The 54,492-nt window shown below is 69.2% G+C and carries 56 protein-coding genes (1 of these 56 running past the window's edge); 32 read left to right on the top strand and 24 right to left on the bottom strand.

From position 1 onward, the window contains the following. Nucleotides 1-117 precede the first annotated feature (117 nt). The 3 genes from H0X95_RS16855 to H0X95_RS16845 all read left to right on the top strand — a co-directional run bounded on the left by H0X95_RS16855 (nucleotide 118) and on the right by H0X95_RS16845 (nucleotide 4,835). Entirely contained in the window at nucleotides 118-1,506 is a 1,389-nt protein-coding gene (locus H0X95_RS16855; RefSeq protein WP_059722937.1) for an HlyD family secretion protein, read from the top strand. Between the two features lie 85 nt (nucleotides 1,507-1,591). Continuing rightward, the gene (locus H0X95_RS16850) at nucleotides 1,592-3,184 is read left to right on the top strand and encodes a DHA2 family efflux MFS transporter permease subunit (RefSeq protein ID WP_059722939.1); all 1,593 of its coding nucleotides are present in this window, start codon (nucleotides 1,592-1,594) and stop codon (nucleotides 3,182-3,184) included. A 58-nt stretch (nucleotides 3,185-3,242) separates the two neighbouring features. Further along, the gene (locus H0X95_RS16845; protein WP_059723099.1) at nucleotides 3,243-4,835 is read left to right on the top strand and encodes an efflux transporter outer membrane subunit; all 1,593 of its coding nucleotides are present in this window, start codon (nucleotides 3,243-3,245) and stop codon (nucleotides 4,833-4,835) included. Between the two features lie 67 nt (nucleotides 4,836-4,902). On the opposite strand, the gene H0X95_RS16840 is transcribed toward H0X95_RS16845, so the two are convergent. Further along, nucleotides 4,903-5,613 (bottom strand): response regulator, encoded by a 711-nt coding sequence (locus tag H0X95_RS16840; protein ID WP_059722941.1) that lies wholly within the window; start codon nucleotides 5,611-5,613, stop codon nucleotides 4,903-4,905. Nucleotides 5,614-6,201: 588 nt separating this feature from the next. Between H0X95_RS16840 and H0X95_RS16835 the strand changes: the two genes are divergently transcribed. Further along, nucleotides 6,202-6,534, top strand: a complete 333-nt coding sequence (locus H0X95_RS16835; RefSeq protein ID WP_006498255.1) for a hypothetical protein — start codon at nucleotides 6,202-6,204, stop codon at nucleotides 6,532-6,534. Nucleotides 6,535-6,557: 23 nt separating this feature from the next. After that, nucleotides 6,558-6,779, top strand: a complete 222-nt coding sequence (locus H0X95_RS16830; RefSeq protein ID WP_006490674.1) for a hypothetical protein — start codon at nucleotides 6,558-6,560, stop codon at nucleotides 6,777-6,779. A 22-nt stretch (nucleotides 6,780-6,801) separates the two neighbouring features. On the opposite strand, the gene H0X95_RS16825 is transcribed toward H0X95_RS16830, so the two are convergent. From H0X95_RS16825 to H0X95_RS16800, 6 genes are read right to left on the bottom strand one after another with little or no spacing between them, the layout of a single operon-like run. Then, nucleotides 6,802-7,341, bottom strand: coding sequence for a GNAT family N-acetyltransferase (locus tag H0X95_RS16825; RefSeq protein ID WP_059722943.1), 540 nt, complete (start codon nucleotides 7,339-7,341; stop codon nucleotides 6,802-6,804). Between the two features lie 32 nt (nucleotides 7,342-7,373). Beyond that, entirely contained in the window at nucleotides 7,374-8,186 is an 813-nt protein-coding gene (locus H0X95_RS16820) for a DeoR/GlpR family DNA-binding transcription regulator (RefSeq protein ID WP_012493748.1), read from the bottom strand. A gap of 34 nt (nucleotides 8,187-8,220) precedes the next feature. Beyond that, nucleotides 8,221-9,195, bottom strand: coding sequence for an N-acetylglucosamine kinase (locus H0X95_RS16815; protein ID WP_059722945.1), 975 nt, complete (start codon nucleotides 9,193-9,195; stop codon nucleotides 8,221-8,223). Further along, nucleotides 9,192-10,373: an SIS domain-containing protein gene (locus H0X95_RS16810; RefSeq protein WP_006483265.1), complete on the bottom strand. Its 1,182-nt coding sequence runs from the start codon at nucleotides 10,371-10,373 to the stop codon at nucleotides 9,192-9,194. Before H0X95_RS16810 ends, H0X95_RS16815 begins: the two co-directional genes overlap by 4 nt. Before the next feature lie 22 nt (nucleotides 10,374-10,395). After that, nucleotides 10,396-11,691: a D-tagatose-bisphosphate aldolase, class II, non-catalytic subunit gene (locus H0X95_RS16805; protein ID WP_059722947.1), complete on the bottom strand. Its 1,296-nt coding sequence runs from the start codon at nucleotides 11,689-11,691 to the stop codon at nucleotides 10,396-10,398. After that, nucleotides 11,688-12,590 (bottom strand): DMT family transporter, encoded by a 903-nt coding sequence (locus H0X95_RS16800; protein ID WP_006498251.1) that lies wholly within the window; start codon nucleotides 12,588-12,590, stop codon nucleotides 11,688-11,690. Before H0X95_RS16800 ends, H0X95_RS16805 begins: the two co-directional genes overlap by 4 nt. Before the next feature lie 363 nt (nucleotides 12,591-12,953). On the opposite strand from H0X95_RS16800, the gene H0X95_RS16795 reads away from it, so the two are divergent. The 3 genes from H0X95_RS16795 to H0X95_RS16785 all read left to right on the top strand — a co-directional run bounded on the left by H0X95_RS16795 (nucleotide 12,954) and on the right by H0X95_RS16785 (nucleotide 17,399). After that, nucleotides 12,954-15,089 (top strand): glycoside hydrolase family 36 protein, encoded by a 2,136-nt coding sequence (locus H0X95_RS16795; RefSeq protein ID WP_059722948.1) that lies wholly within the window; start codon nucleotides 12,954-12,956, stop codon nucleotides 15,087-15,089. Between the two features lie 125 nt (nucleotides 15,090-15,214). Continuing rightward, the gene (locus H0X95_RS16790) at nucleotides 15,215-16,096 is read left to right on the top strand and encodes an endo alpha-1,4 polygalactosaminidase (RefSeq protein ID WP_059722950.1); all 882 of its coding nucleotides are present in this window, start codon (nucleotides 15,215-15,217) and stop codon (nucleotides 16,094-16,096) included. Between the two features lie 175 nt (nucleotides 16,097-16,271). Beyond that, nucleotides 16,272-17,399 carry a porin gene (locus H0X95_RS16785; protein WP_196446119.1) on the top strand — a complete coding sequence of 376 codons (1,128 nt, stop codon included), beginning with the start codon at nucleotides 16,272-16,274 and terminating at the stop codon, nucleotides 17,397-17,399. 19 nt (nucleotides 17,400-17,418) lie between these two features. On the opposite strand, the gene H0X95_RS16780 is transcribed toward H0X95_RS16785, so the two are convergent. Together H0X95_RS16780 and H0X95_RS35975 are read right to left on the bottom strand one after the other, a co-directional pair. Next, nucleotides 17,419-17,640 (bottom strand): hypothetical protein, encoded by a 222-nt coding sequence (locus H0X95_RS16780; RefSeq protein ID WP_006489160.1) that lies wholly within the window; start codon nucleotides 17,638-17,640, stop codon nucleotides 17,419-17,421. 65 nt (nucleotides 17,641-17,705) lie between these two features. Then, nucleotides 17,706-17,969, bottom strand: coding sequence for an HPr family phosphocarrier protein (locus H0X95_RS35975; RefSeq protein ID WP_227739741.1), 264 nt, complete (start codon nucleotides 17,967-17,969; stop codon nucleotides 17,706-17,708). Between the two features lie 351 nt (nucleotides 17,970-18,320). Here H0X95_RS35975 and H0X95_RS16770 point away from each other — a divergent pair, with 351 nt between their 5' ends. Both H0X95_RS16770 and H0X95_RS16765 read left to right on the top strand, forming a co-directional pair. Continuing rightward, nucleotides 18,321-18,674 carry a zinc ribbon domain-containing protein YjdM gene (locus H0X95_RS16770; protein WP_372585097.1) on the top strand — a complete coding sequence of 118 codons (354 nt, stop codon included), beginning with the start codon at nucleotides 18,321-18,323 and terminating at the stop codon, nucleotides 18,672-18,674. Nucleotides 18,675-18,741: 67 nt separating this feature from the next. Further along, nucleotides 18,742-19,578: a hypothetical protein gene (locus H0X95_RS16765; protein ID WP_059722954.1), complete on the top strand. Its 837-nt coding sequence runs from the start codon at nucleotides 18,742-18,744 to the stop codon at nucleotides 19,576-19,578. 60 nt (nucleotides 19,579-19,638) lie between these two features. Here H0X95_RS16765 and H0X95_RS16760 read toward each other — a convergent pair whose 3' ends face one another. Together H0X95_RS16760 and H0X95_RS16755 are read right to left on the bottom strand one after the other, a co-directional pair. Further along, the gene (locus H0X95_RS16760) at nucleotides 19,639-19,824 is read right to left on the bottom strand and encodes a ribbon-helix-helix protein, CopG family (protein WP_006489181.1); all 186 of its coding nucleotides are present in this window, start codon (nucleotides 19,822-19,824) and stop codon (nucleotides 19,639-19,641) included. Between the two features lie 89 nt (nucleotides 19,825-19,913). Next, complete coding sequence (locus H0X95_RS16755; RefSeq protein ID WP_059722956.1) at nucleotides 19,914-20,672, bottom strand: YoaK family protein; 759 nt, start codon at nucleotides 20,670-20,672, stop codon at nucleotides 19,914-19,916. A 242-nt stretch (nucleotides 20,673-20,914) separates the two neighbouring features. On the opposite strand from H0X95_RS16755, the gene H0X95_RS16750 reads away from it, so the two are divergent. Together H0X95_RS16750 and H0X95_RS16745 are read left to right on the top strand one after the other, a co-directional pair. Further along, nucleotides 20,915-21,265: a hypothetical protein gene (locus H0X95_RS16750; RefSeq protein WP_006489163.1), complete on the top strand. Its 351-nt coding sequence runs from the start codon at nucleotides 20,915-20,917 to the stop codon at nucleotides 21,263-21,265. Then, complete coding sequence (locus tag H0X95_RS16745; RefSeq protein ID WP_006489184.1) at nucleotides 21,262-21,474, top strand: twin transmembrane helix small protein; 213 nt, start codon at nucleotides 21,262-21,264, stop codon at nucleotides 21,472-21,474. The genes H0X95_RS16750 and H0X95_RS16745 overlap by 4 nt, the downstream gene beginning before the upstream one ends. Nucleotides 21,475-21,585: 111 nt before the next feature. Here the strand turns inward: H0X95_RS16745 and H0X95_RS16740 are convergent, their stop codons facing one another. The 6 genes from H0X95_RS16740 to H0X95_RS16715 all read right to left on the bottom strand — a co-directional run bounded on the left by H0X95_RS16740 (nucleotide 21,586) and on the right by H0X95_RS16715 (nucleotide 28,646). Then, nucleotides 21,586-23,265 carry a dipeptide ABC transporter ATP-binding protein gene (locus H0X95_RS16740; RefSeq protein WP_059722958.1) on the bottom strand — a complete coding sequence of 560 codons (1,680 nt, stop codon included), beginning with the start codon at nucleotides 23,263-23,265 and terminating at the stop codon, nucleotides 21,586-21,588. After that, nucleotides 23,262-24,131, bottom strand: coding sequence for an ABC transporter permease (locus H0X95_RS16735; RefSeq protein ID WP_077175850.1), 870 nt, complete (start codon nucleotides 24,129-24,131; stop codon nucleotides 23,262-23,264). The genes H0X95_RS16740 and H0X95_RS16735 overlap by 4 nt, the downstream gene beginning before the upstream one ends. Before the next feature lie 13 nt (nucleotides 24,132-24,144). Beyond that, nucleotides 24,145-25,155, bottom strand: coding sequence for an ABC transporter permease (locus H0X95_RS16730; RefSeq protein ID WP_006498243.1), 1,011 nt, complete (start codon nucleotides 25,153-25,155; stop codon nucleotides 24,145-24,147). A gap of 61 nt (nucleotides 25,156-25,216) precedes the next feature. Further along, a complete protein-coding gene (locus H0X95_RS16725) occupies nucleotides 25,217-26,857 on the bottom strand; it encodes an ABC transporter substrate-binding protein (protein ID WP_059722960.1) in 1,641 nt (546 codons plus the stop codon). Between the two features lie 77 nt (nucleotides 26,858-26,934). Then, nucleotides 26,935-27,510, bottom strand: a complete 576-nt coding sequence (locus tag H0X95_RS16720; RefSeq protein WP_058903638.1) for a GNAT family N-acetyltransferase — start codon at nucleotides 27,508-27,510, stop codon at nucleotides 26,935-26,937. After that, the gene (locus H0X95_RS16715; RefSeq protein WP_063889502.1) at nucleotides 27,507-28,646 is read right to left on the bottom strand and encodes an MsnO8 family LLM class oxidoreductase; all 1,140 of its coding nucleotides are present in this window, start codon (nucleotides 28,644-28,646) and stop codon (nucleotides 27,507-27,509) included. Before H0X95_RS16715 ends, H0X95_RS16720 begins: the two co-directional genes overlap by 4 nt. 334 nt (nucleotides 28,647-28,980) lie before the next feature. On the opposite strand from H0X95_RS16715, the gene H0X95_RS16710 reads away from it, so the two are divergent. From H0X95_RS16710 to H0X95_RS16670, 9 genes are all read left to right on the top strand, one after another. Further along, on the top strand, nucleotides 28,981-30,288 hold the full coding sequence (locus H0X95_RS16710; protein WP_058903637.1) for an NtaA/DmoA family FMN-dependent monooxygenase: 1,308 nt from the start codon (nucleotides 28,981-28,983) through the stop codon (nucleotides 30,286-30,288). A gap of 177 nt (nucleotides 30,289-30,465) precedes the next feature. Next, nucleotides 30,466-31,269, top strand: a complete 804-nt coding sequence (locus H0X95_RS16705) for a transporter substrate-binding domain-containing protein (RefSeq protein WP_059723104.1) — start codon at nucleotides 30,466-30,468, stop codon at nucleotides 31,267-31,269. A 4-nt stretch (nucleotides 31,270-31,273) separates the two neighbouring features. After that, the gene (locus H0X95_RS16700; RefSeq protein ID WP_059722962.1) at nucleotides 31,274-32,008 is read left to right on the top strand and encodes an ABC transporter permease; all 735 of its coding nucleotides are present in this window, start codon (nucleotides 31,274-31,276) and stop codon (nucleotides 32,006-32,008) included. Next, nucleotides 32,005-32,772, top strand: coding sequence for an ABC transporter permease (locus tag H0X95_RS16695; RefSeq protein ID WP_059722963.1), 768 nt, complete (start codon nucleotides 32,005-32,007; stop codon nucleotides 32,770-32,772). Before H0X95_RS16700 ends, H0X95_RS16695 begins: the two co-directional genes overlap by 4 nt. A gap of 26 nt (nucleotides 32,773-32,798) precedes the next feature. Beyond that, a complete protein-coding gene (locus H0X95_RS16690; protein WP_059722965.1) occupies nucleotides 32,799-34,181 on the top strand; it encodes an LLM class flavin-dependent oxidoreductase in 1,383 nt (460 codons plus the stop codon). A gap of 102 nt (nucleotides 34,182-34,283) precedes the next feature. Further along, on the top strand, nucleotides 34,284-35,846 hold the full coding sequence (locus H0X95_RS16685; protein ID WP_080403581.1) for a sugar ABC transporter ATP-binding protein: 1,563 nt from the start codon (nucleotides 34,284-34,286) through the stop codon (nucleotides 35,844-35,846). Continuing rightward, nucleotides 35,843-36,904, top strand: a complete 1,062-nt coding sequence (locus H0X95_RS16680) for an ABC transporter permease (RefSeq protein ID WP_059722966.1) — start codon at nucleotides 35,843-35,845, stop codon at nucleotides 36,902-36,904. Before H0X95_RS16685 ends, H0X95_RS16680 begins: the two co-directional genes overlap by 4 nt. A 167-nt stretch (nucleotides 36,905-37,071) precedes the next feature. Then, nucleotides 37,072-38,142, top strand: a complete 1,071-nt coding sequence (locus tag H0X95_RS16675; protein ID WP_059722968.1) for a substrate-binding domain-containing protein — start codon at nucleotides 37,072-37,074, stop codon at nucleotides 38,140-38,142. A gap of 60 nt (nucleotides 38,143-38,202) precedes the next feature. Next, entirely contained in the window at nucleotides 38,203-38,748 is a 546-nt protein-coding gene (locus tag H0X95_RS16670) for an OsmC family protein (RefSeq protein ID WP_006498228.1), read from the top strand. Nucleotides 38,749-38,875: 127 nt separating this feature from the next. Here H0X95_RS16670 and H0X95_RS16665 read toward each other — a convergent pair whose 3' ends face one another. After that, entirely contained in the window at nucleotides 38,876-39,796 is a 921-nt protein-coding gene (locus tag H0X95_RS16665) for an AraC family transcriptional regulator (protein WP_059722970.1), read from the bottom strand. A 139-nt stretch (nucleotides 39,797-39,935) separates the two neighbouring features. On the opposite strand from H0X95_RS16665, the gene H0X95_RS16660 reads away from it, so the two are divergent. Next, nucleotides 39,936-40,901: an SDR family NAD(P)-dependent oxidoreductase gene (locus H0X95_RS16660; RefSeq protein ID WP_059723109.1), complete on the top strand. Its 966-nt coding sequence runs from the start codon at nucleotides 39,936-39,938 to the stop codon at nucleotides 40,899-40,901. 69 nt (nucleotides 40,902-40,970) lie between these two features. Here the strand turns inward: H0X95_RS16660 and H0X95_RS16655 are convergent, their stop codons facing one another. Both H0X95_RS16655 and H0X95_RS16650 read right to left on the bottom strand, forming a co-directional pair. Then, nucleotides 40,971-42,275 (bottom strand): HipA domain-containing protein, encoded by a 1,305-nt coding sequence (locus H0X95_RS16655; RefSeq protein WP_059722972.1) that lies wholly within the window; start codon nucleotides 42,273-42,275, stop codon nucleotides 40,971-40,973. Further along, entirely contained in the window at nucleotides 42,265-42,549 is a 285-nt protein-coding gene (locus tag H0X95_RS16650; protein ID WP_058903630.1) for a helix-turn-helix domain-containing protein, read from the bottom strand. Before H0X95_RS16650 ends, H0X95_RS16655 begins: the two co-directional genes overlap by 11 nt. 493 nt (nucleotides 42,550-43,042) lie before the next feature. Here H0X95_RS16650 and H0X95_RS16645 point away from each other — a divergent pair, with 493 nt between their 5' ends. From H0X95_RS16645 to H0X95_RS16635, 3 genes are all read left to right on the top strand, one after another. Then, a complete protein-coding gene (locus tag H0X95_RS16645; protein ID WP_059722975.1) occupies nucleotides 43,043-43,753 on the top strand; it encodes an MgtC/SapB family protein in 711 nt (236 codons plus the stop codon). A gap of 72 nt (nucleotides 43,754-43,825) precedes the next feature. After that, nucleotides 43,826-44,251, top strand: coding sequence for a CBS domain-containing protein (locus tag H0X95_RS16640; RefSeq protein ID WP_006489155.1), 426 nt, complete (start codon nucleotides 43,826-43,828; stop codon nucleotides 44,249-44,251). Between the two features lie 26 nt (nucleotides 44,252-44,277). Next, on the top strand, nucleotides 44,278-44,547 hold the full coding sequence (locus H0X95_RS16635; RefSeq protein ID WP_080403583.1) for a DUF2934 domain-containing protein: 270 nt from the start codon (nucleotides 44,278-44,280) through the stop codon (nucleotides 44,545-44,547). A gap of 61 nt (nucleotides 44,548-44,608) precedes the next feature. Here the strand turns inward: H0X95_RS16635 and H0X95_RS36180 are convergent, their stop codons facing one another. Beyond that, complete coding sequence (locus H0X95_RS36180; RefSeq protein WP_256858284.1) at nucleotides 44,609-44,743, bottom strand: hypothetical protein; 135 nt, start codon at nucleotides 44,741-44,743, stop codon at nucleotides 44,609-44,611. A gap of 286 nt (nucleotides 44,744-45,029) precedes the next feature. On the opposite strand from H0X95_RS36180, the gene H0X95_RS16630 reads away from it, so the two are divergent. From H0X95_RS16630 to H0X95_RS16600, 7 genes are all read left to right on the top strand, one after another. Beyond that, on the top strand, nucleotides 45,030-45,314 hold the full coding sequence (locus tag H0X95_RS16630) for a hypothetical protein (RefSeq protein ID WP_012493736.1): 285 nt from the start codon (nucleotides 45,030-45,032) through the stop codon (nucleotides 45,312-45,314). A gap of 63 nt (nucleotides 45,315-45,377) precedes the next feature. Then, on the top strand, nucleotides 45,378-46,382 hold the full coding sequence (locus H0X95_RS16625; RefSeq protein ID WP_059722977.1) for an SDR family oxidoreductase: 1,005 nt from the start codon (nucleotides 45,378-45,380) through the stop codon (nucleotides 46,380-46,382). 218 nt (nucleotides 46,383-46,600) lie between these two features. Further along, nucleotides 46,601-47,527 (top strand): TauD/TfdA dioxygenase family protein, encoded by a 927-nt coding sequence (locus H0X95_RS16620; protein ID WP_059722979.1) that lies wholly within the window; start codon nucleotides 46,601-46,603, stop codon nucleotides 47,525-47,527. 49 nt (nucleotides 47,528-47,576) lie between these two features. Next, nucleotides 47,577-48,608 carry an ABC transporter substrate-binding protein gene (locus H0X95_RS16615; protein WP_006487511.1) on the top strand — a complete coding sequence of 344 codons (1,032 nt, stop codon included), beginning with the start codon at nucleotides 47,577-47,579 and terminating at the stop codon, nucleotides 48,606-48,608. Nucleotides 48,609-48,675: 67 nt separating this feature from the next. Then, nucleotides 48,676-49,665, top strand: coding sequence for an ABC transporter ATP-binding protein (locus H0X95_RS16610; RefSeq protein ID WP_006498212.1), 990 nt, complete (start codon nucleotides 48,676-48,678; stop codon nucleotides 49,663-49,665). Then, the gene (locus H0X95_RS16605) at nucleotides 49,662-50,549 is read left to right on the top strand and encodes an ABC transporter permease (protein WP_006487501.1); all 888 of its coding nucleotides are present in this window, start codon (nucleotides 49,662-49,664) and stop codon (nucleotides 50,547-50,549) included. The genes H0X95_RS16610 and H0X95_RS16605 overlap by 4 nt, the downstream gene beginning before the upstream one ends. A gap of 162 nt (nucleotides 50,550-50,711) precedes the next feature. After that, nucleotides 50,712-51,929, top strand: a complete 1,218-nt coding sequence (locus tag H0X95_RS16600; protein ID WP_006498211.1) for an acyl-CoA dehydrogenase family protein — start codon at nucleotides 50,712-50,714, stop codon at nucleotides 51,927-51,929. Nucleotides 51,930-51,983: 54 nt separating this feature from the next. On the opposite strand, the gene H0X95_RS16595 is transcribed toward H0X95_RS16600, so the two are convergent. From H0X95_RS16595 to soxC, 3 genes are all read right to left on the bottom strand, one after another. Then, nucleotides 51,984-53,171, bottom strand: a complete 1,188-nt coding sequence (locus H0X95_RS16595) for an LLM class flavin-dependent oxidoreductase (RefSeq protein WP_006493986.1) — start codon at nucleotides 53,169-53,171, stop codon at nucleotides 51,984-51,986. A gap of 76 nt (nucleotides 53,172-53,247) precedes the next feature. Further along, nucleotides 53,248-53,772 carry a c-type cytochrome gene (locus H0X95_RS16590; protein ID WP_059722980.1) on the bottom strand — a complete coding sequence of 175 codons (525 nt, stop codon included), beginning with the start codon at nucleotides 53,770-53,772 and terminating at the stop codon, nucleotides 53,248-53,250. After that, on the bottom strand, nucleotides 53,765-54,492 hold the 3' portion of the coding sequence (soxC, locus tag H0X95_RS16585; RefSeq protein ID WP_059722982.1) for a sulfite dehydrogenase. It continues 529 nt past the right edge of the window; 728 of the gene's 1,257 nt are visible here — the last part of the coding sequence; its start codon lies off the right edge, out of view — the gene reads right to left on this strand; the stop codon is at nucleotides 53,765-53,767. The genes H0X95_RS16590 and soxC overlap by 8 nt, the downstream gene beginning before the upstream one ends.

The following is a 54,492-nucleotide window of genomic DNA, read 5'->3' as shown; positions in this document are numbered from 1 at the left end:
CGTGCCGGTCGGCTGGAACCAAGCCGAACCACCTTGCCGGGCCCGCTGTTTGCTTGATCGCGCGCTTGAGGTCCGTGCGGGCAATGACGCCCGCGGCCGCCGCCCGGAGTCCCGTTCATGCCCGATGCGATCCTGTGCCCGTTGTCCGTTCGTGAGCGATTTGGCGTCGCGGTCCGGCGCGCGCTGACGCCCGGACCGCGCGGCACCGGCGCGCCTGACGCGTTCGTGTCGGCGGCGGCCGGTGCCGCCCTGTCGACGCCGCTGCACGTGCGCTGGCCGACCGTGGTCGCGCGCGCAGGCGATGGGCCGTCCGGTGGCGGCAGCGGCGCGGGCCCCGCGCCGGGCCGCAACGACGGCGAGCACCCGACCGACGCGCCGGGCGGCGGCGGTGGCGACGACCATCCGCACGACGATCGCGGCGGTCGCACCGGCGGAGACGGAGACGGCAACGACGGCGAAGGCGAACGCAAGCGACCCGGCAAGAAAACGCTGATCATCCTCGGCGCGGTGCTGATCGTGCTGCTCGTCGGCGGCCTCGTCTGGTGGCTCGCGACGCGCAACCAGGAAAGCACCGACGATGCGTACACCGACGGCAACGCGATCGCGGTCGCGCCGCACGTGTCCGGCTACGTGACGCGGCTGGCGGTCGACGACAACACCTTCGTGCGGCGCGGCGACGTGCTCGTCGAGATCGATCCGCGCGACTACCGCGCGCAGGTCGACGCGGCGCAGGCGCAGCTCGGCCTCGCCCAGGCCCAGCTGGATGCGGCGCGCGTGCAGCTCGACATCGCACGCGTGCAGTATCCGGCCCAGTACCGGCAAGCGCGCGCGCAGATCGAATCGGCGGAAGCCGCGTACCGGCAGGCGCTCGCCGCGCAGGCGCGGCAACGCGCGGTCGATGCGCGCGCAACCTCGCAGCAGGCGATCGATGCGGCCGACGCGCAGCGCGCGACCGCCGACGCGAACGTCGCGATGGCCCAGGCGCAGGCGCGCACCGCGAGCCTCGTGCCGCAGCAGATCCGGCAGGCCGAGACGGCCGTCGAGGAGCGCCGCCAGCAGGTGTTGCAGGCGCGCGCGCAGCTCGAGACGGCCAACCTGAACCTGTCGTACTGCGAAATGCGTGCGCCGTCCGACGGCTGGGTCACGCGGCGCAACGTGCAACTGGGCTCGTTCCTGCAACCGGGCACGTCGATCTTCTCGATCGTCACGCCGCGCGTGTGGATCACCGCGAATTTCAAGGAGTCGCAGCTCGAACGGATGCGCATCGGCGACCGCGTCGACGTGTCGGTCGACGCGTATCCCGATCTCGACCTGCACGGCCACGTCGACAGCATCCAGCTCGGCAGCGGCTCGCGCTTCTCCGCGTTCCCCACCGAGAACGCGACCGGCAACTTCGTGAAGATCGTGCAGCGCGTGCCGGTGAAGATCGTGCTCGACGGCCCGCTGCCGACCCGTCCGCCGCTCGGTCTCGGCCTGTCGGCCGTGCCGACCGTTCACCTGAAATGACCGGCCGCCGCGCCGCGGCCGGTGTCGACCGGAGCGATCCGATGCCCGATACCCGCACGTCATTCCCGTTTCGCGAGGCCCGCCGATGAACCGGCCGCCCGAGCGCAACGGCGCGTCCGGCGGCACATGGCGACCCGCCGCGAACCCGTGGCTCATCGCGATCGTCGTCACGCTCGCCGCGTTCATGGAAGTACTCGACACCACGATCGTCAACGTCGCGCTGCCGCACATCGCCGGCACGATGTCGGCGAGCTACGACGAGGCGACCTGGACACTCACGTCGTACCTCGTCGCGAACGGCATCGTGCTGCCGATTTCGGGCTTCCTCGGGCGCCTGCTCGGCCGCAAGCGCTACTTCCTGCTGTGTATCGCCGCGTTCACCGTGTGCTCGTTCCTGTGCGGCGTCGCGACCAACCTTGGCGAACTGATCGTGTTCCGCGTGCTGCAGGGGCTGTTCGGCGGCGGGCTGCAGCCGAACCAGCAGTCGATCATCCTCGATACGTTTCCGCCGGAGCAGCGCAACCGCGCGTTCTCGATCTCGGCGATCGCGATCGTCGTCGCGCCGGTGCTCGGGCCGACGCTCGGCGGCTGGATCACCGACCATTTCTCGTGGCGCTGGGTGTTCCTGCTCAACGTGCCGATCGGCGCGCTGACCGTGCTCGCGGTGATGCAGCTCGTCGAGGATCCGCCGTGGCGGCGCGACGCCGAACGCGGAATCTCCATCGACTACATCGGCATCGGGCTGATCGCGATCGGGCTCGGCTGCCTGCAGGTGATGCTCGATCGCGGCGAGGACGAGGACTGGTTCGGTTCGAACTTCATCCGCATCTTCGCGGTGCTGTCCGCGCTCGGGCTGATCGGCGCGACGCTGTGGCTGCTGCGCACGAAGAAGCCGGTGGTCGACCTGTCGTGCCTGCGCGACCGCAATTTCGCGCTCGGCTGCGTGACGATCGCGACGTTCGCGGCCGTGCTGTACGGCAGCGCGGTGATCGTGCCGCAGCTCGCGCAGCAGCATCTCGGCTACACGGCGACGCTCGCGGGGCTCGTGCTGTCGCCCGGCGCGCTGCTGATCACGCTCGAGATTCCGCTCGTGAGCCGGCTGATGCCGCACGTGCAGACGCGCTATCTCGTCGGGTTCGGCTTCGTGCTGCTGTGCGGCGCGCTGATCTATTCGCGCACGCTGGTGCCGAACATCGATTACACGCACCTCATGATGATTCGCTGCGCGCAGTCGCTCGCGATCGGCTTCATGTTCGTGCCGATTACGACGCTCGCGTACCTGACCGTGCCGCAGCGGCTCAACGACGACGCGTCCGCGCTGTTCACGATGTTCCGCAACGTCGCGGGCTCGATCGGCATCTCGGTGTCGACCGCGCTGATCCGCGAACGCACGCAGGCGCGCATGGCGCATCTGTCCACGCACATGTCGACGCTGTCGCAGAACTTCCAGGATGCGCTGCAGGAGAATGCGCGCGCGATCGGCGGGCTGACGGGCGCGCCGCCGTCGGCCGCATTGCAGACGGCCGGCGGGCGGCTGTACGAGACCTTCATCGCGCAAGCGACGATCCTTGCGTATATCGACGTGTTCGCGATCCTCGCGGTGTTCTGCGCGTTCAGCATTCCGCTGACGTTCCTGTTCTCGCCGGCGAAGGCCGCGCGCGCCGCGGGAGGGCATTGAGATGAACGCACGTCGGGACAACCGCAATCGCCGCGTGATTCGCAGCCTCGTGCGCCGCATGGTGACGATCTTCACCGGATGCGCGGTGGTCGCAAGCTGCACCGTCGGGCCCGACTACCAGCCGCCGCACGCGGACGTGCCGGACACCTGGCATGCGATGCGGGCGGACGGACAGGCGGCGTCTCCCGCGTCGGACGCGGCCGCACGGTCGTCGCCGACGGTCGACGCCGATCCCGATCCGCGCTGGTGGCGCGCGTTCGGCGATCCGCTGCTCGACCGGCTCGTCGAGCGCGCGGCGCACGACAACCTCGACGTGCAGGCGGCCGTGCTGCGCATCGCTCAGGCACGCGCGCAGGTTCGCGCGGCCGCCGCGCAAGGTTTGCCGGACGTGCGGGCGACCGCCAGCTATCAGCGCGAACAGCTCGGCCTGAAAGGCATCGTCGAGGAACAGGGCATCGACCAGCGCGTCGATCGTCTCGGCGCGCCGGGCTCGCCGCTCGACCGGTTCGGGCCGGGCACCGGCGCGCGCGTGCAGCAGGGCGCGCGTAGCGCGATCGATGCGCTCGAGGCGCCGGTCAACCTGTGGCAGGCCGGCTTCGACGCGTCGTGGGAGCTGGACCTGTTCGGGCGCGTGCGCCGCTCGGTCGAAGCGGCCGGCGCGCAGACGAGCGCGGCGATCGCGAGCCGCGACGACGCGCTGCTGTCGCTCGAGGCGGAGGTCGCGCAGACCTATCTGCAACTGCGCGGCGCGCAAGCCCAGCGCGCGCTGGCCGACGACCTGCAACGCGCGCAGCGCGAACTGCTCGACCTGACGCGCGAGCAGGCCGCGCACGGTCTCGCGAGCGATCTCGACGTGCGCAGCGCCGACGCGCGGCTCGCACAGATCCGCGCGCAACTGCCGCAGTTCGACCAGCAGATCGTGCTGCTGCGCAACGGTCTCGCGTATCTGGTCGGCGGCGCGCCGGGCGCGCTCGACGACTGGCTCGACGCGCCGCGCGCGTTGCCGGACGTGCCGCCGACCGTGCCCGTCGGCCTGCCGTCGACGCTCGCGCGCCGGCGCCCCGACATCCGCCGCGCGGAAGCCGAACTGCATGCGGCCACCGCCGACGTCGGCGTCGCGGTCGCGCAGTTCTATCCGGACATCTCGTTGACCGGGCAAGTCGGGTTGCGTGCGTCGCACGTGCGCGAGCTCGCGCACTGGTCGCACCTGTTCTATTCGTTCGGGCCGGCCATCTCGCTGCCGATCTTCTCCGGCGGGCAGCTCGTGTCGAACCTGAGGCTGTCGCAGGCGCGCCAGGCCGAGGCGGCGCTCGCCTACCGGCAGGCGGTGCTCGTCGCGCTGCGCGACGTCGACAATGCACTGGCCGTGTACCGCACCGACCAGGCGCGCGCGGCCGCGCTCGACGATGCGGTGAAGGCCGAACAGGGCGCGCTGGACCTCGCGCGCGATCGCTACCGGAAAGGCTTGTCGCCGTTCCTCGACGTGCTGGACGCCGAGCGGCAATGGTCGGAGGGGCGGCAGCAGGCGCAGCAGGGCGCGTTGCAGACGACGACCGATCTCGTCGCGCTGTACAAGGCGCTCGGCGGCGGATGGCAGGCGGAGCCGGGCACGCGTGCGAATCCGGATGCCGGTACGGCCCGCGCGCAATAGCCGCGAACGCACGCCGGACATCGCGGGCCCCGCTCGCGCCACGCCGCTCGCCGGCCCGCACGCGGCGTCAATCCCACGCGTGCTTGCTGAACTGATAGCCCTTGGAGCGGATCGTCTTGATCCGTTTCGGTTCGGCCGCATCGTCGCGCAGCTTGCGGCGCAGCTTCGAGATGCGACCGTCGATCGACCGGTCGAGGCCGTCGAACGCGATGCCGCGCAGCAGCAGCGTCAGGTCTTCGCGGCTGACCACCTCGCCCGCGCGGCACACGAGCGCCCACAGCAGGTCGAATTCGGTCGACGTCAGGCGCGGCGTGCTGCCGTCGGGAAGATGCACGCGGCGATCGGCCCGGTCGATCGAGAATTTGCCGAACACGTATCGCTGCGGCGAATCCGGCGCGGGCTCGCCCGCCGGCACGCGCGTGCGCCGCAACTGCGCCTTGATCCGCGCGAGCAGCAGCCGCGGCTCGACCGGCTTGCGGAGAAAGTCGTCCGCGCCGAGTTCCAGGCCGAGCAATTCGTCGAACGGTTCGTCGCGGCCGGTCACCATGATCACGATGCCGTCGTACTGCATGCGCGCCTCGCGGCAGATCTCGAAGCCGTCCTTGCCCGGCAGGTTGACGTCGAGCAGCACGAGGTCGGGGCGGTTCGCGACGATCGCCGGCACTGCGCCGGCGCCGTCGAACAGCGTGTCCACCTGGTAATGATGCTGGCGCAGATAGTCGGCGATCAGCGCGGACAGCGGGACGTCGTCTTCGACGAGCAGGATTCGGATGGGCATCGCTAAACGAAGGGGGCAAAACGGGAAGGTGGCGAGCGGTCAGGCCCAGTCCGAACGCGTCGTAGCCGAAGCGACGTGGATGATACTGCGCAACATTCCGGTGGAATGTGGCGAAATCTGAATCGTTCGGTGAGCTTAGCTATGGGCCAATCGCCGCCGCCGGGCGGCAGGTACGGGAAGCGCGAGGCGGGGTCGCGCGCGGGGCAGAAACGGTTCGGGGCGAGGGCCGGCGCGGCGCTCGCGACGTTGCGCGGCCGCGCATCCTTCAGACGAAAACGTTTGCGCCAGGCCGCGGTCGCGAACCGCGCTCGCACCGGTCAAACCCAGGCCAGGCAAGGTTAGTCGACATATCATTACAAAATATTACCGACATGGGCGGGTGCCGCTCCCTACAATCTGCGCAGCCGACTCGCGCGCATCGCGCACTGCGATGGCATCGTTTCCCGATCGTATCGACTGCCGGTTTCGACGACACGTCGAGCCATGTCGCTCGCGTGCGGAACCGGATGCGCGCGGGTCGGCGCGACGCCGCGCCGGCGCCTGACGGGCGGGCAAGCGGATGGTACGAACGATTGACGGGGAAATGAAATGACGCCGTTGCAAGTCGTCCAGCGTCTCGAGGCACTCACGCAGGCGATCGAAGCCGCGGTCGCGCGCGCCGACTGGAACGAAGCCGTCCGCGCGGCCGAGATGCGGTCGGCGTTCGTGCTTGCGCTTGCACCCGATCAACCGGCCGAGGTCGTGTCGGCGTTGATGCGCATGCAGGAAATCGATGTCCGGATTTCCACCATCGCGCGCGACACGCTGGAGGCGCTCATCGCGGAGGGCTGGACGGCGTTGCACGCGACCCGGTTGGCCACCCACGCGCTGAGGGTGCGGCAGCGATCGCTCGACGCCGGCGCCGCGGCCACGCGACATTGAAATTCGTTTCTGCAGGTGACGGGATGAGATTCAGAAAACGCACCAGTCACGTCGATGCGACACGGTGGTTCGCCGACGGCGACCATGAACGGGTAGAGCGCCGTGACGGGAAGTGGGCGGTCGCGACGCCGGAAGGCTGGCGGCCGGTGCAGCCGGGCGACTGGATCGTGCGCGATGAAGGCGGCAACTGCTGGCCGATGGAAGACGGCCTCTTCGTGCGTTGCTACGAACCGGCAGCCGACTGACGCGGCCGCCGGCTCGCCGCGCTTATCGGCTCTTGCGCGAAAACATCAACGAATCGGCGTCGTTGAACCGGATAAGCCGCGGCTCGCCGTAACCGGCTTTCTCCGCGACCCGGATCGATGCGACATTGGTCGGCGCGATCAGGCACACGCTGCGCTCGAACCGCTGCTGCGCGTCGAGCCATGCGAGCGCGGCCGCGAGCGCCTCGGTCGCATAGCCGCGGCCCTGCGCCCACGTCGCCAGCGCCCAGCCGGCTTCCGGCACGCCGCGGATCGGCGGTTCGATGTTCCGGTGGAAATCCGCGAAGCCGAGATCGCCGACATAGCGGCCCGACGCCTTTTCGCGAATCGCCCAGTAGCCATAGCCGAGCAGCGGCCACAGCCCGCGATACGCGAGCATGCGCATCCACGAGTCGCGCGGCGCGGACGGCTCGCCGTTGAAGATGTGCGCGACGACGCCGGGTTCCGCCCACATGGCGGCGAGTGCGTCGAAGTCGCCGAGCGGATGGCCTTCGAGCACCAGGCGCGGCGTGTCGAGAACGGGCGGGGACGAGACGGGTGGCATCGGGTGTCCGGAAAGAGGGGATAGTCGGGCGGCTAGACCGTCAGCACGTCGATGCCGCGCTGGCGCAGGTCGTCGACCACGGCTGCGTCGGCGCCCGTATCGGTGATCAGCATGTCGAGCTGCTCGACGCTCGCGATCACCGAGAGATTGCGCTTCATCAGCTTCGACGAATCGGCGACCGCGATCACCTGGCGCGAGATCTTCAGCATCTGCGCGTTCAGTTGCGCTTCGAGCAGGTGCGGCGTCATCAGGCCGATCTCGGGATCGAGGCTGTCGACGCCGAGGAACAGCCGGTCCGCGTACAGCCCCTGCAGCGCGACGACGGCCTGCGGCCCCGACAGCGAATACGAGTTCGGCCGAAGCTGCCCGCCCGGCATGATCAGGTTGATGTGCGGCGCGGCCGCGAGCAGCACGGCCACGTTCAGCGCATTGGTGATCACGTTCAGCGATTGCAGCTTCATCGCGAGGATCTGCTTCGCGATTTCCTCGGTCGTGCTGCCGGAGTCGAGCAGGATCGTTTCGCCGTCGCCGATCAGTGCGGCGGCGGCCGCCGCGATCCGCACCTTCTCCGCGTGACGGAGCTTCTGCTTGACCGCGATCGGCACCTCGTCGCTTTCGCGCAGCACCAGCGCGCCGCCGTGGGTGCGCAGCACCGCGCCGGCCGCCGCGAGCGCGTTCAGGTCGCTGCGCACCGTGACGAGCGAGATGCCGAACCGCTCGGCCAGTTCCTCGACGGTGACCTTCTCCCGCTCGCGCACCAGCTCGCAGATCAGGCGGCGACGTTCTTCGACAAGCAGCGGCGCGTGATCGACGGCAGGCGACGGAGGCACTCGGTGAGCGGGCATGTCCATTTCGGCAAGACAGGGAGCCGAAATGATATCAAAACCCCTGGCCGGGCTGGAGCGCATGCAAGGCCGGCGCGTCGAGCGGCATGCCCGCCAGCCGGGCCGCGTGGACCGCCGCGCCGACGTGGGGCCCGAGCCGCGGCGCGGTGAGCACCGCATCCGGCACGCGGCGCGCGAGCGCGTCGCGCAGCGGCTCGAGCACGCGCGCGCCGGCGTTGAACACGCCGCCGGAATACGACACCGGCAGCGGTTCGCCGGGCGGCCAGCCGAGGGTGCGCGCGACGCCTGCCGCGAGTTGCGCGAGCTCGTCGGTCGCGCGGTCGATCAGCGCGTGCGCTGCGGGGTCGCCCGCGTGCGCTGCATCGATCACGAGCCGCGACAGCTGCGCGAAGCGGCTGCGCACCGCGCCCGCATTCACGGCCGCGCACAGGTCGAGATCGTGTTCCAGCGCGAAGTGCGCGCGCACGATGTCGAACAGCGGCCCGCGCGCGGCGCGGCCGTCCGCCATCCGCGAAAACGCGGCGAGCCCTTCGCGCGCGAGCCAGTAGGCCGAGCCTTCGTCGCCGAAGACCTCGCCCCAGCCGCCGCAACGTGCGGCGCGGCCTTCGCGTTGCCCGTACGCGATCGATCCGGTGCCGGCGACGATGCTGATGCCGTCGCCGCCGGCCAGCGTGCCGGCCCAGCTGCACACCATGTCGTTGCCGATCCGGTAGCGCTCGCGCGCGAACAGCGGCGCGAGCAGGCCGTCGAGCTCGGGCAGCAGGCGGCTGTCCTCGCCGTACGCGGGCAGGCCGGCGAATGCGTACGCGACGTCGTCGCGCGCGACGTTCGCCGCGGCCAGCACCGCATGCACGCCGTCGGCGAGCAGCGTGCGCAGCGCGTCCATGCCGATCTCGAGGTAGTAGCTGGTGGTCGTTTCGTGGCGCGCCCGCACGCGGCCTTGACGGTCGATCACCATGAACGCGGTTTTCGTGCCGCCGCCGTCGATGCCGAGAAAGAGTGGAGTCATGTGGGCTGCCCCGCGTACGGATGAATGGTGACGCCGGCCACGACGCGGTTGACGGTGCCGGACGCGCTCGGGTTGTCGGGCGTGAGCCCGAGCCGCAGCGACGCGAGCAGCGCGAAACACTGCGCGAGCACCAGCGCGACGGGCGCGAGCGCGAGATCGGGCAGGCCGGGCGGCAGCGGCACCGTCAGGTCGTCGCCGGACGGTGACGGCGTGCCGGTGTCGCCCGCGTCGTCGGCCGGCGCGACGCCGACCGACAGTATGCCGGCCGCGCGGTTTTCGCGCCGCAGTTCGCGCAGCAGGTCGAGGTCGTAGCGGCGCGTATGCGGATCGCCGGACAGCAGCACGACGACGAGCGTGCGTTCGTCGAGGAACGTTTTCGGGCCGTGCCGGAAGCCGAGCGGCGATTCGGCCATCGCGACGATCAGCCCGTCGGTCAGTTCCAGCAGTTTCAGCGCGGCTTCGCGCGCGAGCCCGAGCAGCGTGCCGCTGCCCAGATACACGACGCGCTCGGGCAACTGCCGCACGTGCGCGGCGAGCCGCGACGCGTGGTCGCGCAGCAGCGTGCGCGCGGCGTCGGCCAGCGGCCCGACCGGCATGCCGGCCACGCCGAACGCCCAGGCCGCGCCGAGCAGCATGCCGCTGAAACTGGACGTCATCGCGAACGCCTGGTCGTGCGTGGCCTCGGGCAACAGCACGACGTGCGCGCGCGGATGCGTGCCGAGGCGGCGGTTCAGCATGCCGTCGGCCGCGCACGTGAACGCGAGGTGGCGGCAGCCGTCGACGAGGCGATCCGCCAGCTCGACGGCCGCGACGCTTTCGGGGCTGTTGCCGGAGCGCGCGAACGACACCAGCAGCGTCGGCACGCCCGGCTGCAGCGTGTCGCCGGGGTTCGCGACGATGTCGGTGGTGGCCACCGCTTCGACGCGGCCGCCGAAGCGGTGCCGCAGCGCGGGCGCGAGGCACTGGCCGATGAAGGCCGAGCTGCCCGCGCCGGTCAGGACGATGCGCAGGCGGGGATCGGCGAGCAGCGGCGCGAGAAACGCGTCGAGCGCCGCGCGCTGCGCGTCGACGACGGCATGCACGTCGGGCCAGACGTCGGGTTGCTGGGCGATTTCGCGTGCCGTGTGGGCGGCGTGGCGGCGGCTGAGGTCGGCGGGATCGAGGTCGAAAAATTCCATGAGCAGATCTGAGGAGAGTCGGTCACGCGGCACACGCGTGGAGATACGGACGGACGGCCGCGGCCGTGCCGTCTTGCAACAGGGCGCCGGCGCGCAGCGCGAGCCGTCCTTCGCGGACAGCCTCGTACTGGCGCGGCAGATGCTGGCTGACGAGCGTGAGCGGCGGCGGCGACGCATCGAGGCGCGCGAGCAGGTTGGCGCACGCGCGTTGCACGACGGGATGGGTCCAGTAGTAGCGGATGCGGTCGCTCAGGCTGTACGCGAGATCGAGTTCGAGTTGCGCGCCGGCCGGGTAGTAGTCGCGCCAGTGCGCCGGTTCGTTGCGCATCACGCCGAGCACGGTCGCGATGAACCCGTCGTCGCCGCCGAGCCATTCGCGCTCGATCGCGGCCAGCGACCACAGCGTTTCGCGCATCGCGAAGGTCACGCCGGGGCCGACCTTCAGGATCGCGAAGTGGTCGCGCACGAGTTGCGCGAGGTTGTCGGGCGTCTGGTAATCGGTCGAATGCGCTTCAAACACGAGCGCGGGTTCCGTTTCGATGAATGCGCTCAGTTCACGCGCGTTGCCGGCGTCGTAGTCGATCACCTTGTGATGATCGAACTCGACGCCCGGCTGCACGACCATCGCGATCACGCGCGACCACGCATCGTCGAGGCCGGCGCGCGCGAACGCGTCGCGGTGCAGCGCGAGCGTCGAGCCGGCCGCTTCGGGCGTGGTGACCGCGACCGCGTCGAGCGTCTCGTGCGCACCGCCGGGCACCGGCACCTCGGTGCCGATCACGTAGACGGGCGCGTCGCCGCGCGGCGCACCGGCCGCCCACGCGGCCTCGGCGGCGCGGCACAGGCGCACCGCCCGCGCGGCGATCTCGGCTTCGGGCAACGGCTGCGGATCGTCCGCGCACGACATCGAGCAGTCGAGATGTAGCTTGCGGAAGCCGGCCGCCACGTACTGCGCGACCATCGTCTCGGCCTTGTCCATCGCGTGCGCGGCCGGCAGCCGGCGCCATGCGTTCGGGCCGAGATGGTCGCCGCCGAGCAGGATCGCATCGGGGCTCACGCGCTCGCGCGCGGCGATGTCGAATACGTGGCGACGGAAGTCGTGCGGCGTCATGCCCGTATAGCCGCCGTCCTGGTTGACCTGGTTGCAGGTCGCCTCGATCAGCGCGGGGCGTTCGCGCGCCGCGCATTCGCGCAGCGCGGCGGCGATCGCGACCGGATGCGCGGAGCACACGGACGGGATGCCGATCGCAGGTGTGCCGGGCGGCGCGTGACGCGACGATTGCTTGTGACGGCGGACGAGATCGAGCAGCGGGTTCATGCCGACTCCCCCGCCGTGTGGGTTGCCGCGGCGCCTTCCGGCTGCAGCGCGAGCAGCAGCGCGGCCAGCAGCGCCAGCGCGATGCCCGTGAGCTTGCTGCCGGTCGGCGTCGCACCGGTGACGATCATCGAGATCACCGACGTCAGCAGCGGCGCGCCCGCGTTGACGAGCGGCGACACGACGATCGCCTTGCCGAAGCGGAACGCATAGACGAGCGTCAGCGCGCCGATCGCATTCAGCACCTGGATCACGGCGGCGAGGCCCGGGCCGCCGATCCCGTAGTTGATCGTGCGGCCGAAGTCGGTCATCCACAGCGCGAACGGCACGCACAGCAGGCCCGTCAGCGCCATGTAGAAGAAGATCGATTCCGCGTCCATCGTCGCGTTCGCGATCTTGATGAAATACGCCTGCAGCCCCCATGCGACGAGCACCAGCAGCGCGAGCGCGAACCACAGCCCGAACCGCGCGGGGCCCTGGCCCGACTGGAAGTCGAACAGCGGCAGCGAGCACAGCGCGAGCACGATGCCGGCCACGCCGAGCTTGCCGGTGCGTTCGCGCAGCAGCAGGAACGACAGCGCGATCGTCAGCGCTGGCGACAGCGACACGATCGGGAACACGAGATACGGCGGCCCCGATTCGACCGCGCGGAACAGCAGCATCTGCCCGCCCGCGCCGAGCAGCCCGATCGCGAGCCCGAGCGCCAGCGAACGGCCATCGCACCGCACACGCCAGCCGGCGCGGCCGAGCGCGACCAGCGCCGGCGGAATCATCGTGAACGCCCAGACCACGTAGATCAGCGTGTCGGGGAAGCCGTGTTCGGCGGGCAAGCCGGTGAATGCGCCCCACACGCCCCAGAGCAGGGTCGTGACGAGCGCGTGAACGAGCCAGTTGTTTTGCATCGGTCGCGTCTTTCGAAGTGGGTTCTGATCCGTCGAATGCTTTCGTTTGATGCCGTGCAAGGCGAAATCGGAGGCGTTCGGCGGGCGAGCCCGACGACGTTCCAGCAGAAATCGGCAGAAACGTGCGTCGGGAGCGGCCAATCTATGAGCTTTCGATTTCTTTCGTTATTAGTGTAAACCACAAACGAAAGAAATCGAAAGATCGACTAGATTGCCGATCTGCGCGAGACGGATGCGTCGGCGCACGGCCCTTCTTCACGAGGAATTCCGTATGAACGCTTGCTTTTCCTTTCGATTTCCACTGCCTGCCCGGCGTGCCGGCAGCGCGGCGCGCTGCGTGCCGTTGCGTCGCGAGGTGCGTCCATGACCACCCGGCGCGCGTTCGTGCAGTGGCTGGCCGCCGGCGCGGCGAGCCCGATTCTGGTCGGCGTCGGCGTGCGCGATGCCCGCGGCGGCGAGCCGTCGCGCGTCGCGCTGCGTGACGACCGGCTCGTGATCGAGTTCGATCCGGCGATGCGCAGCCGGCTGGCCGTGCGTCGCGGCGGCGGCACGCGTGCGCTGACCCGCTTCGATGCGAGCGAGACGCTCGAGCAACTGATCGGCCCGGCGCCGGCGCCGACCTCGGACGGCCCCGCGCCCGACACGCGGCCGGTGCGCACGATCGATCGCTTCGCGCTCGTCGACGCCGTGCATGCGGACGTCTCCACCGCCTTCGGCGCGGGGCGGCAACTGCGGCTGGTGGGCCGGTCGGCGCACGGCTTCGAGAAGACGGTGCGCATCACGTTGCTCGACGCGCGGCCGGGCGTCGCGCTGCTCGACACGCAGTTCCGCAACGTCGGCACGCAGCCGACCGACGTCCGCGCATGGAACGTCGCCGCGCACCGGCTGCTGCCGGCCGCGGCCGGCGCGGGCGGCTACTGGACCTATTCGGGCGCGAGCCACGCGGACCGGCGCGACTGGGTGCAGCCGGTCAAGGCCGGCTTCGATCAGCGCAATTTCATGGGCATGAACGCGTCGGACTATGGCGGCGGCACGCCGGTCGTCGACGTGTGGCGGCGCGACCAGGGCATCGCGCTCGGTCACCTCGACATCGTGCCGCGCCTCGTATCGCTGCCGGTGAAGGCGGTGCGCGACGAAGTCTCGCTCGGCCTGCGCGGCGAGCAGACGGTCACGCTCGCGCCGGGCGCGACGCTCGATACGCCGACCGCCTTCGTGATGCTGCACGACGGCGACTATTTCGTCGCGCTCGATACGTACCGGCAGATGATGGGCGCGCAGGGTTTCCATGCGCCGCGGCCGCCGGCGAGCGCGTACGAGCCGATCTGGTGCGCGTGGGGCTACGAGCGTCAGTTCAGCCTCGACTACGTGCGCGCGACGCTGCCGAAGGTGCAGGAACTCGGCTTCAAGTGGGCGGTGCTCGACGACGGCTGGCAGCGGCGCACCGGCGACTGGGTGCCCGACCGCGCGAAATTCCCGGCCGGCGACGCGGACATGAAGGCGCTCGTCGACGACATCCATGCGCGCGGCCAGAAGGCGCGGCTGTGGATCGCGCCGCTCGCGGTCGCGCCGGGCAGCGACGAACTGCACGACCACACCGACATGCTGCTGCTCGACGCGGACGGCGCACCGCAGGCGATCACCTGGTGGAACAGCTTCTATCTGTGCCCGGCCTACGAGAAGACGCAGGCGCACATCGCCGCACTGATGAAGAAGGTGATCGGCGAGTGGGGCTTCGACGGCGTGAAGATCGACGGCCAGCACCTGAACGGCGTCGCGCCGTGCTACAACCCCGCGCACCGGCATGCGCGGCCGGAGGATTCGGTCGAGTACCTCGCCGATTTCTACCGCGTGTTCCATGACGCCGCGCATGCGATCAAGCCGGATGCGGTCGTCGAAGTGTGCCCGTGCGGCACCGCGTACGCGTTCCACAACATGCGCTACATCGACCAGGCGCCGGCGTCCGATCCGCTGTCGAGCTGGCAGGTGCGCCACAAGGGCAAGACGCTGAAGGCGCTGATGGGCGCATCGTCCGCGTACGCGGGCGATCACGTCGAACTGAGCGACGGCGGCCGCGATTTCGCGTCAGCGGTGGGCGTCGGCGCGGTGATCTCGACGAAGTTCACGTGGCCCGTCGATCCGAAACCGAAGGACTCGTTCCTGCTGACGCCCGAGCACGAGCAGGCATGGCGGCACTGGGTCGAGATCTACAACGCGCACCGGCTCGCCGAGGGCCGCTATCGCGGCGAGCTGTACGACATCGCGTTCGACAAGCCCGAGGCTCACGTCGTGGAAAAGGACGGCGTGCTGCATTACGCGTTCTACGCCGAGCGCTGGAGCGGCCCGGTCGCGCTGCGCGGCCTGCAGCCCGGCCGGTCATACCGGATCGTCGATTACGCGAACGGCAATCGCGAGGTCGGCCGCATCGCGCCGGGGCACGACGCGATCGCATTGCGCTTCGAGCATGCGGCGCTGCTGCGCGCCGAGCCGCTCGACGCGTGAGCGTCACCCCGCAACACCGCGTACCACCGCCCGGGCCACGTGTCGTCGCGCATCACCGGGCAACCGGCAGTTCCGCAACGCGCAGTTCCATTCGTCATTCCGATCCCTCCACTGGAGATGCTTCGATGAAAAAAATTGCACGCAACCTTTCCGGTGTCGCGGCGCTCGCGCTGTGCGCCTCGATCCTGCAGGCCTGCGGCGACGGGTCGTCCGATCCGTTGTCGGCGAAGGCCTTTGCCGCGTCGCCGCCGGCCGTGGCGGCGCCCGCGCGCGCCGCGTCGCACTGGACGCCGGCGGTGGGCGATACGTGGCAATGGCAGCTCAAGGGCAAGCTCAATACGTCGTACAACGTGGCCATCTACGACATCGACCTGTTCGATACCGACGCGGCGACGATCGCGGCGCTCAAGCAGGCGGGGCGCAAGGTCGTCTGTTATTTCTCCGCGGGCAGTTCGGAGAACTGGCGGCCCGATTTCTCGAAGTTCAAGGCGTCCGACCAGGGCAACGAGCTCGACGACTGGGAGGGCGAGCGCTGGCTCGACATCCGTTCGAGCAACGTGCGCGAGATCATGACGGCCCGCCTCGACCGCGCGGTGGCGAAGGGATGCGACGGCGTCGAGCCGGACAACGTCGACGGCTATGCGAACGACACCGGTTTCCCGTTGCAGGACACCGATCAGTACGCGTTCAACGTGTTCATCGCGAACGAGGCGCACAAGCGCAATCTGGCGGTCGGGCTGAAGAACGACGTCGATCAGCTCGTGGCGCTCGAACCGTCGTTCGACTTCGCGGTGAACGAGGAATGCAACGAGCAGAAGGAGTGCGACGGCTACACGGTGTTCACGTCGAAGAACAAGCCGGTGCTGAACGCCGAGTATGCGGGCAAATACCGGACGCCGAGCGGGCAACGCACGCTGTGCAATGCGGCGCGCGCGCTCAACATGCGCACGCTCGTGCTGGCGAAAAAGCTCGACGACAGCTACCGGTTCAGCTGCGACGGCGCCTGATCGAACCGCGCCCGTCGTGACGGGCGAACCTGTGTGACCGGTGTCCGCGCGCGCACGCTCCGTGCCCGGGCGTGCGCGCCGTGCGCATCGGATGCCGCGATCCGGCGCGCGATGCACGGCCGACGCCGCATCGACGTCCGTTCAAATCGATTCGCACTACTTATCCAACAATACGATGAAAAATTGCATGCTGATTGCAGGCGCTGCCGTGGCGGCCGCGCTTTCCGTCGCCGCGCGCGCGGAGGGTTCGGTCACGCTGTACGGCACGATCGATACGGGTGTCGCGTATCTGAACCACGCGGAAGCCGGGAAGTCGCGCGTATCGATGTCGTCGGGCGCGTTGTCGGCGAACGAATGGGGATTGACCGGCAGCGAGGCGCTCGGCGGCAACATGAACGCGATCTTCACGCTCGAGAACAATTTCGACGTCGGGACCGGCCAGCTCGACGGCGGCCGGCTGTTCGGCTCGAAAGCGTTCGTCGGCGTCGCGTCCGCGACGTGGGGCACGCTGACGCTCGGTCGGCAGAACGATCCGGTGACGGATCTCGTGCAGCCGATCACGGCCGACGCGTTCAGCGGGCTCTTCGCGCCGCCCGGCGACGTCGACAACTACGACAGCAGCGTGACGTTCAGCAACGCGGTCAAATGGACAAGCGCGGCGTGGCACGGCGTGACGGTTGCGGCGATGGTGTCGCCCGGCGGCGTGGCCGGCGCATCGGGGTCGGGGCTCGCGTATGCCGGCGCATTCGGCTATGCGGACGGTCCGCTGAGCGCGGCGGCCGGCTACCTGCACGTCGACAACGGCAACGCGCTCCGTTCGACGCGCGGCGCATCGTCGGCCGATTCGTTCTTCAACAGCGCGGTGAACCGCGCGTATGCGTCGGCGCGGTCGATCGAAGTCGCGCGCGCCGGGGTGCAGTATGCGATCGGCAACGTGACCGTCGGCGCGGCGTTCAGCTTCAGCGAATACCGGCCCGACGCGTCGTCGACGTTCATGCACGCGCAGCGCTACCGGAACGGTTCGGCGTTCGCGCAATGGCAGGCGCTGCCGTCGCTGCTGACGATCGTCGGCTACAACTTCACGTGGTCGGGCGGCGATTCGTCCGCGCGCTATCACCAGGTCAATGCCGGCGTCGACTATCTGCTGAGCAAGCGCACCGATCTCTATACGACGGTCGGCTACCAGCACGCGAACGGCTTCAACGGAACCGGGCCGGCCCAGGCCGTGATCGGGTCGTACAACGTCGATGCCGGCACGAATTCGCAGTTGCTCGCGATCGTCGGCATCCGGCACCGGTTCTGAGCCCGGTTGCCGGCGCGCGTTATTTGCGGCTTTTCAGGAAGGAGCGTCCTTCGGCCGTGATCGATGCGCCGGAGCGGCCGTGCGCGGGATGGCTGACGAACCCGGCGCTGACGAGTTCCCGCGCGATCGACCAGCCGAGCGCCGGCGCGTCGCGGCCGTAGCGAACATCGGCGAGCCGTTCGAGCGCCCAGATCGCGGAGGCCGACAGGTTGGGGGTGTTGGACGTGAGATTGTCGTTCATCGCTTCCTCGGGAAATGGGGTGTCGGGGTGGACGGCGCATGGCCGCGGGATCGGCGGCGCAGGCGTCAGCTTGCCTGCAGCAACGGCAGCAGCGCCTGCAGCGCGGCCTCCTCGTCGGGGCCGGTGGCGAGCACCTGGGCCGACGTGCCGCCGTGAACCTGCAGCGACGCGATCGCGCCGCCGTCTTTTGCGTTGCTGCTGTGCCCGTTCGCGATCAGCTGGATGTCGCTGTCGAAACGGCGTGCCGCGGCGACGGTCGCGTCGCGCGCGGCGCGGCCGCGATTGCGGTTCCATGCGGGGCCGATTTGAACGTACACAACGATTGCCACGATGCTGGAAAGCCTCCGGACAGGTGGGCGGGGCGGTGCGCGCCATGCACGGTTGCGCACGTGTTGCGGACATCGGACGGCCGGTATTCACGATTTCTCCCGCAGGGTCGCGGGCACCGGCCGGGCGGAGTGCGCGCGCCATCCGGCGCGAACATGCCGACATCCGCTGCGAAGGCGCATTCAAGTGCGCGGATTGTCGGGAAGTGCGTGATTATAATGCATCGGCCAGATCATGTGAATTGCATTATAATGCGGTGTGCGCCGATGCCGGCCCGCGGCGTTGCCGGCGGGCGTGTCGCCCGCATCCGGGCGCGCAACCTGCTCGCCCGGCATCATCGAACTCCTCCCCGAATGGAAGCCGCAATGAATGCCCCCGCCTGCCCGAAATGTGCAATGGAAAACACTTACCCGGACGGTGCGCTGACCGTCTGCGCGGACTGCGGCCACGAATGGTCGGCCGACGCCGGCGCCGAGGCCGGTGACGAACCGGCGGGCGACGTCGTCAAGGACGCGAACGGCAACGTGCTGTCGGACGGCGATTCGGTCGTGCTGATCAAGGATCTGCGTGTGAAGGGCTCGTCGATCACGCTGAAGATGGGCACCAAGGTCAAGAGCATCCGGCTCGTCGGCGGCGATCACGAAGTCGACTGCAAGACCGACATGGGCGGCTTCATGCTGAAGGCGTGCTACCTGAAGAAGGTCTGAGCGCGCGGTTCAGGCGACCGTTGCCTTCGCGTTTTCATCCGCCGCGTTTTCATCCGACTACCCGCACATGGCCGAGGATCGAACTTCCTATGACGCGTTCGTCAGGTTCCTGGCGACGCCGCTGAACGACGGCCGGCCTTTCGTGCTGCGGACGCAGCATGCGGTGTCGCTGCACTTCGATCATTTCGGCACGCAGAGCTTCATGTCGCTGCGCGATCCGATGCGGCTGGAGCTGGGTTATACGCGCGTGATGATGGGTTTCCTGCTGCTGCAGCCCGAGCCTGCACACATCTGCATGCTCGGGCTCGGCGGCGGTTCGCTCGCGAAGTACTGCTACCGTCACCTGCCCGGCACGACGATCGATGCGGTCGAGATCAATCCGGACGTGATCGCGCTGCGCGACGTGTTCAGGATTCCTGCCGATGATGCGCGGTTCAGCGTGGTATGCGCGGACGGCGCGGATCATCTGGAGCGGGCGGGCGTCCGGACCGACGTGATCCTGCACGATGCGTTCGTCGCCGACGGTATGCGCGGCCGCTGTGCCGGCCGCACGTTCCTCGACGCGTGCCGCACGCGCCTGAGCGCATCCGGCGTGCTAGCGATCAACTTCATGGACGACGATCCGGCGTTGCCGCAGCACCTCGAGCAACTGCGGTCGGTATTCGGTTCGTCGTATGCGCTGCTGCCGTGCGGCGACGACAACAACTTCGTCGCATTCGCATGGAAGGACGGCAGCCGGCTGCCGTCGTTGCGTATCCTGCTGGAGCGGGCGCTCGCGTGCCCGCAGGCCGGCGAACTGAAGCTGGCTGCCACCGCGAGGCGCATGAAGCACGGCGAGGGCATCGATCCGCGGCGGCTGGTCTGGCGCGCGCAGTCGCACGAACGTTGGGAGATCGGCGCGTAACGGTACCGGGCGGTACCGGGCCGGCGGGGCCGGTGCCGCGCGCGGCCGGTGCGGCCGCGCTTACTTCACGCGCTTGCCGATCGCGCTCCGGGTCTTGTACGTGACGCCGTGCCGGTCCAGATATTCGCGGATCAACTGCCGTACGACTTGCGACGGCGTAAGATCCTGCTCCGCGCAGAGCATCTCGAAGGCTTCCTTCTTCGCGGGATCGATCAGGACGGTCAGGCGGGCGGTTTTCGTTTCCATGACGGGGCGAGGGTGGTCGATATGTTAATCAAATTATAATCGATCCGCTTTCGGCGTTACCGCGCGCGAGCGCCGCCTGTCGCGCACGATCAGCGTTTGCTGCGCAGCAGCGCGAGCAGGTCGTCGATCACCGGCACGATGGCGAGCGTGACGAGCACCGCGGCGAGCGGCACGGTCGACACGTAGCCCACGCGCTTGAAGCCGATCGCGCCGGCCAGGCCGCCGACGAAGAACGACGAGAGCATCGTCGCGTGAATCCGCAGTTTCGAGCGGTTGGCGATCACCGCGTGCGCGTCGACGTCGATGGCCGACCGGTTCCAGTAGAACAGCTTGCCGAGCTCGATGCCGAGGTCGGTCACGATGCCCGTCATGTGCGTCGTGCGGATCTCCGCGCCCGACAGTTTCGTGATCGTCGCGTTCTGCAGCCCCATGATGAAGCACAGCAGCGTCACGGTCACCGGCACGAAGAAGGTTTCCCACAGGGCCAGATGGCTGCCGAGCAGCCCGAACAGCAACAGCAGCGCGGCTTCGATCAGCAGCGGCAGCATGAACTGGCTGTGCAGCCCGCGGCGGCGCCCCCAGTTGACGAGGACCGCCGAGCACGCGGCGCCGATCAGGAACGACCCCAGCGAGCTGATGCCGGCGAGCGCGAGCCGCACGTCGCCGAGCGCCGTCTGGTCGGCGATCGCCGACACGATGCCGCTCATGTGCGACGTGTACTGCTTGACCGCGAGAAAGCCGCCGGCATTGGCCGCGCCGGCGACGAACGCGAGCGAAAACCCGAGCTGGCGGTTCGCGGTCGCGCTGCGGTGTTTTCCCGTCAGGTTTCGAAAGTACTGCGCTGGCATAAGGGTGTCGCTCGATCGTCGCGGATTCGCGGTCACAGGCCGAAACCGGTGCCGGACGTCGTGACGGGCACGCCGCTTGCACCGGATACCGGGGCTGTCGAATCATGTGATGAACATGATAATGTCATTATCATACTCTGTTGGCCGGATGGTGCTTTCAGTACAATGATGGAAGGCGCCGCCGGCTGGCTGTTTCGCCGCTGCGCGGCGCGCGCTTGCGATTCCCTTCTGCCCACCGCTTCATGACCCCGATCAAGTTCATCCTGCGCTACACGGCGATCCCGTTCACGGCCATCGTCGCCGTGGTGATCTGGACTGTCATACCATCGTCGAAAGAGATCGATGCGAGACAATATGCGGCGCTGTCGCGCGCGTACGCGAGTTTCCCGCTGCCGTTCCGGCGCGAGATCTCGGACACGATGGAGCACGGCACGATCAACGACCGGCGCTATCAGGCGCTCGTGCGCGATTCGCTGGGCAACGGCGTCGCGCTGGACTGGCCGGCGTCGGGCGTCGGCGGCGTCGCCGACGAGCGGCAAAAACTGGCCGAACTGATTCAGGCCGATTCGGATCTTCAAAGGCAACGGCAATGAAAACCCTGCTGGTTTCTGTGGCATTCGCGATGATCATCGCGAGTTTGATCTTCGCGCTGTACTTCATGAATCACGATCGCGGCAAGTCCAAGCGGATGGCGTGGTCGCTCGCCGCGCGCGTCGGGTTGTCGGTCACGCTGTTCCTGTCGCTGCTGATCGCGTACAAGCTCGGCTGGATCGAACCGACCGGGTTGCCGATCGGGCGCTGACGCGCGATTGCCGCGCGGTTCGATCCCGCGTGATCGCACCGAAGTGGACTTGACGGCGAGAACCGGTGGTCGATCAGCCCGTGACGGCGGTTCGACGGGGGCAGGCAGCCGTCATGCGAGCGCGGTGAGGGTTGGGGCGATGACCGCGCTGCCGGGCAGCGTGGGCAGTGCGTCGAGGAGCGACGCGGTATACGGGTGCGACGGCGCGTCGAATACCTGCGTAACCGGCCCGCTTTCGACCACGCGGCCCCGCCGCATCACGAGAATCCGGTCGGCCACGTGATGCACGACGCCCAGGTCGTGCGAGATGAACAGCATCGCGGTGCCGTGTTCGGCCTGCAGATCGGCGAGCAGGTCGAGCACCTGCGCCTGGATCGACACGTCGAGCGCGCTGACCGGTTCGTCCGCGACGAGCAGCGCCGGGTTGGACGCGAACGCGCGCGCGATCGCGACGCGCTGGCGCTGGCCGCCGGACAATTCGCGCGGGTAACGGTCGAAGCACGCCGCGCCGAGCTGCACTTCGTCGAGCAGTTGCAGTACGCGGCGGCGGCGTGCGTCGCCGTGGAGTCCGGCCACCTCGAGCCCTTCGCCGATGATCCGGCCGACCGAATAGCGCGGATCGAACGAACTGTACGGGTCCTGGGCGATCAGTTGCAGCCGCGCCCGGCGGGTGCGCCGCGCGGCTTCGGGGATGCCGTTCCATGGCCGGCCGTCGAGCGTGACGGTGCCGGCGTCGGGTTCGACGAGCCCGAGCACGATGCGCGCGACCGTCGATTTGCCGGAACCGGATTCACCGACGATGCCGAGCGTCTCGCCGCGCGCGAGGGAGAACGACACGCCGTCGACGGCGGCAGGCGCATCGCGCCCGCCGTAGCGTTTCGTCAGCGCGTCGACGGCCAGCACCGGCGCCTGCGTGTCGATGCGCTTCGGCGGCAGGGGCACGCGCTCGGCGCTCGCCAGCCGGAACCCGCGCGACGCGGCGGTGGGAATTGCCGCGAGCAACGCACGCGTGTACGGATGCGCCGGTGCGCTCAGCACGTCGCGTGCCGGCCCCTGTTCGACGACCTGGCCCGCGCGCATCACGAGCACGCGGTCGGCCAGATCGGCCACGACCGCGAGGTCGTGGCTGATCAGCAGGATCGCGTCGCCGGCGTCCCGGCGCGCACGCAGCAGCGACAGGATCTGACGTTGCACGGTCATGTCCAGCGCCGTGGTCGGCTCGTCGGCAATCAGCAGCGACGCACCGCCCGCGATCGCGGTGCCGATCAGCACGCGCTGCCGCAAGCCGCCCGATAACTGATGCGGATACTGCGGCAGCCGCCGCTCTGGATCGTCGATGCCGACCGCGCGTAGCAGATCGGCGCTGCGCGCGGCGACATCGTGCCGGCGCGTATCGTGCAACGCCTCCGCGACGAGGTCGCGCACGCGCCACAGCGGGTCGAGCGACACCAGCGCGTCCTGCAGCACGTAGCCGATCCGGCGGCCGCGTATCGCGCGCCAGTCGCGCTCGCGATGGCCGCGCGCATCGATGCCGGCGATCTCGAACCGGGCGGCATCGATCACCGCGTGCGGACCGCTCAGTCCGACGAGACTGCGCGCGGTGACCGACTTGCCGGAGCCCGACTCGCCGACGAGCGCGACGCATTCGCCGGCATGCACGGCCAGGTCGAGCGGGCCGACGACGGGCTGGGTGCCTCGCGGGCCGCGAAACCCGATCGTCAGACGCTCGATGCGGACCAGCGGCACGGCGGCGTCGGTCGTTGCGCTCGCAATGGTATCGCGCGTGCTCATGCTGTCTCCCGGTGCTCGAAGCGCGCCTGCCAGTAGCCGCCGAGCGCATTCACGGCGATCACGGCCGCGGTGATCGCGAGGCCGGGCCACACCGCGATCCACCACGCGTTGTACAGATAGTTGCGGCCCTCGGCGAGCATCAATCCCCATTCCGCCGCGGGCGGCTGCGGCCCCATTCCGAGAAAGCTCAACCCCGACGTGCCGATGATCGCGGTGCCCAGCCCGATCGTCGCGAGGACCGGCACCTGCGCGATCGCATGCGGCAACACGTGCCGCCACACCAGTACCGCCGGCGCGAGGCCGAGGGTGCGCGCGTGCTCGACATAGCCGGACGCCGCGACGACGAAGGTTTGCGCCCGCACCACGCGTGCGAAGCGCGGTACCGACGCGACGCCGAGCGCGAACACGAGGTTGACCGCGCCGGGGCCGGTGAACGAGATCAGCATCAGCGCGAGCAGCAGGTCGGGGAAGGCGGACACGACGTCGAGCACGCGCGTGATCAGCTCATCGAGCCAGCCGCGCGCGAGACCGGCGCACAGCCCGAGCGCGGTGCCGAACAGTGTCGCGACGCCGATCGCGGCCGCGCTGATCGACAGCGAGTAGCGGGCGCCATGCACGACTCGCGAGAAGATGTCGCGGCCGAGCTGGTCGGTGCCGAGCCAGTGCTCGGCGCTGCTGCCGAGCTGCGCGGACAGCGGATCGGCCGCCAGCGGGTCGTAGTGCGCGAGCCAGCCCGGTGCGACCACGGCGATCGCGTTCAGCAGCAGATACACGGCGGCGAGCGCGAGGCCCGGATGGCGGCGCAGCCAGCCGGCGGCGGCGAATGTGGCGGGCGTGCGCAACGTGAAGTCGATGGGCGTGGACATCGAAGTCTCCGGTTCAGCGCGCTGCGCGGCGGTCGCGCAGGCGGGGATCGATCAGCAGGTACAGCAGGTCGACGGCCGTGCTGAGCGTGACGTAGATGGCCGCCGACAGGATCGCGATCGCGAGGATCACCGGCATGTCCTTCGACAGCACCGCGTCGACCGTCACCTTGCCGAGGCCCGGCCGGCCGAACACCTGCTCGGTGATCACCGCGCCGCTCAGCAAGCCGCCGACGAGCCAGCCGGCGAGCGTGACGGCCGGCAGCGCCGCGTGGCGCAGCGCATGGCGCACCCGCAGCGCGAGCCCGCCGATGCCCCACGAACGCACCGTCAGCGCGTACGGCTCGTCGAGCGCGCGCTCGATGCCTTGCCGCAGCACGCGGCCGATCACCGCGCCCTGCGCGAGCCCGAGCGACAGCGCGGGCAGCACGAGCGACGCGAAGCCGCGATCGCCGGCCACCGGGAACAGCTTCAGCGTGAAGCTGAACACGAACAGCAGCATGATGCCGAGCCAGAACGACGGCGTCGACGCGAGCAGCAGTTCGACGCCCGATGCGGCGCGGCCGGCCCAGCGTCGGCCGGCGGTCAGTACCGCGAGGCCGACCGCGAATACGATCGTCACCACCAGCGCCGCGCCCGTCAGTTTCAGCGTCGGCCATAGCTGGCCGAGCACGAGCGGCGCGACGTCGGTGTTGAGGATGTACGAGCGGCCGAACTCGCCGTGCAGCACGCGCCACAGGTAATGCAGGTATTGCAGCGCGAGCGGCTCGTCGAGCCCCCATTCCTGGCGGATCGCGGCCTCGATCTCCGGCGTACTCAACTGCTCGCCGATCAGGATGCCGACGATATCGCCCGGCGCGAGATGCACGGCCGCGAACGACAGCGTCACCGCGGCCCACAGCACGAGCGCGCCGGTGGCGAGCCGCGTCGCGACCGGCGAATGCAGCCAGCGGCGCCACGCAGCCGGCGGCGCAGCGGCAGGCCGCGCGTCCGGGACGGCGACGAAAGCGGACGACGGACGGTTCATGGTCGATTCTCCTGTCGGGGCGGCGCGATGGGCGAGGCGAAGCAGGCCGGCACGCGTCGGCTTACTTCTTCACCCACACGTCGTACGGGTTCTCGGGCATCTGCGCGAACGAGCGGAAGCGCAAGCCCTGGACCGCCTTCGCGGCGGCGATCTGGTCTTCCGGCTCGTACAGCGGCAGCGCGTACGCCTGTTCGTTGATCGCGAAGCGCTGCAACTCGCCGTACAGCCTCTTGCGCTCGGCGACGTTCTGCGTGCGCGCAGCCGCCTGCAGCCAGCGCGTCAGCTCGGGCGCCGCCGCACGGCTGTAGTTCAGCGCGCCGCCGCGATCGACGGGCAGGTAGTGGCCTTCGATGTCGATGCCGTCCGGCGGCGTGTTCGAGTTCGCGATCGAACCGAACTTGCCGCTCTTGCGCGCCTCGACGTACGTGCCGTCGTCGACGTACTGAATCTTCAGGTCCACGCCCAGTCGTTGCCGCGCTTGTGCCTGCAGCGCCTGCAGCAGCACGTCGCGCTGGTCGCGCACGGTCGCCTGCGCCTGGACGACCGCGATCGTCAGCCGTTCGCCGTGCTTCGTGCGATAGCCGCCGCTGTCGCGCGCGCTCCAGCCGGCTTCATCCAGCAACTGGTTCGCGAGCTTCGGGTTGTTGCCGTAGGTCTTTTCGATCGACGCGTCGTAGAACGGATCGATCGGCGACGTGATGCCCCAGGCGCGCGTGCGCTCGCCGCGGTAGATCGACTGCACGATGCCGGTCGTGTCGAGCCCTTCGAGCAGCGCGCGGCGCACCTTCACGTCCTGCGTCGCGCCGTAGCCGACGTTCAGGAACAGCGAGTACGGCGTGCCGGTATTGAGCGCGCGGCGGTAGGTGAAATCGGCGTTCTTGCGGATCAGCGCGGCGTCGTTGCCGGACACGCCCTCGATCACGTCGACCTGGCCGGACAGCAGCGCGCCGGTGCGGACCGACGATTCGGGCAGGAACCGGTAGACGACCCGGTCGAGATACGCGGGGCCCTGGTGGCCCGCGGTCGGCGGCGCCCAGCGATAGTCGGGATTCTTCGCGAACTCGATTTCCTGGCCCTTCACGTAGCGGCGCAGGATGAACGGGCCGGTGCCCGCGATGTCGGGGCCGCCGGATTTCAGGCCGGGCCGGTCGAACGCGTTCGGCGACAGCAGCGGCAGCCGGCCCGCGAACGTCAGGAACGGCGCATACGGCGCGTCGAGCGTGATGACGACGGTGTGCTCGTCCGGCGTCTTGACGTCGGCGACGTGCGAGATCAGCCGCGCAAGCTGGCTGCCGGCCGCATACGACAGTTCGCGCGCGTTCAGGAAATTGCGGGCGACGGCCTTCGCGTCGAACGGCGCGCCGTCGGTGAACTTCACGCCGTCGCGCAGCGTGAACGTGTAGGTCTTGCCGTCGGCGGAGACCTTGTAGCCGGTCGCGAGCCACGGGACGTAGCTGCCGTCGGGCTTCTGCGCGAGCAGGCTTTCATACGCGTTGCGCAGCAGCAGCTCGACCTTGTCCTGGCCGTTCAGTTGCGGGTTCAGCGTGCGGGGCTCGGTTTCGACGCCCCAGGTCAGCGTGCCGCCCGCGACGGGCGCGCCCTGGGCGAACGCCGCATGCGGCAGCGCGAGCGCGAGCAGCAGCGCAGCCGATACGGTGCGGCGCGACGCGCGCGGCGTGGAATCCGGAAATGCGAATGTCATGCGAGAAAGCCTTTTACGAGGTGGATAGCGGTGGATGCGGTTCGCGTCGTTTATGTGGGCCGGCGCGGCACGTCACGTCATGCGTTCGCGTGGATGCGCTCGTGGTCCCGGGCGGTATCGTCCGCTGTCGGGGCCGGGTAGAGATCCGGGATCAGGATTTTTCTCAGCCAGACGAGCGGCGTGCCGAGCGCATTCGTCGAGTGGTCGAACGGCTGATAGCCGCTGCGCTCGTAATACGACGGCAGCCATGGATGGTTGGTCGCGGTCGCGAGATACGTCGCCGGCGCCTTCACCTGCGACGCCAGGAACTGCGTCTCGACGTGCGCGATCAGCGCGTGTCCGAATCCCTGTCGTTTGAACGCGGGCGCGACCGCGAACCAGTGCAGGAACGGATAGGGCGTGCGATGGCGTTCGCCGGATACCCACGGAAACCGCACGGTCAACGTGGCCGCGAGGGCGGTACGGCCGTCGGGTGTCGCGTGTTCGAGCACGAACGTCGTTTCGCGCGCGATGGTCTGCGCGACGCGTTCGATCGGCGAGCGCGTGATCGTGAAGTGCACGCCCTGCGCCGCGAGCGGCGCGTAGGCGTTCTGCAGCAGCGCATAGACGGCCGGCACGTCGTCCGCGCCGGCGATGCGGATCGTATCGGTCATGGCGCGGTGCCTTCGAAGTGCGGTTGATGCGTGGTCGTGCGCGCGTTCCACCCGTCGCGCGCCGTCGCGGCGTCGTGATCGTCGGCGGGCGCGCCGGCCAGCAACTGCAGCGACGCAATCCGCGGTGCGGCATCGGCGAGTGGCGTGTCGACGACGAATTCGGCAATCCCGTGACGACGATGCAACGCGTCGAACTCGCGCAGCACGTCGTCGCGCGTGCCGTGCACGATGCGCGTTTCGCGCGGGTCGATCCGGTGCGGGCCGCCGCCGGCCTGACGGATGTACGCATGTGCCTGTTCGACGCTGCCGACGTTGACGGCCGGCGTGTCGCCCACCTGCACGCGAAAGCCCTGATGGCCGCTCGCGAGCCGCGCGGCCGCGTCGCGGGTGCCGGCGACGATCGCGGAGACGGCCAGCAGCGGCGTGCGGCCGCCCGACGCTTCCCGATAGGTATCGAACGTTCGCGCCAGATCCGTTGCCGATGCGTTCAGGTGCGACGCGTAGACGAACGCCCAGCCGAGCCGTGCGGCGAGCGTCGCGCTTTCCGCGCTCGCGCCGAGCAGGAACGGTTGCGCGGGCGTTGGCGGTCGCGGCGTCGCATGCAGCGTGGCCGCATCCTCGCCGGTCGCATCGGTTGTCGCATCGTCACCGTGGAGATGGCGATTCAGCGCGTGGGCCAGATCGGCGAAGGGCGCGCGTCGCGCCGGATCGTAGCCGTCCTGCAGCGCGCGCGTCGACAGCGGCAGGCCGCCCGGCGCCTTGCCGATGCCGAGATCGACGCGGCCGGGCGCGAGCGACGCGAGCAGGTTGAAGTTTTCCGCGATCTTGTACGGACTGTAGTGCTGCAGCATCACGCCGCCCGATCCGACCCGAATGCGCCGCGTCTGCGCGAGCACGTGCGCGATCAGGATTTCCGGCGACGGGCACGCGAGCGCGGCCGTGTTGTGATGCTCGGCGAGCCAGTAGCGGTGATAGCCGGCCGCATCGGCGAAGCGCGCGAGCGAGACGCTGCGCGCCAGCGCGTCGGCGGCGGTTTCTCCGGGCGCGACGGGGCTCTTGTCGAGCACGCTCAAGCGGAACGGCAACGCGGACAAAGCGGACGAATCGGTGTGGGAGCGGATGGCGTCGAACGTCATGATGAAGCGATCGGCGCGGGTCGAAACGGCCGGATCAGCGGGTTTGGCATGCCGAATTATTTTGCGTCGTCGTTCGCACGGTCAAACAATCAAGAAGAATATCGAAAGCCGAAAATATTCGTTCCGGCCGACCGGGGGGCTTGCGTTATGGTCGTTGGCTGCGCGCCTCGCGGCGCGTGCGTGGAGCCTGCCCGACGATCTCCGGCGCGAGTACGCTCGCCGTCGCGATGGCCGCAGGCATGCCCCGATTCTCCGACCGAACGGAATCACGAGGAATCCGAATGAACGAGCAACGCGAACGACGTACGGCCTTCACGACGACCGGAGCCGCGTCATGAGCGGCGCACGCAGACGGCTCAAGACGCTCGTCGGCGCGGCGAGCGTGCTGTACGCGCCCGGCGATGCGGATGTCGGGCAGGGCGTGCGGCGCGCGGCGTCGCTCGCGCGCAAGGCGGAAGCCGAGAAGATCACCGGCCTCTTTACCGCCGATCTGCTGCAGGCCGATGCGGCCGGCCTCGCCGGGACCACCGGCAGCCAGGAGCCGATCGTCGCGCTGGCGGCGCTGAGTCAGGCGACCTCGGCCATCGGGCTCGTCGCGACCGTGTCGACGACGTATCACCATCCGTACAACCTCGCGCGGCTGATCGGCACGCTCGATCACGTGAGCGGCGGCCGCGCCGCGTGGAACGCGGTCACGTCGTCGGTCGGCGAGGAGAATTTCGGCGATGCCGCGCTGCCCGACCCGGAGCAGCGTTATGCGCGCGCGGCCGAGTTCATCGAGGTCGTCAACGCGCTGTTCGATGCGAACCATCCGCGTGCGACGCGTCGCGGGCCGGGTGGCGGCATCTCCGTCGATCCGCTCAAGCTCGGCGCGATCGACTATCGCGGCGCGCATTTCCAGGTACAGGGGCCGTTGAACGTACCGCCTTCGGCGCAACGGCGGCCCGTGCTGTTTCAGGCGGGGCAGTCGGCAGGCGGCGTGGCGCTCGGCGCGCGGTATGCGGAAGTCGTCTACACGTCGCAGCCGACGCTCGACGATGCGCGCGCGTTCGTCGCCGAGCTGCACCGGCAGGCGGCTGCATTCGGCCGCGGCGACCGGCCGCCGCTCGTGATGAACTCGTTTCATTCGGTGATCGGCGAATCCGATGCCGACGTCGCGCGGCGCTTGCGCGACAAGCATGAGCGCATCGACTACGAACAGGGCAGGCTGAAGCTTGCCGACATGCTCGGCGGCGGTGTCGACCTGCGCGGCCTGCCGCTCGACCAGCCGTTGCCGGCATCGCTGCTGCCGGCGATCGACAGCGTGCACCGCCGGCGCGGGCGCGTGGCGATCTTCGTCGGCTATGCGCGCCAGCGGCTGACGCTGCGCGAGCTGATCGTGCGTGCGCAGGAGACCGGGCACTGGTTCGTCGCGGGTACGCCGGAGCAGCTCGCCGATGCGATCGAAACGCGCTATCGCGCGGGGCTCGTCGACGTGCTGTCGCTGCACGGGCTCGGCCAGCCGGACCAGGAGGACTTGTTGCTCAACGGCTTGCTGCCCGAGTTGCGTCGGCGCGACCTGCTCGATACCGACTATGTGGGCGGCGATTTCCGCGCGAACCTGGAACTGCCGGCGTTGCGGCGCGAGGCCGTGGCGGCGTGAACGGATGACCCGCGCACCGGGCGAGGACGTTGGCCGGTGCGCGGCTCGGCGCATATCGCGCGATCAGATATCCATCGCAAAAATAACCATTTGGTACACGCTTCGGCGCGCATTACAGTCACGCCTCCTGCCGGCTGCCACGCCGGTCGTTCCGACGTTATTTCAGAAATGCGCCACATGAATCGTTTGATGCGTTCCAGGGTCCGCCGTGCCGCGGCCGCGCTGTTCGTGCTCGGCCTCGCGCCGGTTTCCCATGCGGCCCAGCCGACGTTGCGCGTCGGCATCGACGCCGAGTCGTACCCGCCGTTCTTTTCGAAGGACGCCGGCGGTAAGTGGAAGGGCTGGGAAATCGACGTGCTCGATGCCGCGTGCGGCAAGCTGAACGTGCGGTGCGAGCTCACCGACATCGCGTGGGACGGCCTGATTCCTGCGTTGCAGAACCGCAAGATCGACGTGATCTGGTCGTCGATGACGATCACCGGCGAGCGGCAGAAAGCCATCGATTTCAGCCGTGCGTATTACGAATCGCCGACGGTGTTCGTCGGCGCGAAAAGCGACCGGCGCCGCGTCGACTGCGCGGTGCCCGCGACCTTCAAGGGCAGCGTGATCGGCGTCGAGGCCGGCACCAACTTCTCCGCGTTCCTCGATGCCCGCTTCAAGCAGGACGCGCAGATCAAGGCGTTCGACAAGTTCGACAATGCGCTCGCGGATCTGGTGTCCGGCCGCGTCGACTACGTGCAGGAAGGCAAGGGGCTGTTCACGGCGTTCCTCGCGTCGCGCGACGGCAAGGACTTCGAGGTCAAGGCCACGTGCGCGGACAATCCGGTGCTGGGCCTCGGCATCGGCGCGGGCGTGCGCCATGGCGATGCGCTGCGCGGCAAGCTGTCGACCGCGATCGTGCAATTGCAGCAGGACGGCACGTGGGATGCGATCACCGCCCGCTATCCGAACCTGAAGGGCACGATCGAGAAGGGGCGTTGAGCGCATGGCCGCGGACGATTCGCTGCTCGCATTGCTCGCCTTCGGCGACGGCGGTTATGGCCGCGTGTTCGCGGGCGCGTTCGCGCTGACGTTCGGCGTCGCGGCCGCGTCGTTCTGCACCGGCGTGCTGCTCGGCATCGCCGGCGCGCTCGGCAAGCTGTCGCGATACGCGGCGCTCGTGTGGCTGGCGCGGCTCTACACGATGCTCGTGCGCGCGCTGCCGGAGTTGTTGTGCCTGCTGCTCGCGTTCTACGCGGTCGCACCGGCCATCGAGAACGCGTTGCGCGGCAGCCGCATCGTAGCCGGCGACTTCGCGTTCGACCCGTTCGTCGTCGCCGCGCTGTCGCTCGGTTTCATCCAGGGTGCGTATCTCACCGACATCTTGCGCGCGGCGCTCGTCAACGTGCCGGTCGGCCAGATCGAAGCCGCGCACGCGTACGGGATGACGCCCTGGCAGACGTTCACGCGCATCCGGCTCCCGGCCGCGGCGCGGCTCGCGCTGCCGGGCGTCGGCAACGTGTGGCTGAACGCGACCAAGGACGCGTCGTTCATCAGCGTGCTCGGATCGTTCACGGATCTGCTGAAGGCGAGCCAGCTCGCGGCCGGTGCGACGCGGCACTACGTCTTCTTCTATCTGGTCACGGCCGCGCTGTTCCTGCTGCTGAGCATCACGTCGACGGGCATTTTCGCGGCGCTCGAGCGGCATGCGAACCGCGGCACGAGGCGCGCGACGACATGATCTTCTCGCTGCCTTTCCTGCTCGACACGGTGATGCCGAAGCTGCTCGCCGCGGTGCCGACCACGCTCGCGCTGACGCTCGTATCGGGTGCGGCCAGCGTGCTGCTGGGCGTGCCGCTCGCGCTCGCCGCCGGTGCGCGCCATGCGCCGCTGCGCTGGTCCGCGCGCGGCTGGCTGATGCTGATCCGCGGCACGCCGCTCCTCGTTCAGCTCTATCTGCTGTACTACGGATTCGGGCAGATCGTCCCGCGCGAATGGATGCGCGACAGCTGGGCGTCGCCGCTGCTACGCGACGCGTTCTGGTACGCGATCGTCGCGCTGAGCGTGAACGAGAGCGCGTACGTGGCGACGATCCTGCGCGGCGCGATCGCCGGCGTGCCAGCCGGCGAGATCGAGGCCGGCCACGCATACGGGATGACCCGCGTGCAGGTGCTGCGCCGCATCGTCGGCCCGCGTGCGTGGCGGCTTGCGCTGCCCGCGCTCACCGGCGAGGCGATCCTGCTGCTGAAATCGACCGTCCTCGCGTCGACCGTGACCGTGTTCGACGTGATGGGCACGGCCAATACGCTGCGCTTCGAGACGTTGCGCGTGTACGAACCGCTGGCCGGTGCGGCGATCGTCTATGTCGTGCTGGTCGCGCTGCTGACCATTCCCGCCGCCCGCGTCGAGCAGCGCATCAATCGCTACCTGACGCGCCAGCCCGACGAACGGGTGCCCGCACGGCGCCGCCGCGCGTCGTCGGGCGCGTGGGCGGCCCCCAACTGATTCCTGCCTTGGTACCGATTTCGACGATGTCCGATCCTCGCCCCTTGCTGTTTTCCCTGTATGAACAAGCCAGCGTCGGCTGCGGCGGCGCGCCGAGCCTGTGGACCCATCCGGCCGACGAACGGCTGCGCGCGAATACGCTCGCGTTCTGGTCGAATCTCGCGCGCACGGCCGAGCAGGCCGATCTCGACATGCTGTTCTTCGCGGACGTGCTCGGCCTGTACGACGTCTATGGCGGGTCGGCCGACGCGGCGGTGCAGTGGGCGGTCGAGGCACCCGCGAACGATCCGATGATGCTGATTCCGGCGCTCGTCGCGCAGACCGAACGGCTCGCGTTCGGCGTGACGGCGAGCACGACCTACGAGCATCCGTTCGCGCTCGCGCGTCGCTTCAGCACGCTCGATCATCTGAGCAACGGCCGGATCGGCTGGAACATCGTGACGTCCTACCTGACGAGCGCGGCGCGCAACTTCGGGCTCGACCGGATGATCGGCCACGACGCACGCTACGCGCGCGCGGAGGAGTTCCTCGACGTCGTGTACAAGCTGTGGGAAGGGAGCTGGGCGGACGACGCGGTCGTCGCCGACAAGCACGCGCCGCGCTATGCGCGTGGCGAGCGCGTGCGGCCGATCGCGCACGAAGGCACGCACTACCGCGTGCAGGGGCCGCACGTCTGCGCGCCGTCGCCGCAGCGCTCGCCCGTGCTGATCCAGGCCGGCTGGTCGGGGCGCGGGCGCGCGTTCGCGGCGAAGCACGCGGAGGTGGTGTTCGTCGCGAAATCGAATCCGCACGAGATTCGCGCGGGCCTCGACGAGATTCGGCGGCTCGCGGCCGAACGCGGCCGCGCGGCGGACGACGTGAAGTCGCTGACGGTGCTGCGGATCGTCACGGCGCGCTCGTCGAGCGATGCGAAGGAGAAGTATCACGCGCTGCAGCAGCACTATCACCAGCACGCGCAACTCGTCAGCTATGCGGGCGACACCGGCATCGACATCGACCGCTATGCGGACGACGAACCGCTGACGACGCAGACGGAAGGCCTGACGTCCTACGTGGTGCGGCCGGACGGCAGCGGCAAGCCGCTCACCGCCGGCGACGTGCGGCGCAAGTTCGCGAGCGTCACGCGCGGCACCGACCTGATCCTCGTCGGCGCGCCGGACGAAGTCGCGGACCAGCTCGCCGAGCATGCGCGGCAGTCGACGACGAGCGGCTACATGATCAACCCGCTGATCAGCCCGGGCACGCTCGACGATTTCGCCGAACTGATCGTGCCCGAGCTGAAGAAGCGCGGCCTGTACCGGACGACGCCGGCGAGCGGCACCTTCCGTTCACGGCTGGGCGGCCGCGACCGCCTGCCGGACACGGCCTATGGCGCGTCGTTCCGGTTTCCCGTACCGGAAGCGGGCTGACCGGCCGACCAATGCCGAACGACTTTCATCGGAGGGGCGTGACATGAGCGATGACGTACTGTTCCTGCCGCAACTGCATCGTGCCGACCGGGATCTCTCGGCATGAATCGCGCGACGAACGAAACCATGGAGGCGACGCGGCGCGAAGCTCGACCCCGTCGATCGGCATCGCCGCCCGTCCTGAGCGCCACGGGCATCGCGAAACGCTTCGACGCGACCGTCGCGCTGGCAGCGCTCGACCTGTCGATCGGCGCCGGCGAAGTCGTCGCGCTGATGGGCGCGAACGGCGCCGGCAAGTCGACCTTCGTCAAGATCCTGAGCGGCGCGCTGCAACCGGACGGCGGCACGCTGACGCTGCGCGGCGAACCGTATCGGCCGGCGTCGCCGCACATGGCCAAGCGGCTCGGCGTCGCGACCGTGCACCAGTCGGTGACCGACGCCGTCGTGCCGACGCTGTCGATCGCCGACAACCTGCTGCTGGACCGGCTGTGTGACCGGGCGTCGCCGTGGCGCGCGCCGCCGGCCGCGCGGCGTGCCGCGGCGCGTTCGCTTGCCGAGCGGGTCGGGCTCGACGTCGATCTGGCGGCGCCGCTCGCATCGCTGTCGCTGGCCGACCAGCAGCGCGTGACCTTGGCGCGTGCGCTGGCCGGGCAGCCGTCGTTGCTGATTCTCGACGAGCCGACCGCCAGCCTGTCGGCGACGGAGGCCGAGCGGCTGTTCGAGCTGGTGGATGCGTTGCGCCGCGATGGCGTCGCCATCCTGCTGGTGTCGCATCGGCTCGGCGACTTACGTCGTATCGCGGATCGCGCGGCGATCGTCCGCGATGGCCGGATCGTCGCGGATCTGGCCGCGCCGATCGATTTCGACGCCGCGGTGGAAACGATGATCGGCCGGCCGTTGCCGCGTACGCGTGCCGTGGCGCCGGAGCGGGTCGCACCGGCCGAATCCGGGCCCGGATCAGGCTTCAGCGTGCGGCAGATCCGGCTGACGCCGACCAGCACGCCGTTCGACCTCGATGTCCGGCGCGGCGAGATCGTCGCGATCGCGGGCCCGGTCGGCGGCGGCAAGTCGCGCTTCGCGCGGACGATCTTCGGCGCGGTGCGGGCGGCCGCCGGCGAGATGACGCTCGACGGACGGCCATGGCGGCCACGTTCGCCGGCCGATGCGATTCGCGCCGGCGTATTCCTGGCCGGCGAGGATCGCTGGCGCACGTCGCTGTTTCCCGACAGCGTCCCGTTCGCGTCGATCGCGGGCACGATCGGCTTTCCGTTCCTGTCGCGCTGGTTCGCGGGCGGCGCGGTGCGCCGAGCCCGCGAACGTACGGCCGCCGCGGCCGCGATCGCGCGGTTCGGCATTCGCTGCGAGGGGCCGGACGATCGCGTCGCGCACCTGTCCGGCGGCAACCAGCAGAAGGTCGTGCTCGCGCGCTGGCACGCCGAGCCCGCGCGGCTGTTGCTGCTCGACGAGCCGTTCCAGGGCATCGATGCGGGCGCGCGCGCCGATATCGTCGATACGCTGCGGCGTCATGCGCATGAACGTGCGACGCTCGTGTTCGTCAGCGATCTCGAGGAAGCGGCCGAGATCGCCGATCGGATCGTGCGGTTCGATCGCGCGACGCTCGATGGCCTGTCTCCGATTTCTTCCATCGTGGGTGCCCACTCATGAAACCCGTGACTTCTTCTTCCGCCGTGCATCATGCCGCCCCCGTCGAACGATCGTCGCGCACGGGGCCGGCGCGCATCCGCGATGCGCTCGAACGGACGGGCATCCTGCTCGTACTGGCCGTCCTCGTGGTGGTGTTTGCGCTCAGGGAGCCTGCGTTCCTGAACGTCGACAATCTGTTCAGCATCCTGCAGGCCGTGTCGATCGTCGCGTTGCTCGGCGTCGGGGTGACGGTCACGCTCGCGGCCGGCGGTTTCGACCTGTCGGTCGGCAGCGTGGCCGCGACCGCGCAGATGGCCGCGAGCTACGTGCTGGTCGTCTGGCACGGCAGCGCGTGGGCGGCCGTGATCGCGTGCGTCGTGCTCGGCGTGGCCGCCGGGTTGTTCAACGGCTTGCTGATCACGCGGCTGCGCGTGCCCGACCAGCTCGCGACGCTCGGCACGCTGTTCCTGCTGGCCGGCCTGCAGTTGATCCCGACCGGCGGCCGTTCGCTCGCGACCGGCTCCGTGCTGCCCGACGGCACGGATGCGACGGGCGTGTTCCCCGACGCGTTTCTCGTGCTCGGCCGGCTGCGCGTATTCGACGTCGTACCGTTGCCGGTGCTGGTGCTCGCGGCCGTGACGGTGCTGGCCTGCATCACCATGGAAGCGACGCGCTGGGGCCGCGTGATCTATGCGATCGGCGGCAACGAAACGGCCGCGCGGCTGGCCGGTGCACCGGCCGCGCGCTACCGTGTCGCCGCGTATGTCCTGTCGGGTGCGATCGCGTCGCTGGGCGGCGTGCTGATCGCCGCGCGCGTGGGCCGCGGCGACGTCAGCGCGGGACACTCGCTGCTGCTCGACGCGGTGGCCGCCGCACTGATCGGTTACGCGGTGTGGGGCGCGAAGCGGCCCAACGTGTTCGGCACGGTCGTCGGCGCGGTGTTCGTCGGCGTGCTGCTCAACGGACTCACGATGCTGAACGCGCCCTACTATATGCAGGATTTCATCAAGGGCGTGCTGCTCGTGCTGGCCTTGGCGTTTACGTTCGGCATCGGTCGCCGGGCGGATGTCCGGGCGTGACGGGTGAGGTCGCCAAGCGTCGGCTCGGGAATGGACGGGTTCGAAGCACGCCCGGGCTGAACCATTTGTTATCCAAAGTAATATCGATTGCCGAATCGGTCGGTTTGAGTTCGCGTGCCGTGCTGATAGATTGAGCCGATATCGTCCTGTACGGAGACAGACACGCCATGCGCTCGTTGCTTCGCCGAAAGTCGCGCTTCGAACCGAAACTCGGTGCACTCGTATTGGGCGCCGCACTCGCGCTCGGTGTGCCCACCGCGCACGCCGGCCCGCTCAAGGGCGCGCCCGCGCCGTTCGACAAGGGCGGCGTGAAGATCGCGCTCGTCAACTACCTGTCGACCGGCGATTTTTTCCAGGCCTACGAAGCCGGCGCGCAGAAGCAGGCGCGCGCGCTCGGCGTCGATCTGCGCATCTACGAAGGCCGGCAGGACGCGGCCGAGCAGCGCGAGCAGATCCAGCAGGCGATCAGCATCGGCGTGTCCGCGATCATCGTCAATCACGGCTTGCCGGAATCGCTGAAGGACGTCGTTCAGCGTGCGCTGGACAAGGGGATCAAGGTCGTCGCGTTCGACGTCGATCTCGCCAATCCGAAGGTGCCGCAGATCGAGCAGAACGATCGCGACCTCGCGAACCTGCTGCTCGATCAGGCCGTGAAGGACAACGGCGACGCGTTCTCCGCCGGGTACGTGTACGTGGCAGGATTCGCGCCGCTCGACCGCCGCGATGCCGCGTGGCGCGATTTCAAGCGCGCGCATCCGAAGGTGCAGGAAAAGGCGCGCTGGGGCACCGTCGACAACCCGATCGCGCAATCGGTCGCGAACCAGGCGGCGGCCGTGTATCGCGCGAATCCGGACATTCGCGTGGTGTTCGCGCCGTACGATGAATTCGCGCGCGGCGCGAAGCTCGCCGCCGACGAGGCCCGGCTGTCGTCGAAAATCCGCATCTACAGCGCGGACGTGTCGACGGCCGACATCGAGGCGATTCGCGCACCGAACAGCGCGTGGGTCGCGACGGCCGCGACCAATCCGGCGGTCGTCGGCGCGGTGTCGGTGCGGGCCGCGGCGCTGCTGGTCGCCGGGCAAAACCCGGGCGCGCGCATCGCGGTCAAGCCGACGCTGATCACGCGCGACGATCTCGTGAAGAACGACATTCATACCGTGGCCGAACTCGGCGCGAAGTTTCCGGCGTTCCGCGCGAGCGACGCGGCAACCGCCCCCTGGATTCCGGCGATCGACTGATCGCCCCGGCACGCAGCGAACCGATCGGTCGCGTGCGTGCCGCTTACCCGTGACTTGACCATGACGACCCTGAACGACTATCTCGCCCACAAGCGCGATGCGTGGCACGCGAAGCAGCAGGCTGCCCGCAACGATCCCGATTTCAAGGCGACGCCACTGAAGGCGACCGTGCGCGCGCTTGGCCGCAGCGGTGTGCGCGAGATCCGGATCCGCGACTTCCAGGTGATCAGCGACAGCCCGCCCGATTTCGCGGGCTACAACCTCGGGCCCGCGTCGCCGGAGCTGCAGCTCGGCGTGCTCGGCAGTTGCCTCACGCACATCACGTTGATCCAGGCCGCGGAGCGGGGCCTGAAGATCGATGCGATCGAAGTCGAAGTCACCGGCGACCAGCATCCGCTCGCGCAGCAGCCGGGGTTCGAGCATGTTCCGGTATTCCCGCACAACATCCGCTATACGCTCGACATCGTGTCGCCGGAGCCGCCGGAGACCATCCGCGCGTTGCATCAGGCAGTCGAAGCGGTGTGCCCGATCTTCAACCTGCTGAGGCTGCCGCAGCACATCGACGGGGAATTGCGGCATACCGGCGGCAGCGCACCGGCGCAGTGATACGCGGCCGAGTTTTGAAAAGAAATCGGTGCATTGTGATAAGAATACTTATCCCGACGATCGTGATACGAATGCATGGCGTTGACGGAGTCGCGCCATCACGAGCCCGACGAAGGCAGTCACGACGCTAGTTGCCCGATTCCTTCGTCACGTCATGACGATAGGCGCGCGGCGAGCAGCCCACGATCCGCTTGAACGCATGGCCGAACGCGCTATCCGAGTCGTAGCCGAGCCGTTGCGCGATCGTCGAGATCGACGCGTTCGAGCGGCGCAGTTCGCGCATCGCCAGCTGGATCCGCCAGCGCAGCACGTATTCGAGCGGCCCGAACCCGAGCCGCCGCTTGAAATGCAGCGCGAACGTCGACCGCGATACGTGGCAGCAGGCCGCCAGCGCGTCGACGGTCCAGCGCCGCTCGGGCGCCGCGTGAATCGCGGCCAGCGCCGCGCGGACCCGCGCATCCGCGAGCCCGGCCAGCCACCCGACATCGCCGTTCGCGCCGGTGTCCACGTAGCGCCGCAGGATCTGCACGAGCATCATGTGTCCGAGATGCCGGATCATCAGCGACCCGCCCGGCGACGACGCGCCGAATTCCCGTGCGAGTTGCTGCAGCGACCAGCGCAACACCGCCGCCGGTTCGGAATCGCCGCTCACGATCACCACGGGCGGCAGGCTGCCGAGCAGCAGCGGCATGCGTTCCTCGTACGCGAAGCGGCCGCCGATCAGAAAGCAGTCGGCCGGCTCGCCATAGTGGGCGATACCGCGGTCGATATGCCGATAGATTTCCGCGGCCGGCACCGGCGCGACCGACGGATCGCTCGCCAGCGAAAATGCCCGGGGCGCGGCGAGCAGGAAGCAGTCTCCCGTACGCAGCCGAACAGGTGGCCCCGCACCGTCGACGGTCAGCCAGCAACTGCCTTCGACCACCGCGTTGAACTTGATTCCGTCGGGCGGGGGCAGGTCGACCGCCCACGGGCCGCCGGCCCGCAGGCCGGTGAAAAACGAGTCGCGCGTTTCCAGCAGCGACAGCACTTCCGATAGCGGGTCCACGCGCAATCCCCGGACGATCTCGACGAAAAACCGGATTCTATTGCATTCACAGTCCGGATGCGCGGCCGGAGAATGGGTTCGTGCAGTGACGCGGCCGATGGGCGGCCTCGAGCTTCGCACCCCGTTCCTGGAGCCTTCGATGACGAGCAGGCAGCATCCCCTTCATTCCGGATTCGACGCCGCCTCGACGGCGAGCGACGTCCTGGCCGGCCTCGACCTGCACGGCAAGACCGCCATCGTCACGGGCGGCCATTCGGGTCTCGGCCTCGAAACCACGCGGGCGCTGGCGCAGGCCGGTGCGCACGTCGTCGTCGGCGCACGGAGCGTCGCGGCCGCGCGCGAGGCGACGCGCGACATCGCCGGCGTGGAGATCGCGGCGCTCGAATTCGCCGACGCCGCGAGCGTGGCCGCATTCGCCGCGCGGTTCGTCGACGCGCGGCGCGACGTGCACATCGTCATCAACAGCGCGGGCATCATGGCGTGCCCGGAGACTCGCTTGGGCGACGGAAGGGAAGCGCAGCTGGCCGTCAATCACCTCGGTCACTACGCGCTCGTCAACCGGCTGTGGCCGGCGATCGCGCACGGCGACGGCGCGCGCGTGGTCGCGGTGTCGTCGCTCGGGCACCGGCTGTCGCCGATCCGCTGGGACGATATCGATTTCACGCGCGGGTACGACAAATGGCTGGCGTACGGGCAGTCGAAAACGGCCAACGCGTTGTTCGCGGTGCAGCTCGACGTGCTCGGCGCGCCGTTCGGTGTCCGCGCGTATTCGCTGCATCCCGGCAAGATCGCGACGCCGCTGCAGCGTCATCTGACGCGCGAGGAAATGATGGCGCAGGGCTGGGTCGACGAACACGGCGTGCCCATCGATCCGACTTTCAAGACGCCCGCGCAGGGCGCGGCAACCCAGGTATGGGCGGCGACGTCGCCGCGCCTGGCCGATCTCGGCGGTGTCTATTGCGAGGATTGCGACGTCGCGACGGTGACGCGCGGCAACGAGGAATCGGGCGTGCGGCCGCATGCGATCGATCCGGAGGACGCGGCGCGGCTGTGGGCGTGGTCCGCGGCGGCGACGGGCGTCGATGCCTTTGCGGGGCGGGGCTGACGCCCCGGTATTCGCCGGGCCGGGCGGCGCGCGGGTATCGGCGGCGGTACGACACCCGCGCGCGGCAACCTATCCGCGCGCCTGCCGCAGCGCGCGCCCCATCTCCGCGATTGGCATCGCGGCGATCGAATTCAGCAACCGCATTTCCCCGGCGTCCGGATGCGCGATGTTTCGCACTTCATCGAGCGTCTCTCCGACGTGACGATCGAGCGGCTCGAGAAAGCGCTGCAGTTCGCTGGTGGCCGCTTTCTCCCTGAGCCCTAGCGCATGACCGAATGCGACCAGCGCATTCGTGTCGATATCGGCGAACCGCGTCGCATTCCCGAGCGGCATCGTCAGCTCGCAGTGCGGCCAATGATCGCCGCGGTGGTCGGGCCGGTGCGTCGGCGTGTGATACACGACCGTGCTGACGATGTCGTAGAACGGTGCGAGCCGGTAGCCGCGCGCGTCGACGAAGAACGACAGATTCTTCAGGTGCGCGTCGGCATTGCCGACCACCACGTTGAACACGGTCCAGCGGAACACCGACAGACGCGTGAGCGCGCGCGTGCTGGTGCGGTCGATCGCGCGGGCCAGCTCCTGCGCATTCGCTCGCTGGTACTTGAAACCGCGGTCGTAGTTGAGCAACTGCATCGCGTCGATCGTATGCACGCGTGCGGCCCGTTCGGACGCGACGTCGCGGTCGAACCGGTCGATCACGTAGCAGGCGGACGGCGCGCGCAGGAAATGCACGTCGGGCACGTCGAGCCCCATCTTCTTCGCGAGCCGCATGCAGAAGAACTCGTTGATCGCCGAATGCGGATAGCGGGCCGCGCGCATGTCGGGTTTGAGCAGGTGCATCGACGGTTCGCTGCCGACCGGCTCGAACAGCGCGTAGTCGGGCGCGTCGCCGCGCAGCACCAGTAGCAGTTTCTGCTGCGCGCCGGCCGCCGACATGCGCTTGGGTGCGGTGGCTGTCAGCGCGCGCTCGGGCATCGCCTGGATCCGGTGCTCGAGCTCGTCGAGCGGCAGCGGTTGCAGGTCGCCGGGCGTTTCCTGCTCGCCGTCGGTCAGCAGCGTCAGCGCGCCGGCCGATTCGCGGCCGAAGTACGCGAGCAGGCCCCACGCGTCGGCCGCATCGACCTTCGCCTCGCGCGCGAGCGACGTGCGCATGCCTTCCTCGGGCAGCAGATTGTCGAAGAACCACTGGACCGGGCGATCGGTGGACGTGTCGGTGAACACGTCTGCGCGGAGCGGGAACGCCGGCGACAGCGGATACGCGGTGGGTGACGCAAGCCATTGCGGGTCGTACGCAAACGACCAGATCCCCTTGTCGTCGGCCAGCGTGCCCATGCGCACGCCGTTAGCGGACGCGATCAGCGTTCTAGCCGCCATGGCTGCTCCTGCGGCGTTGGGTGGCCTTCAGCGCGGTCGCTTCGGAAATCTCGATCGCCGACTCGGCGTACAGCCGCACGCCGAGCTCACTCAGCAGCAGCATGACCTTGCCGATTTGTGCGGTCGGCTTGCCGGCTTCCACCTGGCTGATGAATTTCGGCGACAGCCCGGTCGCGTTCGCGAGTTCGTCCCGGGTGAACCCCTGCTGGATTCGCGCCGCGCGAATGAAATGGGCGAGCGCGCCGATCGTGTCGACGGATTGGGACTCCGACATGACATTCTCCGTGCTTCGTATCCGAACGGGAACAGTATTGCATAACTCGCCGGCTTGGACCGTGATTCGTATTCGTGCGGGAACGAATGGATTGTTCCGATAAGCGGCGGCGTGATTTCGTTCCCGATTGGGAGCGGACGGTGAGAAAAGGAGGGTGGAGGCGAGGTTCGTATCTGACCGGATACGGAGAAAGACGGCGTCGGCGCCGGCGTGCGCGCGTCCGACGGGCACGCCGGACAGGGCGCCGATGGATGCCCGCAGCGGCAATCCGTCCGCCGCCGTTCCGCGCCTCGAGCAGCGGCAGGCGATCCCGCGCACAGCTCCGGCACCTTCGCCGCTGACGCACAGTGTGCGCAGAACGCCCCTTTCTACAATCCCATTCGACTTGCTACACCCGCCGCCTACCCGGAAAGCAGGCCCGAGCCTTGCGACCGGCAAGCGTCGTCGGCGGCGTTCGCGCCCCGACACATGACGATTTGCACGGGAGGCGCGCATGGAACCGATGCCGGTCGCACTGCAGTGGCACGACGTTCTCGTCAGGATCGGGCTGGCGCTCGTCGCGGGTGGCCTGATCGGCTTCGATCGCAGCGAATCCGGCAAGACGGCCGGACTGCGCACGACGATCCTCGTCTGTCTCGCCGCGTGCCTGTCGATGCTGCAGGTCAATGCGCTGCTGCTGCAGGCGGGCAAGCCGGAGGGCGCGTTCTCGGTGCTCGACCTGATGCGGCTGCCGCTCGGCATCCTGACCGGGATGGGCTTCATCGGCGGCGGCGCGATCCTTCATCGCGACGGCCTGGTGTCCGGCGTCACCACGGCCGCGACGCTGTGGTTCGTGACGGTCATCGGGCTGTGCATCGGCGGCGGCCAGTTGTCGCTCGGCGCGCTCGGGCTGGTGCTCGCGCTGCTGGTCGTCTGGCCGCTGCGGTTCGTCGAGCGGCGCTTGCGGGGCGTCCGGACCGCGCTGGTGACGGTCGAATATCCGCTCGGCTCGGCTGCACGCGAACAACTGGCCACGAAGCTGCGCGATACGGGTTTCACGTGCCGGACGAAAAGCTTCTGCGAAACGACCGCGCGCGCGGTGCGCCAGGAAGAACTGTTCGTGCAGTGGCGCGAAGCGGCCGGCGCCGACGTGATGCTGAAGCAACTGATGCGGATCGTCGAGTCGGCTGGCCTGACGTCGGTGCGCTGCTCGACGGAGAACTGACGCGCGCGGCGGCCGGAACGCGCGATGCTGCGTTCCGCAGGCCGCCGTGGGCGGCTTATCAAGGAGCGAAACATGACATGTGTATCGGAAGTGATGACGCGCGACGCCGCGACCATCGGCCCGACGCAGAGCCTGCGCGATGCGGCCAAGCTGATGAGCGACCTGAACGTCGGCGCGCTGCCCGTGTGCGACGGCACGCGGCTGATCGGCATGCTGACGGACCGCGACATCGTCGTGCGCGCGGTGTCGATGGGCGTGCCGCCGAACGAATCGATCGAGGGCGTCGTCAGCGGGCCCGCGAACTGGTGCTACGAGGACGACGACATCTCGGCGGTGCAAAAGAAGATGGAAGACGCGCAGATTCGTCGCGTGCCGGTGGTCGACCGGCAGAAGCGGCTGGTCGGCATCGTCGCGCTGGGTGATCTGGCGACGGCCGCCGACGGCGCGATGTCGTCGACGCTCGGCGCGGTATCGGCGCCGTCGCGCCCGGATCGGTGATCGCCATGGCACACCAGGGGAACGACATGAACGAAGACAGGGAAACGCAGATTCGCGAGCGGGCGTACCAGCTGTGGCAGGCGGACGGCGCGCCGGACGGCAGGGCCGACGAATACTGGCAGCGGGCCGAGCAGCAACTCGATGCGCAGGGCAGCAGCGCGGACGGGCGCGCCGAGCAGACGGCGGATTTGCCGGCCGACCAGGCCGCGAAGCGCCGCGTTCCGGGCGAGCCGCTGCAGGACGTCGATGCGTTGCCGACCAGCGAGGTCGCGCACGAAAGGCGGCGCACGCGGTGAAGCGCGGGCCGCCGGCCGGCGGTGTCGAAAATCCGGCAGGCGGCACGGTTCGCGCGATCGGTTAGCCGTCCTCGCCCACTTCGGTCGGGTCCGGCAAGTCGGGCAGATCGTCGTCGGGCTCCGGCGGCGGAATGTCCGGCGTGTCGGTCATGTCTTCGTCGTTCGGTGTCGCGTTCGTCGCGTGTGTCGCGCTCATGATCGTCCTCCTCGGCATCGAAAGGGTGCCGGCGTGCAGCCGGCATGCCGCTTTCGAGCATCGTGCGTGCCGCGTTTCGTTTCCGCATCGGCACGGCCGCGTGCGCTGTCCTGACTGCGCCGGATGACGCGTCGCTTGTAATTTCTGTAGCGGATCGACCGGCTGGCGGTGCGCAGACGCAGCCCGATGACGGCATGTCGCTTGCTGAAAGCGGTGCAGGCCGCCGCATCGCCCGTCGCGGCGTGGTGCGGCGCAACGCAGTCCTCATCCGGACAGGGAGACATTCATGACCGAGCACAGTCAACGGCAGGATCCCGCGTCGCCCGACGCGGCGCGTGAGGCGGCCGACGCGCCGCAGCGGCGCAACCCGACCCCCGGCGGCGGCGAATCGACCGCGCGCCCCGGCCACGCGCCGGGCGGCGGCGAACTCGACACGATTCCGGACGATCAGGCACGCAAGGTCGTGCCGGACGACCCGCGCCAGACCGAGGTGCGCGATCCGGCCGGCCAGCCGTGGCCGGACGAGCACGACGCGCCGGACGATTCTGGAAATCGGCCGCGGCCGCTGTAGCGCGCGCGTCGGCCGAATGGTCGCGTCCGGTTCCACACCGCCAACCACGCACCGGAGTCCATCATGTCATCAGACGAAGTTTCCGAATCCCGTCGCAAATGGGTGCAGGGCACGACGGCCGGACTGGTCGCCAGCGTCGCCCTGCCGACGATCGCGCAGACGGGCGGCCCGGCCGACGCCGGCGACCCTGCGCCGCGCGATCCGCGCACGCTTTATCCGCATGCGCCGTTTCCGCAGCAGCACCAGCCGTGGCCGGGCCTCGCGGGCCGGATGACGCCGCGCCCCGATCACGGCGAGCACAGCTATCGCGGCAGCGGCCGGCTCGACGGCCGCAAGGCGCTGATCACCGGTGGCGACTCGGGCATCGGCCGCGCGGTCGCGATCGCCTGTGCACGAGAAGGCGCGGACGTCGCGATCGTCTATCTGCCCGACGAGGAGCCCGATGCGCGCGAAGTCGTGGACCTGATCCGCAGCGCGGGGCGCAAGGCGGTGCCGCTGCCGGTCGACATTCGCAGCGAAGGCGCGTGCAACGGGCTCGTCGAGCGGGCCGTCGCCGCGCTCGGCGGGCTCGACATCCTCGTGAACAACGCGGCCCGCCAGCAGAGCCACGAATCGATCCTCGACATCAGCACCGAGCAGTTCGACTGGACGCTGCGCACCAATCTTTATGCGATGTTCTGGATCACGCGGGCCGCCATTCCGCACATGCCGGCCGGTTCGGCGATCGTCAACACGACGTCGGTCAATGCGTACGATCCGTCCGCGAACCTGCTGGACTACGCGATGACGAAAGCGGCGATCGCGAATTTCACGAAGGGGCTCGCCAAGCAGATGATCCAGCGCGGCATCCGCGTCAACGGCGTTGCGCCGGGGCCATTCTGGACGCCGCTGCAGGTCAGCGGCGGACAGACGACACACAACGTCGAGAAATTCGGCGAGCAGGTGCCGATGGGGCGGCCGGGACAACCGGCCGAGATCGCATCGATCTATGTCGAACTGCTTTCGTCGCGTTCGAGCTACGTGACCGGGCAGATCTATGGTGCGTCGGGCGGTGCAGGGCAGCCATAGTCGGCTCGCGGTGCAGGGCGATGCGGCAGGGTGCGGGCGGACCCTTTGGTCATCGGCGCCGGTCGGACGACTCCGCGCCCATTTCACGCCCGATCGGCACCGTATGCGCGAGCAGCGATCTTTATCACTGCAGCAGATAAACGTATCCGAATCGCTTCGTTGACGCACGCCGGCACGCACTCGTAGATTCGCGTTTTGACCGAATCAGGGGCCGTGCCGTGACGACTACCGCCATCCGCGACGCCGCAACGCTTTCCGCTGGGCATCCCGCCTTGCGGCCGGACGGCGTGGCGCAGCATTTCGACATCGTGCCGTTCGACGCGCCGCTCGGCGCCGAGGTGATCGGCCTCGATCTATCGCAACCGCTCGATGCCGACGATTTCGCGCGCATCCATCGTGCGCATCTCGATCACCACGTGCTGGTGTTTCGCGACCAGCGCATCACGCCGGACGAGCACATCGCATTCAGCCGCCGCTTCGGCCCGCTGCAGATTCACGTGCTGCACCAGTTCGCGCTGGCCGGTCACCCGGAAGTGCTGATCGTGTCGAACATCGTCGAGAACGGCAAACCGGTCGGGCTCGGCGATGCCGGCCATTTCTGGCACTCCGACCTGTCGTACAAGGAAAAACCGAGCCTCGGCTCGCTGCTGCACGCGCAGGAGCTGCCGGCCGAAGGCGGCGACACGTTGTTCGCGAACATGCATCTCGCGTGGGACACGCTGCCGGCCCACCTGCGCCGCGCGGTCGAAGGGCGGCGCGCCGAGCATACGTATCTCGCGCGCTATGCGGAACTGCAGGCGCGCAGCCCGTGGCGGCCCAACCTGTCGCCCGAGCAGATCGCGCAGGTCGCCGCGGTCGTGCATCCGGTCGTGCGCACGCATCCGGAAACCGGCCGCAAGGCGCTGTTCGTCAGCGAGCATTTCACGACGCGCATCGTCGGGTTGCCGGAAGACGAAAGCCGCGCGCTGCTCGACGAACTGTTCGCGCACAGCGTGCGCGCCGAGCACCTGTATCGGCACGCATGGCGCGACCACGATCTGGTGTTCTGGGACAACCGTTCGCTGATGCATCTCGCCGCCGGCACGCCCGACCACCTGCGCCGCAAGCTGTACCGCACGACGATCGAAGGCGACGCGCCTTTCTGAGCCGCACGCCCCCGTCATTCATTTCCGCCCCTTCCTGACCGGAGTTCCGATGTCGTTCTCGTTCTTGCCGGCGCGTCGCGCGCTGGCGGCCACGCTCACCGCCGCGCTCGCCTTCGCGGGCGCGGTCATCCCGCAAGCCGCGCACGCGGAGGGCCGCATCCGCATCGCCGAGCAGTTCGGCGTCGTCTACCTGATGCTGAACGTCGCGCGCGACCAGCAACTGATCGAGAAGGAAGGGCGCAAGGCCGGCCTCGACATCAAGGTCGACTGGGTGCGGCTGTCGGGCGGCGCGGCCGTGAACGACGCGCTGCTGTCCGGCGCGGTCGACGTCGCGGGCGCGGGCGTCGGACCGCTGTTGACCGTGTGGGACCGAACGCGCGGCCGGCAGAACGTGAAGGGCGTCGCGTCGCTCGGCAATTTCCCGTACTACCTCGTCAGCAGCAACCCGAACGTGAAGACGATCGCCGACCTGAGCGCGAAGGACCGCATCGCGGTGCCGGCGGTCGGCGTGTCGGTGCAGTCGCGCGTGCTGCAGTACGCCGCGGCGAAGCAGTGGGGCGACAAGCAGTTCGACAAGCTCGACGCGTTCACGCAGGCGATTCCGCATCCGGACGCGACGGCCGCGATTCTCGCGAACAGCAACGTGATTACCGGCCACTTCGGCAATCCGCCGTTCCAGGAACAGGAGCTCGCCGGCAACCCGAACGCGCACATCGTGCTGAATTCCTATGACGTGCTCGGCGGCCCGAGCTCCGCGACGGTGCTGTACGCGACCGAGAAATTCCGCGACGACAACCCGAAGACCTACCGCGCGTTCGTCGCCGCGCTGGCCGACGCCGCACGGCAGATCGCGGCCGACCCGGAGCGCGCGGCCGATACCTATATTCGCGTGAACGGGTCGAAGATCGATCGCGCGCTGCTGCTGAAGATCCTGCGCAATCCGCAGGTGCAGTTCAAGACCGCGCCGCAGAACACGCTGCCGCTCGCGCAGTTCATGCATCGCACCGGTGCGATCCGCAACGAACCGAAGTCGTGGCGAGACTACTTCTTCGACGATCCCGCGACGGCCGGCGGCAGTTGAGCGGCGTCGACGCTGCGACGCCGCGATCGACGCTTATGCGGCGGCGCGGTTTCGATATGCGCAATCGATGGTTGGTCCGCACGACGCCTGGCCGTATGTTGATGCTTTTCCCGCAAGAGATTCGATCGTGAACGCCACTTCTCCCCGAACCTGGTTTCCGCCGTATACGGCACGCAGCGGCGCGTCGCCGGCCGCGTCCGCCGCATCCGATGCAGGTGCCGCCGGGCGGCCGGCGGCGCATGCCGCGCAGGCCGGCGCGCACAGCGAACGCCTGCTCGCCATCGACGAGGTCAGCCTCGAATACCGCAGCGGCGCGCGGATCGTGCGCGCGACGCATCAGGTGAGCTTCGACGTGTACGGCAGCGACCGCTTCGTGCTGCTCGGCCCGTCGGGGTGCGGGAAGTCGACGTTGCTGAAGGCGATCGCCGGCTTCATCGAGCCCGTCTCGGGTTCGATCGCGCTCGACGGCCGGCCCGTGCGCGGGCCGGGGCCCGACCGCGTCGTCGTGTTCCAGGAGTTCGACCAGTTGCCGCCGTGGAAGACGGTCGTCGAGAACGTCGCGTTTCCGTTGCGCGCCGCCGCGAAGCTGTCGCGCGCCGAAGCCCGCGAGCGCGCGCTGCACTATCTCGACAAGGTCGGCCTGAGCGCGTTTGCCGATGCCTATCCGCATACGCTGTCGGGCGGCATGAAGCAGCGCGTCGCAATTGCACGGGCACTGGCGATGCAGCCGCGCGTGCTGCTGATGGACGAGCCGTTCGCCGCGCTCGACGCGCTCACGCGCCGCAAGATGCAGGAGGAACTGCTGCGGCTGTGGGACGAATTCCGCTTCACGCTGCTGTTCGTCACGCACTCGATCGAGGAGGCGCTCGTGGTCGGCAACCGGATTCTGCTGCTGTCGCCGCATCCGGGCCGCGTGCGGGCGGAACTCAACAGTCACGAGCATTCGCTCGACAACGTCGACACCGGCGACTTCCGCGACCACGTCGCGCGAATCCACCGCCTGCTGTTCGACACCGACGCACCGCACGTACCGACGACGGAGGACGCCGCATCATGAGTACGATCGATCCGGTCCTGCCGCCGCTGCCGCCCGTGCGCGCCGAATACACGCGTCCGCTCGACCCGCTGCCCGACGCCGAACGCGCGGCGCCGGCGCCGCTGTCGCGCCGCATCGCCGGTGCCACGTGGTTTCGCCGCGGCGTCATCGCGCTCGTGCTGATCGCCGTGTGGGAGATCGTCGCGCGCATCGTCGCGAACGATCTGCTCGTCCCGACCTTCGGCGCGACGCTGGCCGCGTTCGTGCAGGGCATCGAGTCGGGCGAACTGCTGGTCAAGACCGGCATCTCGATGTCGGTGCTGCTGCGCGGCTATGCGCTGGGCGTGCTGCTGGCGTTCGCGCTGACGTCGCTGGCGGTATCCACGCGCATCGGCCGCGATCTGCTGACGATGCTCACGTCGATGTTCAATCCGCTGCCGTCGATCGCGTTGCTGCCGATCGCGCTGCTGTGGTTCGGGCTCGGCACCGGCAGCCTGCTGTTCGTGCTCGTGCATGCGGTGCTGTGGCCGCTCGCGCTCAGTATCTATACCGGTTTCGTCGGCGTGCCCGCCACACTGAAAATGGCCGGCCGCAACTACGGGCTCACGGGCCTGCGCCAGATCGCGCTGATCCTCGTGCCGGCCGCGCTGCCGTCGATCCTGTCGGGCCTGCGCGTCGGCTGGGCCTTCGCGTGGCGCACGCTGATCGCGGCCGAGCTCGTGTTCGGCGCGAGCGCGGGGCAGGGCGGCCTTGGCTGGTACATCTTCCAGAACCGGAACGAGCTGTACACGGACCGCGTGTTCGCGGGCCTCGCGGCCGTCATCGTGATCGGGCTGCTGGTCGAGAACCTCGTGTTCGATACGCTCGAACGCGCGACCGTGCGGCGCTGGGGGATTCAGCACTGACGCGCCCGTCCGCGATCAATCCCGGCGCGGGCATAACGTAAGCTGAAATCGGCTTTTCACGCGCGCCGGGTGCGTCCCTATACTCAGCGGACGGCGTGTAACGTACGCCCCGTCGCGCGCTGCCGCGACATTCCCCGATCTGCCCGAACAAGGACCTGCCGAATGACTGCCCGTGATGCCGTCGATCCGCGCGACGCATTGCGCGACGCGCTTGCCGCGCTGCCCGATCTCGCGACTGCGATCGGGCAGGATGCCGCCCAGCGCGAGGCGCGTCGCGAACTGCCGTTCGACGGCTTCGCGCTCTTCCGGCGCTCGGCGCTGGGTGCGCTGCGGATTCCGGTCGCGCGCGGCGGCCTGGGCGGCACGCTGGTCGACCTGTTCGATGCGATCGCGACGCTGGCGGCCGCCGATTCGAATCTCGCGCATGCGCTGCGCATCCACTACGACCAGACCGAGACGCTGCGGCTGTCGCCGCGTACGGCGTTCAACGACGTGCAGCTCGAGCGTGTGCTGGCCGGCGCGATCTTCGGCGGCGCGTCGACCGAACGCGGCACGTCGCGCCCGGGCGAGAACACGACCGTGCTGCGCCGCGACGGCGATCACCATCGCGTGACGGGTCGCAAATACTATTCGACGGGCACCGCGTTTGCCGATTTCGCGCGCATCAACGTGGAGAACGAGCAGGGCGACGCGCTCGCCGTGATCGTTCCGGTGGCGCGCGACGGCCTGCAGGTGCTCGACGACTGGGACGGCATGGGCCAGCGCATGACCGCGAGCGGCAGCCTGGTGCTGAACGACGTGCAGGTGTTCGCGGACGAAGTCGCCCCACGCGACGGGTCGACGCTCGTCGGCCGGCATTGCGGCGCGCTGCGGCAGTTGCATCTGGTCGCGACCGGCGCGGGCATCGTGCGCAACGTGGTGGCCGATGCACGCCGCTACGTGCTCGCGCATGGTCGTCCCGCGCTGCACAGCCCGGCGGCGACCGCGCGCGACGATCACTTCATCCAGCAGATCGTCGGCGAGCTGTCCGCGCACAGCCATGCGATCGACGCGCTCGTGCGAGAAAACGCGCGTGCGCTCGACCGTTCCGCCGATGCGATCGAGGCGGGCGCCGCCGATGCGGATACGCTCGTGCTCGACAGCGCCCTCGCGACCGCACGCACGCAACTGATCGTCAGCAAGCTCGCGCTGCATGCGGCCGAGCGGCTGTTCGAAGTGGGCGGCGCGTCGGCAACAGCGCGCGAGCACAACTTCGATCGCCACTGGCGCAACCTGCGCACGATCTTCAGCCACAACCCGTTGCTGCACAAGGCGCGCGTGGTGGGCGATTACGTGTTGAACGGCGTGACGACGCACCTGACCGAAGGGCGCGTGTTCTGACGACGGCCGCGGGCGGTTGCTGCTACGCCGTCGCGCCGCGTTGCAGCGCCGACTTCAACGCCGCAAGCCGGCTTCGCGCAGCAGCGGCAGCACGCGCTCGCCGAAGAAGTCGAGATCGGGCTTGAAGTCGTAGAAACTCAACTGGATGCCGTCGATGCCCGCGCGGTGCAGCCGCACGATGGTGTCGGCGACTTGCTCCGGCGAGCCGGTGATCGAGATGTTGCCGCCGATCGCGCGCGCGGCGGCTTGCGCACGCTGCTCGAACCCGCCGCGCCACGCGTGCGCGTCGCTGTCGAAGCGGTGGAAGCTGCCTTCGTCCGCATGCGCGACGATCGCGTCGCGGTACGCGCGTGCTTCGGCCGCCGTCTCGCGGCAGATCACGAGCGGATTGAGCAGCGTGCGGATCGTGCGACCGCGCGCGGCGGCGGCCGCCTTCACGCGGGCGGTATGCGCGGGCAGCGCGTCGATCGCGCGTTCGGCGTCGGGGCCGGCCGGGCTCGTGACGAACACGATGTCCGAATAGCGTGCGGCGAACGCGATACCGGCGTCGGAACCCGTCGCGTTGATCAGCAGCGGGCGGCCGTAGCGCGGCTTCGGCGTCACGAATGCGCCGCCGAGCCGCCAGCTCGACAGTTCGGGCGTATAGCTGAAATTGTCCGGTTGCGCCCACAACTGCTGGACCGCGTCGAGGAATTCCGCGGCCATCTCGTAGCGCCGGTCGTGTTCGATCCGGTTCCAGCCGAACATCTCGTGTTCGATCGCGCGGTGGCCGGTCACCACGTTGATGCCCCAGCGTCCGCGCGAAATGTGGTCGAGCGTCGCGGTGAATTTCGCGAAATGCAGCGGATGCCACGGCCCGTAGAGCACGTGGCTCGTCGCGACGAGGATGATCCGCTCGGTGCGCGCCGTCAGCGCGGCCAGCGTCATGAACGAGTCGAGCGCGTGGCCGTCGAACACGCCGCCGTAGCCGCCTTTGGGCAGCCATTGCGACAGCGCGAACACGAGATCGAAACCGAGCGCCTCGGCGCGCGCGACCAGCTCGGCGTTGTAGTCGAACGTCCAGTCGGTCGAGCGCGGCAGCGTCGACGCGCTCCATCCGCCAGCCTGGATCGGCAGGAACAGCCCGAGCATCAGCGGCTGCGAGAGGGTGCGCGACACGGGGCTGTCGGGGAAGTCCGCCGGCGAACGAACGTCGACGAACGGCGACGATGCGAGCGGGGCGGCGACGGAGGGATCGCTCATCACGGGGTCCTTGCTGAAAAGCGCGACGCGACTCGCGCGGGTGGGCCGCTCGATCGGGCAAGCGATGCGGGACACGTCATAGCCTGCCCGGCCTCGGATCGGGCACGAAGCCGTCACGGTTCGGCATCCGCACGCGCGGCAGCGTGCGCGCGTCGAGCCGGGCGTCGCCGGGCACGATGCCGTTCAGGTGCAGGACGTACGCGGTGACCGCATAGACGTCGTCCGCGCTCAGCGATTGCGGCGCGTTGTACGGCATCGCCCGGCGAATGTAGTCGAACAGCGTCGTCGCGTAGGGCCAGTAGCTGCCGACCGTCTTCTTGGGCTTCGCGCTCGCGAGCGAGCCGGCGCCACCGACGAGCGGATCGCCGACGCCGCCTTCGCCGCCGGCGCCGTGACACATCGCGCATTTGTCCGCGAACACGCGGCCGCCGCGTGCGACCGTGCCCGCGCCGGGCGGCAGGCCGCCGCCGTCCGGCGCGACGTCGATGTCCCACGCGGCGAGTGCTGCGCGGTCGATCGGCTGTCCGAGGCCGAAGCCGGTGCCGAACGCGCCCGACGTCATCGCGCCGGTCGCAAGCAGGCAAGCAAGCAGCTTACGCATTGCGCACCTCGCCGTCCGCGCCGATGCGCCAGTTCTGGATGCCGTTGTAGTGGTACTGCGAGTTCAGCCCGCGCGCGGCGACGAGCGCGTCGCGGGTCGGCTGCACGTAGCCGGTGTCGTCGGTCGCGCGGCTTTGCAGGTCGGCCGGCTCGCCGCGCCATACCCAGTCGGCCTCGAAGCGCGTCAACGCACGGTCGCGGACGTCGCCGGCGAGCCGTGCGGGGCGCCAGGTGCGACCGCCGTCGGTCGACACGTCGACGGCGCGAATCCGGCCGCGGCCCGACCACGCGTAGCCGCTGATCGGGTAATAGCCGTGCGCGGCGAGCCGATGGCCGGCCGACGGCCGCGTGATGACCGACTTCGCATCCATCTCGAACACGAACTGGCGCGCGCAGCCATCCGGCAGCAGATTCGTGTATTTCGACGTTTCCTCGCGCGTCATCTCCGGCGCACGCACCAGTTTCAGCCGTCGCAGCCACTTGATGTTCGTGTTGCCTTCGAATCCCGGCACGATCAGCCGCACCGGGTAGCCGTTCTCCGGACGCAGCCGTTCGCCGTTCTGCGCATAGACGACCAGCGCGCGCTCGAGGATCCGGTCGAGCGGCAGGCTGCGCGTCATCGCCGCGCCGTCCGCGCCTTCGGCGAGCAGCCAGCGTGCGGCGGGATCGATGCCCGTCTCGTCGAGCAGCGTCGACAGCCGGACGCCGGTCCATTCGCAGC

It is taken from the genome of Burkholderia sp. 9779_493 (genome assembly GCF_015712215.1).
In the GTDB taxonomy this organism is placed as follows: Bacteria; Pseudomonadota; Gammaproteobacteria; order Burkholderiales; family Burkholderiaceae; genus Burkholderia; species Burkholderia cenocepacia.
This window is presented reverse-complemented; position numbering and strand designations above follow the sequence as displayed.

Coding starts and splice junctions, on each gene's coding strand:
- H0X95_RS16855 (WP_059722937.1), top strand. CDS start 118: ATGCCCGATGCGATCCTGTGCCCGTTGTCCGTTCGTGAGCGATTTGGC.
- H0X95_RS16850 (WP_059722939.1), top strand. CDS start 1,592: ATGAACCGGCCGCCCGAGCGCAACGGCGCGTCCGGCGGCACATGGCGA.
- H0X95_RS16845 (WP_059723099.1), top strand. CDS start 3,243: ATGGTGACGATCTTCACCGGATGCGCGGTGGTCGCAAGCTGCACCGTC.
- H0X95_RS16840 (WP_059722941.1), bottom strand. CDS start 5,613: ATGCCCATCCGAATCCTGCTCGTCGAAGACGACGTCCCGCTGTCCGCG.
- H0X95_RS16835 (WP_006498255.1), top strand. CDS start 6,202: ATGACGCCGTTGCAAGTCGTCCAGCGTCTCGAGGCACTCACGCAGGCG.
- H0X95_RS16830 (WP_006490674.1), top strand. CDS start 6,558: ATGAGATTCAGAAAACGCACCAGTCACGTCGATGCGACACGGTGGTTC.
- H0X95_RS16825 (WP_059722943.1), bottom strand. CDS start 7,341: ATGCCACCCGTCTCGTCCCCGCCCGTTCTCGACACGCCGCGCCTGGTG.
- H0X95_RS16820 (WP_012493748.1), bottom strand. CDS start 8,186: ATGCCCGCTCACCGAGTGCCTCCGTCGCCTGCCGTCGATCACGCGCCG.
- H0X95_RS16815 (WP_059722945.1), bottom strand. CDS start 9,195: ATGACTCCACTCTTTCTCGGCATCGACGGCGGCGGCACGAAAACCGCG.
- H0X95_RS16810 (WP_006483265.1), bottom strand. CDS start 10,373: ATGGAATTTTTCGACCTCGATCCCGCCGACCTCAGCCGCCGCCACGCC.
- H0X95_RS16805 (WP_059722947.1), bottom strand. CDS start 11,691: ATGAACCCGCTGCTCGATCTCGTCCGCCGTCACAAGCAATCGTCGCGT.
- H0X95_RS16800 (WP_006498251.1), bottom strand. CDS start 12,590: ATGCAAAACAACTGGCTCGTTCACGCGCTCGTCACGACCCTGCTCTGG.
- H0X95_RS16795 (WP_059722948.1), top strand. CDS start 12,954: ATGACCACCCGGCGCGCGTTCGTGCAGTGGCTGGCCGCCGGCGCGGCG.
- H0X95_RS16790 (WP_059722950.1), top strand. CDS start 15,215: ATGAAAAAAATTGCACGCAACCTTTCCGGTGTCGCGGCGCTCGCGCTG.
- H0X95_RS16785 (WP_196446119.1), top strand. CDS start 16,272: ATGAAAAATTGCATGCTGATTGCAGGCGCTGCCGTGGCGGCCGCGCTT.
- H0X95_RS16780 (WP_006489160.1), bottom strand. CDS start 17,640: ATGAACGACAATCTCACGTCCAACACCCCCAACCTGTCGGCCTCCGCG.
- H0X95_RS16770 (WP_372585097.1), top strand. CDS start 18,321: ATGGAAGCCGCAATGAATGCCCCCGCCTGCCCGAAATGTGCAATGGAA.
- H0X95_RS16765 (WP_059722954.1), top strand. CDS start 18,742: ATGGCCGAGGATCGAACTTCCTATGACGCGTTCGTCAGGTTCCTGGCG.
- H0X95_RS16760 (WP_006489181.1), bottom strand. CDS start 19,824: ATGGAAACGAAAACCGCCCGCCTGACCGTCCTGATCGATCCCGCGAAG.
- H0X95_RS16755 (WP_059722956.1), bottom strand. CDS start 20,672: ATGCCAGCGCAGTACTTTCGAAACCTGACGGGAAAACACCGCAGCGCG.
- H0X95_RS16750 (WP_006489163.1), top strand. CDS start 20,915: ATGACCCCGATCAAGTTCATCCTGCGCTACACGGCGATCCCGTTCACG.
- H0X95_RS16745 (WP_006489184.1), top strand. CDS start 21,262: ATGAAAACCCTGCTGGTTTCTGTGGCATTCGCGATGATCATCGCGAGT.
- H0X95_RS16740 (WP_059722958.1), bottom strand. CDS start 23,265: ATGAGCACGCGCGATACCATTGCGAGCGCAACGACCGACGCCGCCGTG.
- H0X95_RS16735 (WP_077175850.1), bottom strand. CDS start 24,131: ATGTCCACGCCCATCGACTTCACGTTGCGCACGCCCGCCACATTCGCC.
- H0X95_RS16730 (WP_006498243.1), bottom strand. CDS start 25,155: ATGAACCGTCCGTCGTCCGCTTTCGTCGCCGTCCCGGACGCGCGGCCT.
- H0X95_RS16725 (WP_059722960.1), bottom strand. CDS start 26,857: ATGACATTCGCATTTCCGGATTCCACGCCGCGCGCGTCGCGCCGCACC.
- H0X95_RS16720 (WP_058903638.1), bottom strand. CDS start 27,510: ATGACCGATACGATCCGCATCGCCGGCGCGGACGACGTGCCGGCCGTC.
- H0X95_RS16715 (WP_063889502.1), bottom strand. CDS start 28,646: ATGACGTTCGACGCCATCCGCTCCCACACCGATTCGTCCGCTTTGTCC.
- H0X95_RS16710 (WP_058903637.1), top strand. CDS start 28,981: ATGAGCGGCGCACGCAGACGGCTCAAGACGCTCGTCGGCGCGGCGAGC.
- H0X95_RS16705 (WP_059723104.1), top strand. CDS start 30,466: ATGAATCGTTTGATGCGTTCCAGGGTCCGCCGTGCCGCGGCCGCGCTG.
- H0X95_RS16700 (WP_059722962.1), top strand. CDS start 31,274: ATGGCCGCGGACGATTCGCTGCTCGCATTGCTCGCCTTCGGCGACGGC.
- H0X95_RS16695 (WP_059722963.1), top strand. CDS start 32,005: ATGATCTTCTCGCTGCCTTTCCTGCTCGACACGGTGATGCCGAAGCTG.
- H0X95_RS16690 (WP_059722965.1), top strand. CDS start 32,799: ATGTCCGATCCTCGCCCCTTGCTGTTTTCCCTGTATGAACAAGCCAGC.
- H0X95_RS16685 (WP_080403581.1), top strand. CDS start 34,284: ATGAATCGCGCGACGAACGAAACCATGGAGGCGACGCGGCGCGAAGCT.
- H0X95_RS16680 (WP_059722966.1), top strand. CDS start 35,843: ATGAAACCCGTGACTTCTTCTTCCGCCGTGCATCATGCCGCCCCCGTC.
- H0X95_RS16675 (WP_059722968.1), top strand. CDS start 37,072: ATGCGCTCGTTGCTTCGCCGAAAGTCGCGCTTCGAACCGAAACTCGGT.
- H0X95_RS16670 (WP_006498228.1), top strand. CDS start 38,203: ATGACGACCCTGAACGACTATCTCGCCCACAAGCGCGATGCGTGGCAC.
- H0X95_RS16660 (WP_059723109.1), top strand. CDS start 39,936: ATGACGAGCAGGCAGCATCCCCTTCATTCCGGATTCGACGCCGCCTCG.
- H0X95_RS16655 (WP_059722972.1), bottom strand. CDS start 42,275: ATGGCGGCTAGAACGCTGATCGCGTCCGCTAACGGCGTGCGCATGGGC.
- H0X95_RS16650 (WP_058903630.1), bottom strand. CDS start 42,549: ATGTCGGAGTCCCAATCCGTCGACACGATCGGCGCGCTCGCCCATTTC.
- H0X95_RS16645 (WP_059722975.1), top strand. CDS start 43,043: ATGGAACCGATGCCGGTCGCACTGCAGTGGCACGACGTTCTCGTCAGG.
- H0X95_RS16640 (WP_006489155.1), top strand. CDS start 43,826: ATGACATGTGTATCGGAAGTGATGACGCGCGACGCCGCGACCATCGGC.
- H0X95_RS16635 (WP_080403583.1), top strand. CDS start 44,278: ATGAACGAAGACAGGGAAACGCAGATTCGCGAGCGGGCGTACCAGCTG.
- H0X95_RS36180 (WP_256858284.1), bottom strand. CDS start 44,743: ATGAGCGCGACACACGCGACGAACGCGACACCGAACGACGAAGACATG.
- H0X95_RS16630 (WP_012493736.1), top strand. CDS start 45,030: ATGACCGAGCACAGTCAACGGCAGGATCCCGCGTCGCCCGACGCGGCG.
- H0X95_RS16625 (WP_059722977.1), top strand. CDS start 45,378: ATGTCATCAGACGAAGTTTCCGAATCCCGTCGCAAATGGGTGCAGGGC.
- H0X95_RS16615 (WP_006487511.1), top strand. CDS start 47,577: ATGTCGTTCTCGTTCTTGCCGGCGCGTCGCGCGCTGGCGGCCACGCTC.
- H0X95_RS16610 (WP_006498212.1), top strand. CDS start 48,676: ATGGTTGGTCCGCACGACGCCTGGCCGTATGTTGATGCTTTTCCCGCA.
- H0X95_RS16605 (WP_006487501.1), top strand. CDS start 49,662: ATGAGTACGATCGATCCGGTCCTGCCGCCGCTGCCGCCCGTGCGCGCC.
- H0X95_RS16600 (WP_006498211.1), top strand. CDS start 50,712: ATGACTGCCCGTGATGCCGTCGATCCGCGCGACGCATTGCGCGACGCG.
- H0X95_RS16595 (WP_006493986.1), bottom strand. CDS start 53,171: ATGAGCGATCCCTCCGTCGCCGCCCCGCTCGCATCGTCGCCGTTCGTC.
- H0X95_RS16590 (WP_059722980.1), bottom strand. CDS start 53,772: ATGCGTAAGCTGCTTGCTTGCCTGCTTGCGACCGGCGCGATGACGTCG.